This is a genomic window from Bdellovibrio sp. ArHS (assembly GCF_000786105.1).
GTDB lineage: Bacteria > Bdellovibrionota > Bdellovibrionia > Bdellovibrionales > Bdellovibrionaceae > Bdellovibrio.
Genome location: NZ_JTEV01000031.1, coordinates 1 through 43,788, shown reverse-complemented (window position 1 = coordinate 43,788; position 43,788 = coordinate 1). Strand labels below are relative to the sequence as shown.

The following is a 43,788-nucleotide window of genomic DNA, read 5'->3' as shown; positions in this document are numbered from 1 at the left end:
TATTTCCTCCGCACCAAATCCCCCGCGCTACAACCAGACTACGGGATCAGTTTATAAAGTCCGCACTACTCCCATTCGATCGTCCCCGGCGGCTTGCTGGTGATATCGTACACCACACGATTCACACCCTTCACTTTGTTCGTAATCATATTAGAGACTTCCCTTAAGAATTGAAATTCAAAAGGATACCAGTCCGCAGTCATCCCATCACTGGAAGTCACTGCCCGCAAAGAAAGAACGTGATCATAGGTGCGCGAGTCCCCTTGCACACCGACCGTTTTTACCGGCAACAGAACACAGAAGGCCTGCCAGATCTTTTCATATAGGCCGCGCCGACGAAGTTCTGAAATAAAAACATCATCCGCCTCTTTAAGAATCTGCAGTTTTTCTTTGGTCACCTCACCCAGCACACGGATGGCCAAACCCGGTCCCGGGAATGGATGGCGCCACAACATTTCATGGGGCAAACCCAATTGCGCACCCAATGCACGCACTTCATCTTTAAACAATTCCCTGACCGGTTCGACCAACCCCAGATTCATTTTTTCCGGCAATCCGCCGACGTTATGATGGGACTTGATCGTCACACTGCCACCGACGGAAGAAACACTTTCAATCACATCGGGGTACAACGTTCCTTGCGCCAGCCATTTGATCGGGAAATTGGTGTCATAACTTTTATCGAAGACTTCGATGAACACTCGACCAATGGTTTTGCGTTTTTCCTCTGGATCAGATTTTCCCTGCAGAGCCGACAGGAATTCTTCCGAAGCATCAACACCCTTCACATTCAAACCGATCCGGTGATAATTTTCCAAAACCGTAGTAAATTCATTCTTACGCAAAAGACCGTTGTCGACAAAAACACAGTGAACACGTTCAGCCCCTAACGCCTTCGTTAGAAGTGTGGCCACCACAGTTGAATCCACCCCGCCACTCAGCCCCACCAGAACATGATCCGAAGGACCGACCTGTTGGCGCACGTTTTCAATTAGCATATCCTTGATATGGGGCGCATCCCAATCCGCTGGAGCGTGACACATCTCTTGCGCAAAATATCTCAAAAGATCTGTGCCGTGATCCGTGTGCGCCACTTCCGGATGAAACTGCACTGCCAACACGCCAGGCCCCTGCATCGCCGCAGGATGATTTCCATCCGACATGCCAATGACTTGAAAACCTTCCGGCGGCTTTTCCACGACATCACCATGACTCATCCATACTTTTTGACGATGCGGAATACTACCTATGACTGAAGTCCATGTTACATAATTCAAACCATACTCACGATGTTCCGAACGCGAAACCTTTCCGCCCAATTGATGCGTGAGCAACTGCATTCCATAACACACGCCCATTAAAGGACTTATGTTACGAAGCTCATGGACATCTCGTTGTGGCGCTCCACTTTCGTAAACCGAATTTGGCCCACCACTCAAAATAATCCCATAGGGATTTCTTTTGCGAATTTCTTCGACCGGAAATTTGTAAGAATGAATTTCCGAATAAAATCCCAACTCGCGCAAGCGACGCGCAATCAATTGGGTGAACTGAGAACCAAAATCTAAAATAACAAAACCGCGCATCACCGACTCCTAAGTTTCAATGCGATAGTTAGGAGCTTCTTTCGTGATGCTGACATCATGCACGTGAGACTCGCGAAGACCCATTGCTGAAATACGCACAAACTTCGCTTTGGCTTGAAGCTCGTCGATGTTGCGCGCGCCCAAGTAACCCATTCCGGATTTAAGACCGCCCACCAATTGGTGAATGACACCCGAAGCAGATCCTTTGTAAGCCACTTTGCCTTCGATTCCTTCCGGCACCAGTTTGTCGTTTTCTTCAATATCCATCTGCCCATAACGATCTTTAGAGCCGCGAGACATGGCTCCAATACTTCCCATGCCGCGATAAACTTTATAGGTACGTCCCTGGAACAAGATGGTTTCACCAGGGGACTCTTCGGCTCCCGCAAGAAGGTTTCCGATCATCACTGTATTAGCACCGAGGGCCAATGCTTTTGTGATGTCACCGGAAAATTTAATGCCACCATCGGCGATCACTGTTTTTCCTTTGGACTTTGCCAGTTTGGCGCACTCGATAACCGCTGAAATCTGCGGCATGCCCACACCGGCGACAACACGGGTTGTACAAATACTTCCCGGTCCCACGCCCACTTTCACAACTTCAGCTCCCGCATCCAGAAGAGCTTTCGTGCCATCCGCCGTCACCACGTTGCCCGCGACAACAATCACATCTTTGTGTTTTTGCGAAATGTACTTCACCATTTCAATCACGTTCTTCGAATGACCATGAGCCGTGTCGACACACAGAACATCCACACCCGCGGCAACCAAGGCATCTGCGCGGTCCCGGGAGTCAGCGCCCACTCCGACACCAGCCCCCACAAAAAGACGTCCGTGTTCATCCTTTGTGGCTTGAGGATAATTCTTGGCTTTTTCAATATCCTTGATAGTGATAAGGCCTTTCAATTTTCCTTTTGCGTCCACCACCGGAAGTTTTTCAATACGATGCTTTTGCAAAATCTTTTTAGCTTCATCCAACGTGGTCCCCATTTTTGCGGTGACCAGATCTTCTTTCGTCATCAGATTGCGAATAGGTTGGTTGAAGTTTTCCTCAAAACGCAGATCGCGATTGGTCAGAATCCCGACCAATTCACCATCAACCGTGATCGGCACGCCACTGATAGAAAATTTCTCCATCAGATTCACGGCTTCCTGCACCAGGTGATCGGGGCCCAGCGTAATCGGGTCCATAATCATACCAGACTCGTACTTCTTCACTTTTTCAACTTCAAGGGCCTGCTTATCGATATCAAGATTTTTATGAATAATCCCCAAGCCCCCGTGTTGGGCCATTACACGGGCGATGCGATTTTCAGTGACAGTATCCATCGCTGCGGAAATGATCGGCGTGTTTAAATATTTGTCTCGGGCAAAAAGCGCGCGAGGAATCACTTCCGTCGGTGTGATTTCGGAATATTGGGGAAGAAGAAGAATGTCATCAAAGGTTAAGGCGTAGGGAATTTCGCGTTCCATAAAAGACTTGCTCCTGACAGGGTTTCTTCATTCTCAAACGAAAAATTTGAGAGTTCAACAGGAACTCTGTCAGAAATAAGTTTTTAAAGCGCGTGTTAATACCAGGTTTTGTATAGGAGGTAGTTGTCGGCGGACTTTTCTAAAAGAGCCACTTCTTCATCTGTCAGGGACCGTTTGACTTTCGCAGGGCGTCCTACCACCAAACTGCGCGGGGGAATTTCCGTTCCTTCGGTTAAAAGAGAGCCTGCGCCGATAAGACAGTGTTCCCCTACCTTCACACCATCCATAAGAATTGAGCCCATGCCAACAAGCGTGCCACGTCCTACTTCACACCCGTGAAGCATCACCAAATGCCCAATAGTCACGCGATCATGAAGCGTGGTGCCCCATTTTCCATAGGTGCCGTGAATCACGGAACCATCCTGAACATTGACTTCTTTACCGATACGAATCGGCATAACATCCCCGCGAATAACCACGTTATACCAGATCGAGGAACCCTGGCCGATTTCCACGTCGCTGATGATTCGCGCGTTGTCAGCAATAAATACATCTTCAGCAACTACCGGTGAAATGCCACGAGCTCTTACAAAAATGTCGTTCATAGAACCATCCCCTAGATCGCTCCTTAGAATACGACTTTTTTAGTGCAATGCAAGAATCATTGAACACTTCGTGAATTGGCGTGATGCTTTACAGAATGGGGTTTTGCCGCCTTCGTGACGATCAACTCTTCGATCCTGTCTTTTTCCTTCATTCCATCAGAAAAACCGATATCAACCAACTGCTTGCAGTAATGGGGCGTAAATAAAAGATAGCTCAACATCTCACGCGATTCTTCCATTGAACCGGGGCCACGCAGAAGATAGCGAATCATCCGTGGCAACTCGGAACCTTTCTCTTTTGCAATCTCGGAAAAGTCCACAGAGGGCGAGATCCACAGATAGTCGATTTTGCGAACAGTCGATTTTTTTCTTTGTCCCGAGGTTAAAGAGGAAAATCCCTGGTTGATTTGCTCCAGGCGATTTACGTCCGACTCAAAACCATCCATCATCACCGCGTTCATAAGAACGTTGGCGACGCGGGAAACTGTCGGCACCGTCGTGCTTAAATTGTGGTGATAGGAATACCACGTGTCTTGCCGCCGTCGAACTCCAATGGCGATCAAACTATCCGCACCCATATAAATCGCAGGTCCGCAGGGAGATTGATTGCGAATGCACCCATCGCCGAAATAGCGCTCGCCAATTTTAATGGGCGGAAAAAGCAACGGAATCGCTGACGACGCCATCACATGTTCCGTTGTTAAAACAGCTTTTTCACTGCGATGCATTCCGCGTTCCCACGGCAGAATATCCGCAGCGCCCTGATAAAAGGTGACCGTGGAAACACTGTCGTAGTCTAAAGCGGAAACACTAATAGCGCGCAAATTGCCGGTCTTAATTTTCTTTTCGATCTGGTCGAAGTGACATTGATCAGAAATAAAATTGTTCAAGGGATGAGTGCTCAGCAACGAACGCAGGGACGTTTCACTTTTACCTCCCCCTAAGGAAAGTTCACTCATCCACTGCAAACCACCACGCGAAAGGGCCATAAGGTCCGCGTAGAAGACTTGGTCACTAGTGATATGACTCCACAGGGAAACCAAGTTCCGCGCTCCTTCAACGAAGTCACCGCTATGGCCCGCTAGCATGCAAACATTGATAGCGCCCGCACTAACACCACTATAAATCTGAAAAGGATTTCTTATATTGAGTTTATTGGCGACATGAGCGATAGCGGCAAGAACACCAGCCTGATAAGCTCCTCGTGCGCCTCCACCTGATAGAACAAGTCCCAAACAAGGCATGCCGGCTCCTTCCCTGGATTTTTATAATAGATCCATTTGGCGGAAGAGAAAAAACCGGCCTTAACAAACAGACGAAATACACGATTTCAAACTAGGCATTTTGCTTTCGGTCAGAAACCACCCATAAAAGATCGTTTTCCAGAATAACAAAGCTCGCCCTTGGACCTAAGACTCTTTCCGAGCCTCTTTCAATGCCGACAACCATGCCATGGGTTCGTTCGCGCAAACCACTTTCGCGAATGGATTTATCTTTAAACGGCGAATCCTCGGTCACGGCAAAGGACACCAGCTTGAAATCTTGTTGATCGGTTTGAGCTGGCTGGGTCTTTAAAGAGCGTTCCGTCTCTAACGTCAGATGAAACTTTTGCAGCTCTTCCTCACTTCCGAAACAGATCAACCGATCAAAGGGGTAGACGATAAATTCCCCATCTGGCGCAAACGTACGATGAGTGCCACGAAAAACCGCCGCCACGGTGACGCCGTATTTTTCTTTGAAAGAAAGCTCTCGCAAACTCTTCCCGACGATGCCGGACTCTGGAAAGATCTCATAACTTCCCAAAGTGGCTTCCCAAGGCAGAAAGTTTTTAGCAACATTGGCGCTGACTAGTTCTTTGCGCTCTTTTTCCGTCAGATTTTTCAGGAAGTTTTTTTCAATCAATTGATAAAGCTTTTTAACCCAAAGTTGCGCCAAGACCGCCGCAATTAAGAAAACAGCGACAATCACACCTGTGGCCATTTTCGCTGTCACAAATTGCGAAAGGATGGCCGACACTAAGACAAACCCCAAAAGCAAACGTCCTGCAAAAAGTCCCGCTTGCAAACCACGAAGTTTCTGCAACTCTTCCACATCTCTTTCAGATCGCAAGGCCGGACTGCCCATGACGATCCCCCACAGAAAAGGGCCGCAAAGTAACAGACACAGGAACAGCGACACACTGCTTGCCCAAGAACTTTCCTGCAGATAATTCTGCACTTCACCCACAAGGAAAGTATTAAACGCCAAAAGAATCGCCACAACCATCACGGTGTTCATTAAAATCTTTAGACCATAGGTTCTAAAAATCAAAGCGCCCACTCGGACTCGTCCCTCTTGATTAAAGGACTGCTGATAACGATCGTGAATAAGTTTAATTCCTTCCGGCAGCCTTGCTTCCACCCAGTTATGCAACGGCCCCGAAAATTTAATAAGATAAGGAGTCGTGAAAGTGGTGACCGCTGACGTCGCAATGGCCAAAGGGTAAAGGAAGTCGCTCGTCACTTTCATCGTCACACCCAAAGAGGCGATGATAAAAGAGAACTCTCCGATTTGCGCCATACTCATTCCGGCCTGAAAAGACACTTTGCGAGTTTGACCAGATAAAATAGTTCCCAAAAAAGTACTGAGGAATTTTCCAACCACCGTCAACAACGTCACAATAATGATAAGATCCCATCTTTCCAAAAGAATTTTCGGATCAATCATCATCCCGACCGAAACAAAGAACACAGCCGCAAAAAGATTTTTCACTGACTGCAAAACCTTTTCCATATTATGACCTTCAGGCGTTTCGGCCAAAAGTGAACCCATCACAAAAGCCCCCAGGGCTGGAGAAAAGCCTACATAAGCGGCAATCATCACCATCAAAAAGCAAAGCCCAATAGCCACTAATAAAGTCGTTTCATCCTCCAGAAGCCGGCGGATGCGGCGAAGGAATATTGGAATAACGAAGATCCCCACGATAAACCACAGGGCGATATAAAAGAACAGACGGAGTCCATCCAGAGCCAGGCGCGCAGTTGAAAACTCGCCCGAACCGGCGATAGCCGTCAACAGGACCAAAAGCAAAATGGCCATGATGTCTTCAACCACGAGAACACCAAAAACCAATTCAACAAACTTTTTGCCTTTCAATCCCATTTCTTGAAAAACGCGGACGATGATCGTCGTTGACGACATCGAAAGAATCGCACCGAAGAAAAGACTGTCGATACTGTTCCAACCAAACATCTGTCCAAAAAGATAACCAAACCCGACCATGAAGACGACTTCAAAGATGGCGGCAAAGCCTGCGGAGCCGCCGACCTTGAAAAGCTTTTTAAAGCTGAACTCTAATCCCAAACTGAACAAAAGAAAAATCACACCAATTTCAGACCAGACCTTGATGCTTTCGTTATCTGTGACCGTGGGAAAAAAAGGCACGTGCGGACTGACTAGAAAACCCGCGATCAAATACCCTAACACCAAAGGCTGGCCTAATTTTTTAAATAAGAGAGTGGCAAAAGCCGCAATGATGAGAATAAAACCAAGATCAGTGATCAAATGAGGCAAATGTGTCATGCCTCATTTTTACAAAGAACAACCCGATCTCCAACCCTTTATCCCCGAGAACTGCAATTTTTTTGCGATATTGTGCAGTGCTACCGAAACTAATTCAGATAACCTGTCCCACGATCGAACAATCCAAAGTTCTGAGACTTCTGTGCTCCACCTTCAATTTCGGCATTCAAAATACGCGAGCGTCCAATAAAAGATTTTGTCGCGAAAAGAGGCACATTTAGATAAAGACACAAAGACATCGCTTCATCGGCACGCAGCTTTACGGAGTTCGTCTGCGGATGTCCACTGATATAAAGGCGCACATATTGATGCGAACCTTTGATCTCGACAAAGACAGCTTGTTTGATTTCAATCCCCAACGAGCTCAGCAAAACCGCAGTGAATTTATGGGGTGAGGACTCCGGCACCAGTTTATTGTTTTGTGACAGAGCCACGCCCGCATCAATAGGGCTGACCGCGACCGGCAAGGTGTACATGTGCGCTTCATCTTTTAAAAGAAAAAAAGGACGAGCCGCATCGGTCGTGACCGACAGACCATAGGGAAACATCTGCACCAGATCATTCTGATGAAAGGTTTCCTCTTCTTGCGTGTCTTGCGCAAACACAATCTGAGCTTTAAGATTTTGTAAATCCAAAAGATCTTTCATGTCTAAACTAATTCTCCTCTGAAGACCGCCGGGAAGGCTTTGGTGATTTTCACATTCACGGTCTGACCAATAAGATCTTTGCTTCCCATGAAGTGAACAAGTTTGTTGCCAGTGCTGCGTCCCTGAATCTTTCCGTCTTCGCGGTCGACGTTTTCCACCAGGACCTTCATCACTTGGCCTTCATATCTTTTTACCAATTCAAAAGCCATTTTATCATGGGCATCAAACAGACGATTCAAGCGCTCTGTTTTTACCTCTTCGTTGACTTGATCTTCAAACTTCGCGGCCTTCGTGAAAGGACGTGGAGAATACTTAAAGGCAAAGATGGTCTCAAAACCCACTTCTTCGACCAGCGACACCGTATCTTGAAACTCTTCTTCCGTTTCACCGGGGAAGCCCACGATGATGTCGGTAGAGAAAACCACGTTCGGAATGGTTTTCTTCAACATCGCGATTTTTTCCAAATAGTGTTCGCGCGTGTAATTGCGGTTCATACGATCCAAAATGCGAGAATTTCCGCTTTGGAACGGAAGGTGGATGTACTCCATGATCTTATCTTGATGCGCGGCCATGGTGTCCGCCAACTTCTGATTGAAGTCTTTTGGATGAGACGTGGTGAAACGAATTCTTTCAATGTCCGTCTCTGTCGCAACCTTCGCCATCAAATCGGCAAAATCAAGACCTTCTTCGGCCTTGTACGAATTGACGTTTTGTCCAAGCAACGTCACTTCCTTCACTCCCCGTTTCACGAGATGACGAATGTCCGTCAGGATGTGCTGCAAAGGACGGGATTTTTCGCGACCGCGAGTGTAAGGCACCACACAGAACGTACAGAAATTATCGCAGCCCTTGGTGATGTTCACGAAAGTCGCAACACCTGGATTACGAACCATGGTTTCAATGTGATAAGGCGCCCGGTGTTCAAACTTCGCATTGATCAGCTTTTTTTCACCTTCGTAGGTTCTCGCCACCAAGTTCGGAAGATTGTCGATTTGATCCGTCCCGAAGACGAAATCGATCATCGGTTGATTCTTGATCAAATTCTCTTTTTCCTGCTGTCCTACGCAACCACCCACACCAATACGCAGTTCGGGGTTTTTCTCTTTCATCTTTCTGAAAGTACCCACTTCAGAATAAACTTTGTGCACAGGCTTTTCACGCACACTGCAAGAGTTGATAATAATCAGGGAAGCATCCTCTGGTTTTTCTACCGGAGTGAAATTTTGCATCTCTAGCAGGGAATACATTCGTTCGGTGTCATTGACATTCATCTGACAGCCGTACGTCGAAATATAAACACCACGGCCCTGACCGATGTCGTTGTTTTGCTGAAGACTTTCAGGGTTTTGCGAAGTGTTTTCCACGGTTCTTACCTCTTGTGTCATTAAAGAAAGTGAGTTATAGAGGAGCGTCTTAATTTTGTCAAAATGCCCGACGCAAAAAACGTCTCTCGGGTGCAGAGGTCTCCTATGAATCCAAGACTTAAAAGCTCAAAAAAATGGACTGCCTTCCCTAAAGAGTACTCAGAACAGATTCAGGCCGTTTTTACCGAAAACTTCGCCCAATATCTCGACAATGCGGAACTCGTTATCGACGGTCGTATTTATCCTGAAGAAATTCTGCTGCGCGTCGGATATCTTGAAAAAGGCCGCCTTGCGCAAGCAAACTTCGAAGTTTCCATGAGTTACTCTCAGGATCAGCAGGACGCCGTCCAACGCATTCACAACTGCGTGGACGCTGCCGCTGGAATGATGATGGACTATTTGGAAAACGACGGTGAAGTCGACTTCCCCTACACTTGGAAGGAATTTCCATTTCAAGGGAAAAAACTTTATCTGCAATTCACCACAGAAAACTCTTCTTTAGAAGCTGAAGCCAACAAACTTTTGGGCGTGGATAAAGAGTCTTTGTACAACGAAACGGACGAATCCGACGAAGATGCTCTTTCTCGGGCCGAACAAAGCGAAGAGCTTTCTCCTCCTCGTGATGATGAGGACTTCACGCCGGAAGACGAAGAAGACGACGATGAGGATGACAGCGAAGATCGTGGACCGCGTATGTTCGGTGGACCGAAAAAGAAGAAAGACGATCTTCACTAAGCAAAGCCTCCCTTGGGAGGCTTTTTTTTATTTCAATCTGCTTTAAATAAAAAAAAAAGCCCACATCGTTTTGCGACATGGGCACCCCTCCGAGAGAGATTGAATTTATATTTTTAAATTAAAGAGCGCGAACCTGTGCTTCGATCTCAGGAACCTCATCCAAGTTGTTCTTTGCTTGCATGATCAGCGCCACGGCTTCCTTTTGCTTCAAGCGGCCTTCAGCCATCTTTTCGCAAACCAAAGCTTCAAGCTGGTCCGTGATTCTGTAAATGCTTTCATGCTGTGGCCAAAGATTTCTCTCTGAATTCGCACCACCGGCACACAGTGGGATGTAGTGATCGATTTTAAACGCCTGACGTTTCATAGAACGAGTACGGTAGCCAAGCTGGTCGTACTTTTGGAAGATAGCTGCTTTTTCAGAAGAAGAGACATCACGTTCGCAGTATTTGATCTTTTCAGGATATCTGTAAGAATCCGCTCGTGAACAAAGAGCACCCGGAGTTAGACTGGCATCCGGCCCCTTTGGAAAGTTCCCATCCGCATGAGAAACCGTTGATAACAAAACCACTACTGCTAAAAGAGCCGCGCTCTTAAACATTTCCCCTCCAAATAGTCTGCCCTTACGGTGGCAGGTAGAAACATCAGACCCATCTCTGACATATATTTGAACAATTTCGGTTAGTCCTACCGATCAGATTTCTTTCTTGCAATGAAAAAAGTCCGTGGTAGCGGCTTTAACGCAACAGCAAACTCAAATCTTAACCATTCCCAAACAAATCAAAATGGAATCTTCCGATATGCCGGCAATAGCGTAATGCATCAGAAACATAAGAAATGAGTCATCAAGACATCCCTGCTTTAAGAACGTACCTAAATTTAATAAGCCCCCGGGGATGAGTGGTTTCATTCATCTAGATAAGACAACAAGACTGAAAGAGCGATAGCCAAAGAATAAATAAATAAATAAATAAATGAATGAAGAATGAAGAATGAAGTTCTCTCCTGGTGAACAGGATTTTTACCGCCACCGTGGCGGTAAAACACCCCTCAAGTCTGCAATGCCCATCACGAGCACCCCTGAAATAGCTAGCAAATAGATAAGGATTTTCTAGCGAAAGGATCGTGCTTAGAGAAGTACGAACGCAGCCAACCCCTTTTGAACTCACGGTGACTTCAATGAAAGGTATTGAAGAAATATAACTGCAACGCGCCCTTTGCCAAACGGACAAAAAAAAGCCCCGACAGCATCGCTAGCGGGGCTTTTCGTTAATTTATCAATATAACAACTAGTACTCGTCGTCCTCGACGCCTGGAGTGCCATTGTCACCCATACCGCGGACTTCTTCAATAAAGGCACTAGTATCCTCTTCAAACTCATTATCCTGAGCTGATTCATCAATCTCAAGTTCCTGAATCGCCGCCAAGAAGTCCTTTTCCGTACGCAAATCACGACGGATCATTTCCAAGAATTTATCTGGATAACGGGACGTCAACTCATCTACATAACGCTCCAATTTACCATCGGCCAAGATCTTCTTACGAACTTGGATCTTCTTCCAGAAAAGAAGATAGTGGTAACGGCAATAAGCATCGACCGCAGCAATCTGGTCACAATCACGAGCGCGGCAATAGCGATTGCCTTCTGCATCTGTCAGAATGATCTCTTCATCTGTCTTAGGCTTTTCTTCGCCCGACCATTCTTCTTCTTCTTCGACATCTTCTTCGGACTCTTCAACGGCTTTCAGTTCTTCTTCGTACTCGCCAATTTCATCGCCCATCAAATCGTCATCAGCAATAAAGTCGTCATCAAGATCGGATTCTTCCTTCTCTTTTTCCTTTTTACCTTTGCCTTTTTTAGCAGCGACAGGAGCTTTCGCGTCCTTTTTCGCCGTTTTATCAGCAACAGGCTGAGGAGCAGCCGCCTTTTTATCTTGCTTCTTCGTCTCGACGACTTTCGTCTCTTTGACGTCCTTTTCCTTTGCGGACTTAACTCCTGCTTTCGCAGGAGCTTTCACCTCGGGCTTTTTCTTTACTTCAGGCTTTTTAGCCACCGGTTTTACCGGAGCTTTGTCAGCCTTTTTCTTAACCACAGCCTTAGGTGCCGCTTTTTTAGGAGCAGGTTTTGCGGCCGCTTTTGCGGGCGCCTTTTTAGCAGATTTTGCAGCAGGTTTTGCTGCGGGCTTCTTTTTAACGATTTTTGCCATAATTCTACCTAGATAGTGCTTAGATCGCGTAACAATTAGTCTTTCATGTGTGATGCATTTCTAGAGGGGCGTCAACTCATTTCACGGAAATTGTTCCATCTTGACTGCGCACAAATACGCTTCCTCTTTGCGCATCGCCCCGCAGACGTCCACGCACCGATTTTTCTGCACTTAATTTGGTCACTTTCAATTCTGAAGGAACGAAGATTTCGCCTTCGGTCGTCAGCAAATTCAAGCTCATCCCAGACGAAGCCGGCACTTGCACTGCAACCTTGCCGGATTTTGCTTTCACATCCAGCTCCGAATCCAAAGTCATCGTCACGCTGACTGAGCCTTCCTGATTTTGCCCTTCCATGCGTCCTTGGAAGCCTTGAATACTCAGACTTCCCCGGCCATTTTCAAACTGAATGGTGCCATTTCCTTGATTGATTTTGCTATTGGATTGCTGAGTCGCCAAAGTCAAAAAGCCGCGCACTTTTTCGATCTGCAACTGACCCGAAAAAAGACTGGCGCTCACATCGCCCTGAATATTCTTAAGCGTCATGGTGCCGTTGTACGAATCCGCGTCCACTTTTCCCGTATGCTCTGCAATGTTGATATCGCCTTTTTGCACGTAGACATTCAAAGAACCCGCGCCGTTAAGCGAACTGACGCGACCTTGAGTCACGCTCGCTTTCAAATCTTTGCTCCACTTCTGCGCGACGACAGAACCGCTGCGCAACTGGATTTCCGCAGGCACGGCTGCTCCCCAAATTTCAATTTTTCTCGCAACTCCGCCGCCCTTAGGCAAGATGTTCAACCAGTTCTTTTTTCCAGCGTATTCATTCATCTTCACTTCGATGATATTATTCCTCTTCGTAACAACAAATAAGCCCTCGGTGCTGGCCTCATCCACGCCAGAAACTTTTAAGAAATTACCACCCTGTCCCACAACCTGCACCTGGGCATCCAATCCTTTGAGGACCAGACGATCTCCTTCGGCGACAGGAACTTCAAATGTGGCGGCCATAAGCGGCTGAAATAGAAAAGAAGTAAGAATGACACTGATCGCTGACATGCGTTGACTCCCTGGGAAATTGACTCTGCCTTTAAAATATAAAAAAGTATCGGGGCATTGACAACTAATAGAGGTGAAAAATGGAAAATGTCGTAATTGTGAGCAGTGTAAGAACTCCTGTGGCTTCTTTTCAGGGAGGTTTCTCTTCTCTTCCGGCACCAAAACTCGGTGCGATTGCAATCAAAGAAGCGATCTCTCGTGCGGGCGTTTCTCCCGACGAAATTGACGAGTGTATTATGGGTGAAGTTTTAACTGCGGGCGTAGGCCAAGCACCGGCTCGTCAAGCCGCGATCTACGCAGGTTTGAAAAATACGACGCCTTGTCTGACGATCAATAAAGTCTGCGGCTCCGGCTTGAAAGCCGTCATGCTTGCTGCGGACTCGATCGCTTTGGGCAACACGAAAGTCGCCGTTGCTGGCGGTCAAGAGAACATGACTTTGGCTCCGCATTTGTTGGAAAACTCCCGTTCGGGCTATCGCATGGGTCCAACCCAAATGACTGATTCTATGATCAAAGACGGCCTGTGGGATCCGTATAACAATTTCCACATGGGAAGTGCGGCGGAAATCTGTGTAAAAGAGCATAATTTCACTCGCGAACAACAAGATGCTTTCGCTATTGATTCCTACAAAAAAGCACAGGACGCTTGGAGCAAGAACCTATTCAAAAACGAAATCGTTCCCGTCACTATTGAAGGCAAAAAAGGCCCTGTGACAGTGGATAAAGATGAAGAGCCCTTCAACACGAACTTTGATAAGATCCCAGGCTTGAAGCCGGCTTTTGACAAGGCTGGAACAATCACAGCTGCGAATGCTTCAAAAATCAACGACGGCGCTGCCGCTCACGTCTTGATGTCCGAGAGCGAAGCCAAAAAACGTGGTTTGAAACCTTTGGCAAAAATCGTCGCTCACGGTACTTTCGCACACGAACCTAAGTACTTCACGACGGCACCCGTGGGTGCGATCAAAAAAGCTTTGGCAAAAGCCAACTTGAACGTAGGTGATATCGACATGTGGGAAATCAATGAAGCTTTCGCCGTGGTGACTCAAATTGCCATGAAAGAACTTGAAATCCCGGCTGAAAAGGTCAACGTGCATGGCGGAGCTGTGGCCATCGGTCATCCGATCGGCGCTTCAGGTGCGCGTATTCTTGCAACCTTGGTACACGGTCTGCACACGCACAATAAACGCTATGGTCTGGCAACTTTGTGCATCGGTGGTGGTGAGGCTGTTGCTTTGATCGTGGAAAAAGCGTAGTCGGTCATGAGCAAAAAAGTTTTTGCCGATGCAAAGAGCGCGCTCTTTGACGTGAAAGACAACATGACCTTGATTCTGGGGGGATTCGGCCTTTGCGGAATCCCGGAAAACTGCATCGCGACTCTTCGTGATATGGGAGTCAAAGGCCTGACCTGCGTTTCAAACAACGCCGGTGTGGATGACTTCGGTTTGGGCCAGCTTTTGCAAAATCGCCAGATTAAAAAAATGATTTCATCTTATGTGGGTGAAAATGCCCTGTTCGAAAAACTCTATATGAGTGGCGAACTCGAACTGGAATTTTGTCCACAAGGCACGCTGGCAGAAAGAATTCGTGCTGGCGGCGCCGGTATTGCTGGTTTCTATACGCCGACAGGCGTGGGAACACTGGTCGCTGAAGGAAAAGAAATTAAGAACTTCGACGGTCGTGCTTACGTTCTAGAAAGAGGCATCACAGGTGACTTTGCCTTTGTGAAAGCCTGGAAGGGCGATAAGTTCGGGAATCTGGTTTTCCGAAAAACGGCTCGCAACTTCAATCCGATGGCCGCCACCGCAGGTAAAATCACTGTGGCCGAAGTGGAAGAACTTGTCGAAATTGGCGAGCTTGATCCTGACCAAATCCACACTCCAGGTGTTTACGTACAGCGCATCTTCAAAGGTGCGAACTACGAAAAACGCATCGAGCAAAGAACTGTGAGAAAGGGCTAAGACATGCCATTAACTCGTGAACAAATCGCGCAACGTATCGCTCAGGAAGTGGAAGATGGGTATTGCGTCAACTTAGGAATCGGTATTCCGACTTTGGTTGCAAACTACATCCCCACGAACAAGTTTGTTATGTTACAAAGCGAAAATGGTCTTTTAGGAATGGGGCCTTTCCCCTTCGAGAAAGACATTGATCCCGACTTGATCAACGCTGGAAAACAAACAGTCACCGCTCTGCCTGGAGCAAGTTTTTTCTCGAGCGCTGACAGCTTCGCCATGATCCGTGGTGGACACGTGGACCTCACCGTCCTCGGCGCCATGGAAGTGGATGAAGAAGGCAGTATCGCGAACTGGATGGTTCCAGGAAAAATGGTGAAAGGCATGGGCGGCGCCATGGATCTTGTGGCTGGAGCTCGCAACGTCATCGTAGCTATGCAACACACGGACAAGGAAGGAAACTCCAAACTTCGCACCAAATGCACTCTGCCTTTGACAGGCGTAAAGTGTATTAAAAAAATCGTCAGTGATTTCGGTGTGATCGAGGTCACTCCTCAAGGGTTCGTGTTAAAAGAATATGCTCCCGATTTGTCTCCGGAAAAAGTTCTCGCTGCGACCGAAGGAAAGATGACGATCGCTCCCGACTGCAAACCGATGAGCTTCTAGAAAAATATCAAATCTCTTTATTTTCAAAGACCCCAAGAATCCTTGGGGTCTTTTTGTATCAAAGAAAAACACTCTCCATCAAAGGTCTAGTCAGTGTTTGCCCCTGGTGTTTTTTCCAGTGATAATAACAATTCACATTCAGCAAAGAGGTCTTTGGTGGCAGAGCAGAAAAAGGTGGCGAAAGATACTTACCTATTCCGTGAAGGTGATGCTCCTGATGCTATGTACATTGTGAAGTCAGGGGCTTTCGCGATTACGAAAACCAAAGGTAGCACGGAAATCGTCCTGGCGGAAATTGCTCCCGGAGCCATGGTCGGAGAAATGGCTCTTTTCGACAACAAGCCCCGCAGCGCAAACGTCAAAGCCACGAAAGAATCCGAAGTCATCGCCTTGCCTTACGAATCTTTGACGAAACAAATGGAACAGCTTCCCGTGTGGGTGCGCGCGATCATGAAAACTCTGAACGAGAACATGCGCGAAGCAAACAAAAAAATCAAAATTCTTGAGAATTCAAATCCCGACGAAGAGCGCTTCCCGCCTCATATCGTGAATAAGTATATTTCCATTTTAAATCTGGTCGGAAACAAATATGGCAAGGAAGAATCTCCAGGCACTTTGGCTTTTTCCTCTGTTCTTATTCGCAACTACACGATTCAGATTTTCCAAGAGGCCACAAATAAAATGCAAAGCGTGGTGAACGCGCTGACAGACCTTGGTTATTTGAAACAGGAAGACCGCGGCGACGGTTCGCAAAAAATCACAAACCTAAAACCCCAGGAACTTTTCTCGTTTGTGGATTGGTACAACGAATGGCTTTTTAAGCAGGAAAAAGATCGTTTGCCAGCAATGACCGACCCTGAGGTCAATGTCTTAAACGGCATTCTGCATTTCGCGCGAAAAGTGGAACCCAACAACAAGGGACTTTACAAAGTGGATCTGAACGAGGTTCAGAACGAATCCATGAAAGAATTGGGCAACCTTATTCGTCCCGACGATGTGAACTCTCTGATTGAGAAAAAATATCTCACCGAAAAAATCATGGATGAAAAAGGCGTCTACATCATGGTGGAACTGCCCTATGTCGAACCGCTGGCGCGCAACTGGTCCATAGTGAATAGTCTGAAGAAGAAGCTGCGCTAAGCTCAAATCGTCCTTGCGCACGGAGCCGCCAGGCATACATTTAATTTAATAAAAAAGCCCAAGAGTTTTCTTGGGCTTTTTTTTGTTTCTAAAAACTATTCTTTTTAATCGATACTAGTGACCGCACGACAGCGCAAAGGCAACTGCTCGTCAGGAAGCTTTGTGTAGCTTTCTCCGTTCACCGTGTGCACGTAAATAGAGTTTGTTTTCGCTCCCTGGGCAATGGGCTGCCCCAGAGTTAAAATCACCCGGTCTCCTGTTTTTGCCAAACCATGAGTCACCATGAGTTGATCGATCTGACTAAGAATGTCTTCCATGGTTTTATAGGGCTTAATGACATGAGTCTGAATCCCCCACATCAACTCCATGGAATTTAAAACATCCATATGCTGAGTCACGGAAATCACGCGCGCCTTCGGACGGAAACCCGAAATAATATTCGCTGTTTTACCGGAAGTGGTTAAACAGATAATCGCCGTTGCATTCAGCTTTAAAGCACTTAAAGAGGCACTTGCGGCAATCGCTGCAGGAGTGCTTAAAAATTCACTCTCTAACGACAGCTTGTAGTACTCTTCCTCGTTGCGCTCCACTTCCGTGATAATTTCATGCATGGTGCGAATGCACTTAAATGGATGTTTACCACTGGCCGACTCGGCAGAAAGCATCAAGGCATCAGAGCCATCCAAAACCGCGTTGGCCACATCCGTGATTTCAGCGCGCGTAGGACGAGGATTTTCCACCATACTATCTAGCATCTGAGTGGCGGTGATAACCGGTTTTCCTAACTGGTTACAAACTTGAATGATACGCTTTTGAAAACCAGGAAGACGGCTCTGTCCGACTTCGACCGCTAAATCGCCGCGTGCCACCATCACAACATCGCTTAAACGGCAAATCTCTTCCAGATTTTCTAAAGCTTCCACCATTTCAATTTTGGCGACGATTTTGGCGTTGGAATTTTTTGATTCAATGATTTCACGCAGTTTACGAATATCCCGGGCGTGACGAACAAAACTCAAGGCGATGTAATCCACCTTGTTGGCGATACCAAAATCAAGATCCTCAAGATCCTTCGGGGTCATGCACTCGACCGGAAGATTCACTCCCGGAAGATTCATTCCTTTACGGTCTTTTAAAATACCACCATAGACAACTTCCGCATCCACTTCGTGGCCGCGAATTTTAAGAACCTTCAGCTCCATCAAGCCGTCATCAAGAAGAATGCGGGTGCCTGGCGAGCAGGCCAAAGGAAGCTCTTTAAAATCAGAGGGAATCAAACCCGTGGTTCCCAATACGGCATCCGTCGTGATCACCAATTGCTCACCCGGTTTGATCTCAATAGAACCTTTTTCGAATTTTCCCACACGAATTTTCGGACCCTGAAGATCCTGCAAAATGGCCACGGGGGCTCTTAATTCCTGGGAAAGTTTTCGCAGTGAATGAATCACCTTAAGGTGATCTTCATGACTGCCGTGGGAAAAATTAAGGCGAGCCACATTCATGCCCGCCTTAATCGCTTTTTCTAAGTTCTTTTCATCACGAGTTGCGGGGCCGATAGTGGCCACAATTTTTGCGCGACGATCTGCTAACATTTTACTACGCCTTCCTGCTATATGAACTCATCTTCACAGATAAGTTTTGCATATCCTCCTGGTGGCGTCTATTCATTCTATCTAATTGATCCTGATGAGACTCATTGAGTTGAGCCAGCTTTGCCTCATACTTCATGGCCAAAGACTCTTTTTCCATCTTCACGGCCTTTTCACGGTCCCCGGAACGAGTGGAATACAAATTTTCCAGGCGTTTGATTTCCCGGTCATTGCTTTCTTTCAACTGGGCGATCTTGTCCTCATAAGTCTTCACCGTCTGTTCCAACTTCGAGTTAAAACCCGCTTCCATATTTCTAAAACGCTCCGTCATGACTTTATTCGTGACCGTTTGATCACTCACTGTCTTATCGCGGTAAGCATCCATACGATCCATATAATTCGCTTTTACGGTGTCCAAGGAATCCGCATAGTAGCGCTCCATATCCCCGGAACGCTTATTGGTTAAATCCAAGACCTTCTTAACCCGACTTTCCGCGTTGTTAGAGATTTGAGTCACCTGATCTTTGTGCTGCTGGATTAAATTTTCTCGATCCTCGCGGTGGCGCGCATTGGTCATACCCATCCGCGACTTATTATCCCGGTCCGCATTTCTTAAGAGCTTACGATTTTCAGTCAGAACACTATCGATTCTTTCATCGTTCAGACCCTTCATCTGATCAACCGCATCTTGTCTTTGCTGATCCACAAGATCGAAACGCTTTTCATAAGCCTCGGTCAGATTACGGCGCTCTAACCCCCGCAGTCGTTCATTCTTTGAAATTTCATTATTCAGCTTGCTATTCAAACGTTGAATCTGACTGTCGCGAGAACGCACCTGAGAGTTAACCCGCTCATTCACCGAATCACGGAAGTCTTGATTTTGTCCATCCATGATGTCGGTTTTCTTGGCCAAAGTGTTTTCATACTTGCCACGAATTGTTTCGCGCTCACCATCCAAAATCATCTGTTTCATTTCAAGGTTGTCAGCATATTCTTCGCTTTTATTGACAACCGTATCTGTGTACTTTTGCGACCAGCGGGAATTATCCGCCTCACGCTGCCGCTCACTTTGACGAAGACGGGACTCATAAGACTTGCGTACTTCATCAGCACTACGCGTGTGCGAACGCAGAGTATCTTGAAAGCCGGCCTGCATGGCGCTTTTCTCTTTTTCATGCGCCTCATTGAGTTTGCGGGCGTTATTATGAACCGTCTGTTGAGCTTTCAGGCGGTTTTCTTCCGACATTTGCGCAAAACGTTCATCCCGCTGCAGAACTTCACTATTCATCTGCCCCACCAGGTTTTCCTTTTGGGACTGCGAGATTTCTTTCTGCTTACGAAGTTCTCCTTCATAAGCCGCCTTTTGTTCTTCACGAGTATTATAGGCGTCTTCCATTTTATTACGAAGAGACTCACGATAAGTTTGACGAACCTCATCGATTTTACGATTGTTCTCAAAATCCCGATCCGTCAAAGTCTCTCTATTACGTTCTTTGAGTTCCGCGATGCGCTCTTCATAATTGTCAGTGATATTACGAATTTCTTCGCTATGGCGTTGTTCTAAACGCTTGAGTTCCGCATTACGGCGTTTGGCATTTTCCGACTCTCGATTTTCATACTCTTCACGAGTTTGGCGAATCTTGTCGTCCTGACGTGCGCGATCCGAAGATGAAATAGAAGACATCCTTATCCTCCCAGACCTCAGATTAACATTAGTCTTTGGAAGAAACTTCAATTCAGCAGTGTCGGATTTTAAAAACAGGACCGGAGTCTAGCGTTCAAACACTCGTTCGTGATAAAGACGCTTCATTTCCTGGCGTTCCGCCTGAATGCGGGCTTTGCGAGCTTGTTCGGCGCGCTCTTTTTCTTTTTCAGAAGCGATTTCCCGCTCCACCGCATTTTGATAAATCAAGGCGCTTTTTTCCGTCAAATCACCCCAATTTTCGCGCAGGTGAGAAACCAAAGTGATGAAGTCCTTTTTAGAACCTTCATACAGGGAATTCCACAGCGGCAAGTGAGCTTTCATGTCCACGGGCTGAATCATGCCATAGTCAGACTGACCTTTGGAATTCAGACCGGCAATCCAGAATTCAAAGCCCTCAGGCAAGCGCAACGTTTTTCCGTCTCGCAACGTCACTGACAACGTCGCATCCATGTTACGGATCACCACACGATGGCCTTGTTCGATAACGAAATACTGCCCTTGCGTCGCCTTTAAACTTCCATACAATGTCTCGACTTCCACATTGCGAGAGTTTTCCAACCACAGAGCCCCACTGACAAAACGCCATTGTGTTGGGGAAAGTCTTACCAGCGTTGAACCCTCTTTAGCGTGCATCTTTAAAGTTTTGCTTGAATAGTGAAGAGACTTTCCGATCACCTGGACGGCGCAGGCTTCCTGGGCTTTCAGACACTCCGTCGGTTGCTGCAAAAAATCTCCGGAAGCGCGCACCCGCACTTCCATCTGAAAAGCCAGGATAAAGATCAGAACACGAAAGAACTTCTTCATTTATACTCTACACTTTGCGCCAGCTTACGAGCTTGTTTTTTCAAGTCGTCATTTTTGAAGTTTTTGAAAACTGTTTTATAGATTTCCGAAGCTTCTTCAGTCTGATTGTTAAATTCGCTGATCTGCCCCATTCTTAATAGAATAAAGCCCGTCAGTTCATGCTGTGGAAACAAAGTCACCATCGAGTCAATTTGCGCAAGACTGTTGCGATAGTCTTTTTTTAGAAAATAGCTTTCCGCAATGAAAAAGTGGGATTCGACCACATGCTGTGAAAGCGGATACTTCTCAAGAAGTTCATTAAACTCCCCGATCGCCTTGTCATAATCGCGACTATTAAAGTTCTTCTTTCCTTTTTCAAAAAGAACTCCAGAAAGATCCAAAGAATCTTCGCTGGCTGGTGAACGCACAATAGAGGATAAATTCTTAAGTTCATACTTCGCTTGAAGTTTTTTATCGTCCGGAAGAATCTGCGCCACAGTCTGCTGAAAGTCCTTCAACTGGTAAGTTAAAAGAGAGTTGTTAAACTTCTCTTTTTCCACCTGTTTTTGTAAATGCGCGAGCTTTAATTCATACTGTTCATGGCCATTAAAATAACCAACAAACGAGGCATAAGCCCCGACAATCCCTACCGTGAGGGACAAACAGAAAGCTATGAAAAAAGCATTTTGATTCTTCATGCCTCACTTATCGGCGAAAACCGATAAAAATTGAGACTGAAAGGGCTGTTTTATTTTGAGACGGCCTGCTGGCCATAAGTATAGACCACTTCCGCATCGAGATCTTTCCAGCGATCGCCCACCTGAATCTTTGGCGCAACACGACCTTTCATCAGCATGAGCTTCTTCGACTCGTGGGAATACCAAAGATAAATGGGATCCACAAGGGCGGCAATCACGAAACTCGTGGGCTTCATTCGCAACTCCATCCATTTATCCGAGTCCTTGTTCTGATCCCCCATTTTTTTAAGGGTAAAGCCGACAGTTTCCAGTCGATCCCACACCGCAAAGCGCACATCAAGCTCCTGACCAGAGGCAAGCTCCTGCCAGTGGGCTTTGACGACAGGATTGAAGTTGGCGGTTGAAAGCAGCAGGCCGCGTCGCTTTTCTTCAGAGGTTTTTTTCTTGCCGTTCGCACCGACATACTCAAAATAGATTTTATCACCCTCAACGAAGAACCGCCCTTTTTCAGAGGTTTGAGGGCGCTCAATTTCATAACTTTTCAACTCAGCATTTTCAACCAACCCTCGCTCTTTAACGACCGTGTTCCCCTGAAGATCCTTGTACACGGCTTCGCTGCGAAGCAATTCATCTCCGACCAAAGAGACTTCAAGAATATATAGTTTTTTTGTCTGAGCCGATTTTAAATCGTAAAGAGTGGCTGTCGAAACTGTCTGGGCCGTCGCGAAATAAGATATTAGAATTAGGGAAAACAGGCTCATCAATGTGTCTCCTGGATATTTGTCTAAGAATATTAGACATCGTCTAATATTGAAAAGCTGATCCTTAACAGTTTGTTTTTTTCTGCATCACATCCAATAGTTCATAACTGCGTTACAAATACTCCCAAGTACTTCCTCGCTCTGAGAGGGCACTAGACCGGTTGTTTTCATTTATCGTATTTCACTTGACCAATTTTGATGTGACTCTTAGTTTGAACCTTCGATTGAAGGAAGCCTGCGCAATGAACAAAGCACAATTGGTTGAACTTGTCGCTGAAAAAACCAAGTCGACAAAAAGTCAATCCGAACAGATTCTCGATGCCACTTTAAAAGTGATCCAAGAAGCTCTTAAAAAAGGTGATGAGGTTAAACTGGTTGGCTTTGGAACGTTCTCACGTAGCGCGCGCAAACCTCGCCAAGGTCGCAACCCTAAAACCGGTGAAACCGTGAAAATCCCCAGCGCCTATGTTCCCCGCTTCAAACCGGGCAAGGATTTTAAAGACGCTTTAAACTAACTCTGAAAACTCAGGTCGATCTTGCAGTCGACACCACCCGCTCAGGCCTGACTTCCAGATATATTGCTCTCCTACAATTTTTTTATTTATCAACATATCCCGCAGTTCACGAACTGAAAAGGGACCTTCCTGAATAAGACTTTTTCCCGTCTCGGAAGGGCTTAACAAAACCCACTCTCGTTCATCCTGCGCCACCTCTTCTCCCGGCACAAAAACTTGCACTGCCGGAAACAGAGAGCGCTCAAATTCCGCAAACTCACAGGTGGCTTTCCAAACACTGTCACGAGCGCAGCAGACTAAATCGTATGGACCCACCTCACCGCGATGAATAAGTGCACGCATTTCCTGTAACGACACCGGTCCCTGCGGCTTTAGGTTTTTGTTGTAATACCAAGAGTTGTTCTTCATAACTTTTCCTTCTTACTGTGAAAAAGCGCGGGTAAACTTTCAATCACTTCCAGCATATCATAGTAAGCCACCGAAAAATGTTTGCTATCTAAAGGCTTCACAAGAAAACTTCGCAGGGTTTGCGTGGAAACCATTTTCTTTCGGTAGCCGTTGTAAAGTCGCTCCCCCAGCATTCCACCCAACAATTGAGCGGCAATCATATAACTCCACTTTTTTCGCGGCATCGCCTGCAGGCGATGACCAGGAACTCCGGTAATCACCATCAATTCATGCATCTTTTGCGCTAGTGCCAACTGCAAGGCCTCTTTACCCATTTCAGAAGGACCTCGCGCCGCTAACGACGCTTTGATATCAGCAATCGTGTCAGTCTTTCTTTTGTGGTTGATTATCTTGGAGCCGAAGTAGGCCGTCCCCTCCAGCCAGATGAGACTTAAAAAATCCGCCGGAACATCCTTCAGAGTCGTCTCCATCTTGCTGACCTGCGCATGAATGTATCGCATGGCCAAAGATGCCGCATGATTCACAGTTCCGCGCGCCAAATAGGCGGCCTTGATTTCCGGAAGATAGAAAGAGTTGCCCTCGGCAATAAGAGTCTCGATCCAGCGTTGCGTTTTGACGTCATAATTTTCCCGCACCTGCATCCAAAAAGAGCTATCACGGGCTGTATAAACGGACAGCGCGTCGATTCCGACATTCAAGCCCAACTCATCAGAAATGATTTTAACATAGCGGCCCACGTGATCCGTGTAATCCAGATGCTCATCTTCATCGTCTTCGTCATCTATATCCTGCAAGCCAACATCGTAAGTCTGCTCCAGATACATCAGATAGTTCTGCCACTTCACCCAAGGCGGAACGCTCATCAGACAAAAAGCATTCTGCGACAATCGCACCAGATCGGTGGTTGCTTCTAATTCCTTATTCAACAACTGAAAATAAATAGATTCGGAATTTTGAAACAAACGGAGAATTTTCTTAGCAAAAGACTTCCCTAAAACTTTGGTGATTTCTTCGGGAATATGTGACGACGCCAAATGCAGATCACCATAGATAACGAAAATTAAATGTTCGGGGAACTCTTGCACCAGATCTGCAATCTTTCGACCTGCAAAAATATCTCGCGACTTTAAGGTGATAGCGGTGCGCTTTTTATAGCTTTTATTGAGTCCGCGCACAGAAATCTTATGTTTCTGTGCCCAACGCATCAGCGGACGGTAATGCTCCCAGGGAAATCCCCATTTTGTCTGCCATTGTACGGCCTTCAAAAACTCTTTTTCCGACAACTTCCCAGACAGATATTTATCAATTTTTTCCTGGTCCGCCGCTTCGAAGAACTCCACCGCAAGCACCACGGGGCGATTTTTAGGCAGACTGCGCAGCACCCGAACCTGGGCTTTTTGCGACTGATGAAGCGCGTGAAAATCACCGATCATCACCACTTGGGATTGCGCCATCTGATCCCAAAGAGCTTCTTTATTGGACGCCGTCCATTTTTTGAGAAACTCTTTATTATAAACCTTATGATAGCGCATCAGCTCAGGCGTGTCCTCGCCCAACCTATGGCGAACCTGGCGTTGCATTTGGAGATAAAGCTCTTTGCGGATGCGAATCCACTTCTGTAAGTCGTTCAATGCTGTCTTCCTTGATAGCGTGCTTCCGATTTTTACATAATTTTGATTGATTTCAAACACGAATCTACGATTCAATGGGAGCATGAAAAACACAGCATCCAGCAAAAACAAGTTTTTGAACCTTGCCCTGGTCGCCACTCTGATAGCGATCGGAGTCCACCTCTATCTGACACTTCACTACTACGGCTTGAAGTACGGCACCGCGGAAGGCGGTTCCATCTGCAACATCAACGAAGTTCTTAACTGCGATGCTGTCACGGCCAGCAAATACTCAGCTCTTTTCGGCGTTCCTGTCGCGCTTTGGGGAGTGGTCACCAACATCGTCCTTCTTTACTTCTTAGCTGTAACCCGCCTTAATATGGTTCAGGATCGCGCAAAAACATCGCGTTATGCGTTCCTTTTCTCGGGACTTACCATCCTGGGTACTATCGCAATGGCCCTGATTTCCCTTTCCTTCATGAGCAATCTCTGCATTTTCTGCATGGCCGCCTATGTTCTTTCCATCATCGGTTTTATTGGCGCTTGGTTGGGGGCTGAAGATCTTTCCGTGAACCAACTTATCGAGGACACCAAGGATATTTTCACCGCTGAAAAATGGGTTGGCGGATTTGTTTTGGCCATCCCCGCTTTCGCTTTTCTGGGAAACATTATGTATCTCGAAAGCCACGGTCTTTCAGACATCGAAAAGTTAGCCAAAGAAAAAGTGGCTTATTGGCTGGCAGCTCCGCAACAAAGCTTCGACCTGACCGCAGGATTGTCGATGCAAAAAGGCTCCTCAGATCCCGTCATGACCATTGTTGAATTTGCGGATTTCCGCTGTCCTCACTGTAAACATGCAGCTCCAACACTTCATGCTTTTGCCAATAGTCATCCCGACGTCAAACTGATCTTCAAGCCTTTCCCGCTTGATGGCACTTGCAACGAAGCCATTCGCGGCGGCGGCGACGGGATTTCCTGCGGCCTTGCCTCGGCAGTCATGTGCGCGGAAAAAATGGGGCAAAAAGGTTGGGCGGCCCACGACTATTTTTTTGAAAATCAGGAAGAAATCATCCGCGCTGGCAACTTAGATAAAAACCTTGAAGATGTTTCTAAGTCTACGGGATTAGCTCTTGAAGAGTTGAAAGCTTGTGTTAAAGACCCTACGACTGCCGAACTGATTCGCAAGATGGCCAAAGAGGGTGAAACAGCCCAAATTCAGGGAACTCCGACTGTTTTCGCTAATGGTAAACTTTTGAGTGGCGGACAATTGATTCCTATCTTGGAAGCCGCTTATAGAAGTTTAAAATAGTCCTTAGAAACCGATGGCTTCAGCGAGCCAATTTGCCATCTTGCTGAATCCGTCATCAAAGACCAAGAAGCTTGTCTTTGCCAGACCGTGGACGATATCCAACCAGAAGGCCAAAATAATCACGGCCAAAACAGCAAACCACATTGCCTTCACCACATAGATGGTCGAACGCACGTCTTGAACACGCAAATCACCCTGAATTTTTTCAACGATTTTAAGCACATACTGCAGCTCTCTAAAGTGTTCTTTGAATTTTTCGCGCAACTCTTGCTGCTTAGCGCGCGTCAAAGAATTAATCCCAGGAAAACTTCGCTTCGCTTTGATCGCATAGATCAAATCCACGGAGTGATGAATGTAACGTGTGATTTTTGATTTAAAATTGGGATATTCGGACGGCTTTTCAAGAAAGTCTTTAAGTTCTTCAATAGCTCGGTCATAGCGTTCGTCAAGGACCCACGTAAGAATATTGTAGCGCAAAGAATCGGGACGCCCGAATTCAGCTTTATCCACACCGACATCAAAGAATGCGGTCTCTTCCTGCTTGCGAATTTCGGCAACGACAACGTTGCCATCTTTGGGTACGGGTAATGCCATACTGTCCTTTTCGGAAAAAACGCCAAATCATTGAAGGATTCCTTATCTTACCAAGGTCTAGTCTTATCGACCTAAGTTTGACGAGTCCTGTTTCATCTTGAGAATATAAAGGAAAGGCTACCTAGACTTCATGGAGGAGGGCTATGGAAACCGAATTTCAGACAGCTGTTTTAGGACATTTAGACTTTGAAACCCCTCAGAAGACTGTGGGTCAAATCCCGTTGCCCGACGAGCTTCCCAAGCGCAACGATTACAGTCATCTTCCCAAAGAGATTCTTAAATCATCCACTGTGGAAAACCTCATTTCACAGAACGAAGACCTCATGGCCCGACTTAAAGTGGCCCTACGCCGTCTGTCTTTATTGGAAACCGAAAATCAGCGCCTGACCGAAGAAACCGGCAAGGCCCGCTTAGCTCAATCATCGATCACTGATCAAATTCTCGTCTGGAAAGAAAAAGACAATCTGTGGAGACAGAAGATCGATCAGCTTGAAAGAGAAAAAGAAATTCACACGGAAAAAATGCGCGCCCTTCAAGAGAAACTGCAAAACATGGGGGCCGAACTGGCTCGTCATGTGAAGTACCATGACCGCATTAAAAACCAGGTGAAGCCTTACATTTCACAGCTTAAAGAATATTCCCGCACTCAGGATCTTAAGCTTGCGGAAACAGAAAGCTCTTTGGCGCAAAAAGAAGCGCAACTTCGCGATCTACGCCATCAGATCATCGAAGTAACAAAAAATTCCCGCTATCAAGTGGAAGCCTCAGAGAAAAAAGCGCAAGAGATGGTGCAATTTTATGAATCCCAAATTCAGGGCCTGAACCGTGAAGTTCAACAGCTTCATCAAATTCAAGAAGAACTTGAAGTGAAGACCCTTAAATTGCACACAGCTTTAGAACGCCAGGACCTTCTGGAAAACGAAGTCGTGACACTTCGCCGCACTAAAGAAGATATCAAAGAACGCCTGGAATCAGAGATTGAACGTCAGCAGGAGCGCATCAGCGAACTGGCGAAGCAAAATCAAAAGCTGGGTGTTGAACATGCGGATCTGCAAATCCGTGTTGTCGAAGACCAAGAACGCATTCAGAAGCTGGAAAAAGACAACTTCCAGTATATGGAGCAATTGGAAAGCCTTCGCTACATGTGGAATGCCAAGAATGAAGAAGCAGAAAAACTCAAGGCTGCGACCGCGGCTTTAGAGCGGATCAACCTTGAGCTGAGTCAGAAGCTCAACGAGCTGCGTAAACAGGATGGGCTCTAGAAGCTTTGCAGAGCCCCTTCGATACTTTCATGAACCTCAAGACTCGAACACTCTGAAAAACTGAATAAACGCTGAAAATCCGGGTTCAAACCCGCGATTTTCGCATTCAGTTTTCTGTTGGAGTTCAAATCATTCAACACATTGAATAAGTTCTGAATGCCCGAAGAACCTACGAAACTCAGGTTTTTCATGCAGAACACCACTTTTTTATCCGAAAAATTTTGTAAACACGCTTTTTTGAAGGACAGCGTTTTCTCAATCTCCACACGACCACTTAAAGACACGACGGCAATATCCCCGTCGAGCACGAGTTTTACTTGCATGAAAAACCTCTCATCAAATCTAGGTTTCAACTTGTCGGCGATACTTTGTGACATTTTGAGTCCAAAAAGAGGCCGGAAAACAGGATTTTCTAACTCGACAAACGCCTAACTGGTCCCTACACTACTTTGGTGCTTCAGAGCTGGATCTCCTTGTTTTTATTCTTATTTGTCGCCGTTTTTACGGCTTCACCTCTATGGGCTGCCGAACCCACGGCGAAGATCCATGGCATCTTAATCAATGCCGATAGCATGTTTCGCGATACCGAAAAAGAAACTGCCGAACTTGAAGGCAACGTCCAAATCGTCTACCAAGGTCAGCACATCCGATCCGACAAGGCTCGCGTCTTGCTGCGCTCTCGACAAGTCGAACTTTTCGGCAATGTTGAAATCATGGACGCCAAAAACACGATCGTCGGCGATCAAGTTTATCTGGATTATGAAAACAACACCGGTGTTATTTATAATGGTTATGTGCAATCTGGATCTATCACTTTTTCCGGAACAGTTTTGCAAAAAACGGGAGACGCTGAATATGTGGTCTCTTCCGCTGACTACACCGCTTGTACAAATTGCCCTTCGACCTGGAGCTTTTCGGGCACCACAGTCCGCGCTGAACTGGGCGGCTACGCCTACATAAAAAATGCGATTCTGCGATTTGGCCCCGTCCCTGTTTTTTGGTTTCCTTATCTTGTCGTTCCACTAAAAAGCGATCGTCAGTCCGGCCTGTTAACGCCGACATTTGAAGCCTCCGACACCGGTGGTTTTGCCATGTCTCTTCCTTATTTTTGGGCTATTTCCCGCAGCAGCGACGCCACCATTGAACTGAAAGATTACGCGAATCGAGGTCTGAAAGGTCTTTTAGAATATCGCTATATGCTGAATGAAAATTCCGAAGGCTCGTTAAACTTCGGAAGTCTTTTCGACAAGGCCTTTGCTGACGATGAACGGCTCAATCTTTATCGCCCGGTGACAGAAAAAAATGATCCGATTGAACGCTACTTCGTTCGCTATGGCCACTATCTGGAAATGCCCGATGGCGGCGTTCACCGAGCACAAATTAATTTCGCCAGCGACCTGCAATACCCCAAGGACTTTCCGACTGAAACTTTAAATCACGGCGACTCGGCGATGGAAAATCGTGTGTCCTACACAAAGAACACGGAAGATCAGCACATGAGCGTAGACAGCTCTTATTACGTCAATATGCTGCACGGAGATCCTTTAGCCGGGAACAATGATGCCGTTCATCGTATTCCAGAGCTGCGTTGGTCCCACTCGCAACAGAACATCGGCGAAAGTAACTTTATCTATGCTTTCGATTTAGACGTTGTGAACTTCACTCGTGGAGGCAACGCCTACGATGACATGACCACTCAAACCAGCGGAGACACCACTGTTCGCTTTCCAAAGAACAGTTGCAATGATCCTAAATGGGAAGATAACCCTCTGTGTAAACGCGTGTACGATGGCTCCTTCGATCCCAGCGTGGATCTAATTCGCACCGGGCAAAGAATCGATTTTGAACCCTCGGTTTATTATCCAATCAAATTGGCAGACGGCTTAGATCTGGTGCCGGCCATGAGCTATCGTGAAACTCACTATAACTTCAATATCGAAGACAATTCTCACGTCGTGCGCCGCTACCTTCGTGCCGAAATGGGCGCGCGTTTAAGCTTAAGTCGTGTTTATGGCGATACCGTCAGTTCGAAAGCCACTCGCTACAAGCACGAAATTATTCCGGAAGTCACCTACAGCAATCTTCCATGGTTCACTCAAGACGACAGTCCTTTCTTTGGACAGGGCTCTGTTACCGATGCTCCCTATTCGGCGCGTGACAGTATCACGGACTTGGATATCGCCAGTGATTACAGCGTGCAATTTGACTATAACGACCGCGTGTACGACCGCAATCTCGTCACCATGGCACTCACGAACAAAGTGACTGAAAAACGCTGGGTGAGTGACCGCCCCGAATACAGACAGATTGGCTATTTAAAACTCGCGCAGTCCTATGATGCCTCTCAACAGAATCGCGGAGGCAGTATTTATGAACCGTGGTCCGACTTAACGGCAACCTTGGATGTGCGCCTAGATCGCTTTCAAACTTATTCTATCTTCAACTATTTCCCCTATCAGAACGTGACGAACGCTTCCTCACGTGTGCGCTTAATGAACGACGTAGGGCAGTTCTTTCAAGTTCAATTGACCCGACAGTATAAAATCACCCCTGGCCAAGCTGTCGACACCAGCGCCCGCCAAGAGGACTACACCTTTTCCACAGGTTTTGTGTCTAAATATTTAAATCTGATGGGTAAATTTGTGTACGACGCCAACTGGGCTGATCGCAGTTCCGGAGATCAAATCAAGTCTTGGGCTTACATCGCTCAGTTTAAACCTACCGGAGACTGCCTGTTTATCACTTTTATCCATGACCAAGTAACAGGCGGAGACACCAACTTTAAGTTGAACTTCGCCTTTACGTTCGACGGCGTTCCGAAAGCACCACTCCCACCTGAAACACTGGACAGCTACGGTTTCTAATCCACGCGAACGGACTTAATAATTTTTCTTAAACTAAAAATCGAGAATGGTTTTTGTGATTTTGATGCCTTCGATCTTACCTTCTTCAAAATGAGGTATAATGGCAAAGTCCGGCGCCTGTTGCATCTTGGGCTCTTGATTCATCTTCACAAGACCATACGCGACACCTGCATACAAGCCTAAGGAGGCTCCCTTAGCAACGTTGTTCCAGCTTTCGCTAGGTTTGTCCTCCATAGCCAGACTGACAACTCCTGCGGCGGCACCACCTAAGGTCCCCCACGCACAGCTTTTTAAAAAATCACGAAGACCCTCGGCATGAACTGACTGGAACTGGCAAACAATGGCGAAGATGATAAAAATTTTGCGCATACTTCATTGTCGCTTCGACACAGGGGTTTGAGTCAACCACTGACGTCTTCAATCACTGTGACTTTTCCTTCTTTCGTGACAAAGGCCCAGTGAACCTCAACAAGAGCGTCCATTTTGGCAGTAAGAAACTGCAGGGCTCGCGCCAAGCGCGCCTTTTGCTTCCACGAAATTCGGTGCGGCTGAAAATCAGCAATATTGGAAGTCTTCACTTCCACCATAAGGACATGACCTTCGGGAGCTTGAAAAAGCAAATCCACTTCTGCAAAGGGTGTAAGAACCCGTTGCGCCAGAAAGCTATAACCTTTTTCCTGATAGAATTTTTGAACTTGTTTTTCGGAATCCAGACCCCGTTGATGAGCCCAGTAAAGCGACTCACTCTTCGTCGACGATGAGGTCCGCAAGGTGTTCTTTGACCCCCGCGAACGACTTTCTGTGCACACGACAGGGGCCGTGCGCGACGATACTGTCTTTGTGGACCGGCGTTGAATAGCCTTTGTGAACTTCGAATCCATACAGAGGATATTTCTCTCCCAATTGTTTCATCAGACGATCTCTTGTTACTTTCGCAACAATCGACGCCGCTGAAATCGGAGCCACACGCAAATCCCCTTTAACCATCGTCGTTTGCTCAAAGCCTTCAAGACCAGGGATCTTCATGTTGCCATCTATAAGCACATGACCACCCTTCACACCCAAAGCTTCAACCGCACGTTTCATCGCCAGTAAAGAAGCGCGCAAGATATTCATCTCGTCGATTTCTTCCACTGTCGCAAAACCAATTCCGACATGATGTTCATTGTGAATCAACGTCGCCAACTCTTCACGACGTTCTTCGGATAACAATTTAGAGTCAGTGACATCTTCCGCAAGCGCATCTGATTTAAAAATCACCGCCGCCGCATAGACAGGCCCCGCAAGACATCCGCGTCCCACTTCATCAACACCAATCACAGGTTCAGGAAAAAACTCGCGCCAATTCACCTTAGGATATTCTTCCTTTTTGAAAGTTTTCTTAGGCTTCGCTTTTTTAAGTGTGATTTTCTTAGCTGCCGTTTTTTTCGATACTACCATGTCTCAGCGCCATCCCCACAAGTCCAGCGCATATTAGACATACAGCCAGTCGCAGTCAAAAGGTGCCAGGGGACTTTTTCTAACCACAATGCGTTTAATGCGGGTCAGTTGGAAAAAGTCCCCTGGCACCTTTTAAAAAAGAAAAGACCTAGAACTTGAGTCCTAGGTCTTTTTTGAATTTATATAGAATTGTTCTGTTGAGAGGAACTAAGCTTCTGCTTTTGCAGTTACTAGCTCAGATTCGATCTTCGCAGCTTTACCTTCTAGAGAGCGTAGGTAGTAAAGTTTAGAACGACGAACTTTACCGATGTTTACTAGCTCAACTTTATCAAGTGCAGGGCTTGCAAATGGGAAAGTTCTTTCAACGCCAACACCTGCAGAGATTTTGCGAACTGTGAAAGTTTTCGCAGCGCCAGATCCTTGAATCTTAGTTACGATACCTTTGTAAAGCTGAACACGTTCTTTCTCACCCTCTTTTACTTTAACGAATACGTTAACAGTATCACCAGAGCTGAATGCTTGAATATTTTTGTTAGCAGCTTTTACACTTACGCGACGAACGAGGTTTGTTTCTTTAGCCATTGCTTAATCCTTGTAGCAGTCAATTTTCACAAAAAGTAAAACAAGGGTCTACCATGGACCCATTACGCGGTCAAGACAGATACTTACTGCCGATCTTACGGAAAGATGGCGGTAGTCCTTGGGAGGAGCCCCTCGGATGCTTTCCAAGACTCCTGAGCAAGACCCAATCAGTTGCTCTGTCATACCAAAACCAGTACCAAATAACATAAATACGGGCTTCTTTTCCACATGCATTTCATGTCGCAACTCAGCAAATGAGTACTTTCTTTTCGCCCACTCCACACGGGCCGTGGTTGCAATCGTCAAGCAGTCGGGAACATTCCAGTCAGCCAGGGCTGCTTCTACGCTCACCGCCGTTTTAACGGGGTTTAAAGCGGTTTTTCTCATGGGGTTGAACTTTGAGCCTTGCCCTACTCTCCAGTGATCCAAAACACGCTCTACGAACATGAGTTGCTCTTGCATAGGGTGGATAATGTAATATTTTTCCACCCCGAAGACCGTGGCTGCACGGGCGATATCATGGATATCGAAGTTAGTAATATTGGTCGAGACCGTTTTCTGCAAACGATCACGAACGGGATAATGAACCAGACCTATTGCGAGTCTTGGAACGTAGGGAACTTCTGAAGCTTCAGACATTGAAATCTTCCTCGCGCAGATCTGCCAAAGCCAAAGCCTTCACGTCCTTCTCTGAAAGAGATTTATAAAACTCTAAGAGTTCTTTTAAAGGAGGAGCTGTCTTTTTTTTCTTCTGCGCCTGATATTTTTCGTTTTCAATTTTAAGAAATTCTTTAAATAAATCGGGACGTTTTTTCAGCGTCACCAACGCCGATACTTTCTTTTTCCACTCTTCAATCAGCTTGTGATTGCCACTTAACAAAACTTCTGGAACATCTTGCTCTAAATAAGTGCGAGGCCTGGTGAAATTGGGATGCTCTAACAACCCCTCTGAGAAACTGTCTTTATCAGCCGAATCATCGTGTCCCAGAACACCGGGAATGAAGCGCGCTAATGCATCAATCACAACCAGCGCCCCTAACTCTCCACCCGACAATACGTAGTCTCCGATCGAGACTTCCTGATCGACATAGGAGTTAATAATACGCTGATCAATTCCGCCGTAGCGACCACAGATAAAAACCAGATGTTCTTCTTGGGAAAATGACCGGGCCATTTCATCAGTCAGAGTCTTTCCTTGCGGGGAAAGATAGATCACTTTGGAAGTCTTATGTTGCACTTTCTGAAGTGTTTTTTCGAGTGTTTCTGGCAGCATGATCATGCCATCCCCGCCCCCGAAAGGGCGGTCATCCACGGTGCGATGACGATCCTGAGCAAATTCGCGCGGAGTGTGAGCCTTCACGGAAAGCAAATCACTCTTTAACGCCTGACCTAAAACACCATGCGAAACCGCGGCGTCAATCATCTCAGGAAAAAGAGTGATCACGTCAATCGTTAACATCTAAGCGTTCTCGATATCAAAAAGCCCTTCAGGCAAATCCATTACGACCGTCTGATGTTTGAAATCGATTTTTTTGATGAACGCGTCTACGAATGGCACTTCGACTTTTCTACCCGCAGCCTCGACCACCAATAAATCCTGAATTCCGTTAGAAGAAAAATCCACGATTTCACCGAGAAGCTTTTGCTCAGGATCCTTCAATTTGAAATTTTTAATTTCTGAAAGGAAGATGGTTTCGCCTGGCTTAGAGACAAACAATTCGTCATCGACAAAGAACTCAAGATGCTCAACACCTTCAGCGGCAGTGCGATCTTTGATTTCAGCCGCTTTAACAATAAGCCCCTTTTTGAAAGGCTTTGTTCTTTCGACGGTGAAAGACTGGATCTCTTCAGAATCTTTCGACTTCAAACCGAAACTCTTCATTCTTTTTGCCCAGGAAATATCACCAGAAAAAATAAGAACATAAAGATCACCTTTAAGTCCATGGGCCTCGCGAACCTTACCTACCAACTTCATTTCGAACCTCAGAAAAAAATGAAGGGGTTGCTTGTGACAACCCCTTCCTTAGAGAATTTTTTTTGTCCCTTCGAAGGACTAGCGGCTTAACTATTCTACGATATCTAAGTGATAACGCTTGTTAAGTTTTGTACCAGCTGCGCGGATGATCGTTCTCATCGCCGCTGCGGTTTTACCTTGCTTACCGATCACCTTGCCAAGGTCTTCTTTATCAACCTTTAACGCAAGAAGAGTCGTTTGCTGACCAGGGATTTCATCAACTTCAACTTTTTCAGGCTTGTCTACTAAAGACTTAGCCATGAACTCCACAAGGTCTTTCAAGCTATCCATATTTACCCCCACACAGATAGTATCTGCCCGATATTTTAACGAAATCGGGTCAAATGCCAACCACTATTTAGCTTGAGCTAATTTAATAACGTGCTTTACGCGATCTGTAGGCTGAGCACCTTTTTTGATCCATTCTTCAACTTTAGCAAGATCAAGCTCAACTTTTTTGTCGTTACCTTTAGGAGTTGGGATGTAAGTTCCAAGAATATCAAGGAATTTACCAGTAACATAGCGACGAGAATCAGCTACAGTGATGCGGTATTTAGGGTCGTGCTTTGCGCCCATACGAGCCAAACGAATTACAACTGCCATTTCTTAAACCTCTTGTTTCAAAAACAGTAAGACCAAGTGTGTACTGTGTTAACGATTAAATATCAAGTGCTAAAATGGGAACTTCATTCCGCCTCGACCCATGCCCATTTTCATCATCCCGCCCATCATCTTTTTAGCGTCCTCAAATTGCTTTACCAGCTTATTGACGTCTTGAACTTGAGTCCCGCTCCCCTTCGCGATTCTTTGACGACGCGAAGCATTCAGAAGCTTGTGGTTGTGTCTTTCTTGATAAGTCATGGAACGAATAATGGCTTCGATCTTTTTCATCTCGGCATCCGGAGGGGTCATATTCTTGAGTTGTTTGCTCAACTCCCCCATACCCGGTAAAAATTTCAAGATACTTTCAAAACCGCCCATTTTTTTGAGCTGTTGGATCTGAGCCAGGAAGTCTTCCAAGGTAAACTCATTCTTCATGATCTTCTTTGCCGACTCACGCGCCGACTTTTCGTCGATCACTTCTTGCGCCTTTTCGACCAAAGAAAGAACATCCCCCATATCCAAAATGCGTCCAGCCAAACGGTCCGGATGGAAGACTTCCAAAGCAGAAACCTTTTCACCCACGCCCAGGAACTTAATTGGAATGCCGGTCACTTCACGAATAGAAAGAGCCGCCCCACCGCGTGCATCCCCATCCACTTTCGTCAGAACAAGTCCGGTCAGACTTAATTTTTTATGGAAACCTTCAGCGACATTCACAGATTGCTGGCCGAGCATGGCATCGGCCACAAGAAGGATTTCTTGCGGCGTCCAGATCTCGCGCAGGCGTCCCAACTCGTTCATCAATTCGTCATCGACTTGCAGGCGTCCTGCTGTATCGACAATCACAACGTCCACCATGTTGTCCTTGGCCCATTGCTTGGATTGCTCCAAGATCTCTTCAGGCTTCATTCCCATTTGAGTTGGAAAAGTCGGAATGTTGTTTTGACGCCCCAAAGTCTGCAATTGATCGATGGCCGCAGGACGATAGATGTCCGCAGGTACCATGCCCGGTTTTTTTCCCAGTTTCTGGCGAATATAAAGAGCCAGTTTTGCCGAGGAAGTGGTTTTACCCGCCCCTTGCAAACCGACCATAAAAATCACACTGGGGTTTTCACGCACATTGATGTCAACGGCTCCGCCGCCAAGGACATTCACAAGCTCATCATGGACGATCTTAACAAACATTTGCCCTGGATTGACGTTTTGCAGAACCTCAGCCCCTAAGGCTTTGGCTTTAACTTTATCAATAAATATCTTAACGACTTTGAAGTTCACGTCCGCTTCTAAAAGACTGAGGCGGATTTCTTTAATGACGTCCTCAATATTGGATTCCGTGATCTTGCTTTGGCCACGGACCTTCTTAAGGCTCGTCATAATCTTGTCAGATAAATTCTCGAACATGTGAAACTCCCGAAAGAAAGAGGTTTAACCTATCAAGGTCGGATTGACAAAGAACCATACGACGCATTGCGCGCACAGACACCTTGTAGAATTGTAAGGCGCATAGCGTTAGATGATTCATTCGGACGGCTTTATGGTTATGAGAGACGCAAAAAGGGGCTCTACAATGAAAAAAATCATTCTTGCATCTTTATTAATCAGCACTGCAACTCATGCCCAACTTGTGACTTCCAATGCGGCAGCACTTGAAGGCCTTAAGGACGCGCGTAAGCAACTTGAAGTTAAGACAGAAAATTCAATTTTAGAAAAACTGGAAGCCGCTCGATTACAAGACGAAAGAAATCGCCGCCAACAATTTGAGTCTTTAAACTTCAGTGTCGTCAATGACGGGGCCTCTTCTTACAATCAAGCTCCTGCCACGACCTCAACTCCGTATCAAGCACCTGCGGAAGTTCAACAGAACAACATGCAGGCCGTCCAAACAGTCAATTACTGATTAACTTTGGGCCTCTTGTTCAGGGAGGCCTACCAGCGCTGGAACGAGCCCTTTTTCATGCTAAAATGGGCACCAAAGTAAAAAAACACAAATCCCAGAATAGACACCCCGGCGGCCGTCCAGACATTCACATCACTGACTCCGAGAATTCCATAGCGCAGGCCATTGATCAGATATAACAACGGATTCGCCTGCGAAACTGTCTGCCAAAATGGGTGCAGATGCTCAATCGATAGGAAAACACCGCCAAGATATGTCAGCGGTAAAAGAATGAACGCAGAAAAGGCCGAAAGCTGATCAAACGTGCGCGCCCAAAAAGCAACACTGATCCCGATCATTCCAAAAATTAGGCCTGCAACGACAATGAAAAACAAAGCGATAAAGGGATGCGCAATAGCGAGCCACTCGCCGCGCTGGTAGTACATAAATGTCGCCCCCACGAGGTACGTGATACAAGCCACAATCGTTCCACGCACCAAAGCGCCTAAGCTCATGGCCCAGATAATTTCCCGATCCGTCACCGGCGCCACTCGTAAGTCTTCAAGATCGCCAGAAAATTTAGAAGAAACAATCGAGGACGACGAGTTTTGAAAAGAGTTGTTTATCAAACCCATCATCATCAATCCGGGAATCAAGAAAGCAATATAGCTGACGCCTTGATGCTCTGCCATTTGCTCGCCCAGGGAAACCCCGAAAATCAGAAGGTACAGGAAAGAGGAAATGAACGGCGTCACCACCGTTTGCACCAGAACTTTCAGGAAACGTGCGATTTCACGCTGGAAGATAGTTAAAAAACCGGTCATGGCAGGGCCTGCATTTCTTTTCTACTGACGAGCTTTAAGAAGGCCTCTTCGAGGTCACCTTCTTCAATTTGAATATCACGGATCAGATTCACGGGAATAGAAACCTCGTTTAAAAAATCTCCCAGAGTTTTATTCTGAGGCACCACGAAAAAGAATTCTTTCCCGACAACTTCCATCAGATATTCCGAACGAACTTCGTGCGACGCCGTCAAACTAAGACGAATTTTTTTATGCGTGTACTGGCGAATCAAATCCTTGGTGTTGCCCAGTTCTACCAGGCTACCTAAGTTAATAATACCGACGCGGTCGCACAGCTCTTCTGCCTCTTCAAGATAGTGAGTCGTTAGCAAAATCGACATACCTTCGTTGCGAAGTTCTTGCACGAACTTCCATAGGTCTTCTCGCAATCGGATATCCACGCCGGCCGTCGGTTCATCCAGCAGCAGTAATTTGGGGTTGTGAACTAACGCCTTGGCTATCATCAGTCGGCGTTTCATTCCGCCGGAAAGCTGCTTCACTTTTTTATGGCGATGCTCATAAAGAGCCAGTTTGCTTAAAACAAAATCAATACGCTCATTATTTTTTCTGAGGCCGTAGTACCCGGAGTGAAACTGTAGAATCTCCTGGACATCAAAGAAACCGGAATTGATCACCTCTTGATGAACAACACCGATTTGTTTCTTTGTGAACATGGGATCTTCAGAGACTTCAATGCCAAAAACTTTGACCGAACCCGAGGAGGGTTTTTCCAACGTCGTGATTGTCGAAATGATCGTGGTTTTCCCTGCACCATTGGGTCCCAATAGACCGAAAATCTCGCCCCCTTCAACTGAGAACGAGACCCCTTTTACGGCTTCCGTTTTTGAACCTTCGTAGTGCTTACGAAGGTTCTGGATTTCTAAAGGAAGAGTCATACGTTAATAACCTAGCGTGCGCGAGTGATGCTTGTGTGAAATTCAACAGTCGGATTTTCACGTTTTAACCAATTCAGATCCCACTCCTGTGCGACAAGAACAACAGGGTTGTCTTGCAGATCACGGAACATGTGGGCTCCCCCTTTTAGCTCAGCAACGGCCTTACCATCCTCTGTTCGAGGCCAGCGAGCCACACCGTAAGGCAGACGATTCAGCTTCACTTCCAAGTTGTATTCGTCTTGCAAGCGACGCAGAAGAACTTCGAATTGAAGTTCCCCGACGGCACCAATGATCGGATCTTGAGGACCAACGATGGGATCAATGAATAACTGAATAGCGCCCTCTTCCGAAAGGTGATTCAAAGCCTCTTGCATCTTCTGGCGCTTCAAGGCATCACGCACGGAAAGGCGGCCAAATAATTCTGGCGCAAATTTTGGAATATCTTCGAAGTGCACTTTCCCTGACGCATAAACACAGTCACCGATTGCAAAGTTGCCCGTATCCCCGACGCCAACGATGTCGCCCGCGTAGGCGTCATCCACAGTTTCCTTATCCGCAGCAATGAATTGACTGGCATAAGAAAGACGCAGTTCTTTGTCGTGGCGAGAGTGTTTCACCTTCATTCCTCGTTCAAATTTACCCGAACAAATGCGAATAAAGGCGATACGATCACGATGACGTTTGTCCATATTCGCCTGGATTTTAAAGACAAACCCCGTGAAGTTCGCATCACAGGGGTCCACTTCCTTGTCGTCTTTGGTATAACGAGGCTGCGGTCCCGGCGCATACTTGGTAAAAAATTGCAGGAAGGTATCCACCCCAAAGTTCTGCTTTGCCGAGCCGAAAGTCACCGGAGAAATCGTTCCATTTAAAAACTCATTCACATCAAAGGGCGGGAGCGCACTTTCGATCAAATCCAATTCATCAATAACTTGATCCGCAGATTCTTTATCAAGATAGTCATAAAGGATTTGATCGTCTTTGCCTTTTTCGAATGGAATGATTTTATAATCTTCCACTTCTTCACGACGTTGATCGTAAATCCAAATTTCTTTGGTCAAACGGTTGTAGATACCGCGAAAGCGCTGACCGATACCCAAAGGCCACGTCACCGGATAGCATTGCATATTCAAAGTCTTCTCAACTTCGTCAATCAAGGTCAGAGGATCTTTACCCTCACGATCAAGTTTATTCACAAAAGTGAAAATAGGAATTTTACGCAGCCGACAGACTTCATAGAGCTTCTTCGTACGCTCTTCGACCCCTTTGGCGACGTCGATCAACATGCAGGCCGAATCCACCGCCATCAAAACGCGGTACGTGTCTTCCGAGAAGTCTTTATGCCCGGGGGTATCGAGAAGATTCACTCGCAAGGAATTATAATCAAAGGTCATCACTGATGAGGTGATAGAGATCCCTTTTTCTCGTTCCATCGCCATCCAATCGGACGTGACGGCCTTGGTTCCCTGCTTTCCTTTGACCTCACCTGTTTCGTGAATCACCCCACCGTGGTAAAGGAGCTTTTCAGTGAGAGTTGTTTTACCAGCATCGGGATGCGAAATGATCGCAAACGTACGGCGGCGCTGAATTTCTTTTTGAACTTGAGGTGTGGCTAACATATTCAGAGATCCTGTCTAAAGACTCATTTTTACGGGGAAAAGCTCGAGGTTACAAGCATTTAGCGCAGCGCCACCATGACCAATTCCGTGGAATTTAACGGGAAAAAAGCAAATAATGGGATTTCATTCAAATCTGGGTGGATTTTGGAGATTTTCCGCCTCCACCCCTTGCGTACGCTGCCCATATTCACTTATAACCTCGGAGAACTACAACTCCGGTGGGTTTGGAGCCTACCAGGACAATTGAGGTGCAAATCTATGAATGCCGTTTCGAAGCATTATGTTACGACTTTTTATAAGTTTCTCAAACTTTCTGACGTTCCCGCTATACAAAAAGACCTGGAAAATAAAGCTGAAGAATTGAATGTAAAGGGCCTGATTATTTTAGGCGCAGAGGGATTCAACTCGACGGTGTCTGCGGACTCGTTGGCATCCTTCGAGGCGTGGAAGCAATTCATTCGCGATTATTTTAATGCGCCTCAACTGTTTTTTAAAGATTCCGAATCACACAAAGCCCCCTTCCGCCGCTTCAAGGTGAAAATCCGCGAAGAGATCGTCACCACTGGTATTCCTGAAATGATGCCTCCCGAAGGCAAAAATCATCACTTGTCGCCGGCAGAGTGGAACAAAGTACTGAAAGAAGAAAAAGATTTTGTGATGATCGACACGCGCAATTGGTATGAATATAAAATCGGTACATTTAAAGGCGCATTAAATCCTGATATTGAAAAATTCACGGATTTTCCTGAATACATTGAGGAACAAGGCATTCCTAAAGACAAAAAAATGCTGATTTTCTGCACTGGCGGAATTCGCTGCGAAAAAGGAATTCTTGAACTGCAAAAGCAAGGCTATGACAACGTTTTCCAATTGGAAGGCGGTATCATCAATTACATGAAGGAATATCCAAACGATCAATTCGAAGGTGAGTGTTTTGTTTTCGACCACCGCGTGGCCCTGGATCAAAATTTACAACCTTCAGAAAAGTACGGATTATGTCCTCACTGTGGGCAGCCTTCCGAAGTCAAAATCGAATGCAAACGCTGTGACTCCGAAGAACTTATTTGCGTGGACTGTGCTGAACTGGAATTCAAAAAAGACACTTGTTCCAAAAACTGCGCCCATCAATACAAACTGCATCCGGGTAAAAAAGGTCCAAAACAAATTGTGCCTTTTGAAATCGAAAAACTGAAAGCTGAAGGCGCCGATGACATTCCTACGATTCGCGTTTCAAAAACAAAATTTGTGACGGTGAACTCGAAGGGTGAATCCGAAACGGTGACATCCAAAAATTAAATGATAAAGGGAGCTTCATGCTCCCTTTTTTTTACTTCCATAGACTTAACTAAAGCACCAACAACCTGTTCGCGCCTCATAGGGCTAAGGTGTGCTATCGGCAGTTTTTTTCCCACTTCATTTCAGTCATCAGGGACAATTCATTGAGTGTGGTTTCAGACACCTCTTGACCTTGAATCGCGGCAGAAAGCAGGTGTTGCCGCAAAACCAAACTGGCGCCGCTTTCGTACCCAGAAGACAGAGCTCCGAAAACAGGGACATGCCCACCTTGGTCGATAGAGATAAGACACGCGAAAGACCGTGTCGCCAGATCATAACTTCGTCGCGCCTGATGCGCCGCTGTCGCTCCATCTAAAGCTCCTTGAAGATAGGTCACGGGCACTGTCAGCGGAAAGTTTTCGCTACGAAAAACCTTAAAATTTTCGCTTTCTTGAAAACCCAGCGGTTGGCAATTTTCTTCACGCAGTTCGTTGCTGGATGCCAATCTCAAGCGGCCATCCTGAAAACGCGCTCGGAAACTCGCCCCAGGCGTATTCATACCCATCTCTTTGCACGCAAGCATATTCATCATAACTTGAGAAAAGCCAAATTCCTCATCTTGATTCTTTCTTGGACCAAACGACGGAATCAAAGCCTCTAAAGCCTCATCGCTGGATAAGACCCCATCCAAAAAATGAGTGAAGGCCTGCCACGGGCGATCCAAGTACATCATCATACGTCCCACGTCGGCAAACCAATACGCATTCTCAGGCTTTTGAGAGATCTGCAAAATGCGTTGCCGCGTTGAGAGAGGCAATGTCTCAAAAAAGTTCTGCAGCGCTGTCAGGCGATGAGGGTTATTAATCAAGGTCTCAGCGTCCGCCTGAGCCACCACACCTTCTAAAACGAGAGCGCGAAGATGTTCTGGGAACAGGAAACCATAGAGATGAGCCGGAACTGTGCCGTAAGAAACTCCGTAGACAGAAATCAGCGATTCGCCCAGAGCCTTGCGGATTTCGTCGATATCGCGAGCGGTGTTTCGCGAGTCATAAAAATCCCGACGCAGATACAATTCCTCTGTCGGTGGTCGGGAACAAGAATTCCCCCGTTGATCAAAGAAGACCACGTTCCAGTCCGGCAGATCTAGCTCGGAAGAATGCGAGGTATTACCGGGCCCCCCATCAACGTAAATTAATACAGGCTTCCCCGGCATCCACGGCTTACGTGTCCAAGTATAGAGTGAAAAAGAGCCCTGGGCCGCGTCCTGGTAACTGACCGGCACTGAAATCCAAACCGCTTGTTCGCGCCCTCGGCGATCATGGTATTTTGCACAGACTTCCTCCCCTGACAGATACGGAGTATCCGGCGCGGTCCAAGGAACCTTGGCTTGCACTTGGAAAGCGATCAGAAAAAGGAGCGCATACAGGGGCCACGTGAGTCTTGTCATAGAGGCCATATAACAAGATCCCGTTAAGAAAGAAATGAGTTGTTCGCCAAGTGCACACTCTTGTGAATTTTACCAAAATCAGAGATCATTGAGAGATGGGGGG

General features: G+C 46.4%; 43 protein-coding genes, 1 pseudogene and 1 riboswitch. Of the genes and pseudogenes, 11 read left to right on the top strand and 33 right to left on the bottom strand.

All coding sequences use genetic code 11. The annotated features are described in order from the left end of the window. Positions 1 to 65 precede the first annotated feature (65 nt). The 7 genes from guaA to miaB all read right to left on the bottom strand — a co-directional run bounded on the left by guaA (position 66) and on the right by miaB (position 9,236). On the bottom strand, positions 66 to 1,586 hold the full coding sequence (gene guaA, locus OM95_RS15125) for a glutamine-hydrolyzing GMP synthase (protein ID WP_041875592.1): 1,521 nt from the start codon (positions 1,584 to 1,586) through the stop codon (positions 66 to 68). A gap of 9 nt (positions 1,587 to 1,595) precedes the next feature. Beyond that, positions 1,596 to 3,059: an IMP dehydrogenase gene (guaB, locus tag OM95_RS15120; protein ID WP_041875590.1), complete on the bottom strand. Its 1,464-nt coding sequence runs from the start codon at positions 3,057 to 3,059 to the stop codon at positions 1,596 to 1,598. Between the two features lie 95 nt (positions 3,060 to 3,154). Then, complete coding sequence (locus OM95_RS15115) at positions 3,155 to 3,664, bottom strand: gamma carbonic anhydrase family protein (RefSeq protein WP_041875588.1); 510 nt, start codon at positions 3,662 to 3,664, stop codon at positions 3,155 to 3,157. Positions 3,665 to 3,720: 56 nt separating this feature from the next. Further along, complete coding sequence (locus OM95_RS15110) at positions 3,721 to 4,908, bottom strand: patatin-like phospholipase family protein (protein ID WP_291516579.1); 1,188 nt, start codon at positions 4,906 to 4,908, stop codon at positions 3,721 to 3,723. Between the two features lie 91 nt (positions 4,909 to 4,999). Next, entirely contained in the window at positions 5,000 to 7,225 is a 2,226-nt protein-coding gene (locus tag OM95_RS15105) for a cation:proton antiporter (RefSeq protein WP_041875586.1), read from the bottom strand. 89 nt (positions 7,226 to 7,314) lie between these two features. Further along, positions 7,315 to 7,872: a DUF151 domain-containing protein gene (locus OM95_RS15100; RefSeq protein WP_041875584.1), complete on the bottom strand. Its 558-nt coding sequence runs from the start codon at positions 7,870 to 7,872 to the stop codon at positions 7,315 to 7,317. Positions 7,873 to 7,874: 2 nt separating this feature from the next. After that, entirely contained in the window at positions 7,875 to 9,236 is a 1,362-nt protein-coding gene (gene miaB, locus OM95_RS15095; RefSeq protein WP_041875582.1) for a tRNA (N6-isopentenyl adenosine(37)-C2)-methylthiotransferase MiaB, read from the bottom strand. 105 nt (positions 9,237 to 9,341) lie between these two features. Here miaB and OM95_RS15090 point away from each other — a divergent pair, with 105 nt between their 5' ends. Then, the gene (locus tag OM95_RS15090) at positions 9,342 to 9,971 is read left to right on the top strand and encodes a hypothetical protein (RefSeq protein WP_041875579.1); all 630 of its coding nucleotides are present in this window, start codon (positions 9,342 to 9,344) and stop codon (positions 9,969 to 9,971) included. A gap of 118 nt (positions 9,972 to 10,089) precedes the next feature. Here the strand turns inward: OM95_RS15090 and OM95_RS15085 are convergent, their stop codons facing one another. From OM95_RS15085 to OM95_RS15075, 3 genes are all read right to left on the bottom strand, one after another. Next, positions 10,090 to 10,569 carry a hypothetical protein gene (locus tag OM95_RS15085; RefSeq protein WP_041875577.1) on the bottom strand — a complete coding sequence of 160 codons (480 nt, stop codon included), beginning with the start codon at positions 10,567 to 10,569 and terminating at the stop codon, positions 10,090 to 10,092. Then, positions 10,562 to 10,657: riboswitch (purine riboswitch) on the bottom strand. It overlaps the preceding gene by 8 nt. A gap of 600 nt (positions 10,658 to 11,257) precedes the next feature. Beyond that, a complete protein-coding gene (locus OM95_RS15080) occupies positions 11,258 to 12,175 on the bottom strand; it encodes a hypothetical protein (RefSeq protein ID WP_041875574.1) in 918 nt (305 codons plus the stop codon). A gap of 76 nt (positions 12,176 to 12,251) precedes the next feature. Next, positions 12,252 to 13,232 (bottom strand): DUF4097 family beta strand repeat-containing protein, encoded by a 981-nt coding sequence (locus OM95_RS15075; protein WP_291516577.1) that lies wholly within the window; start codon positions 13,230 to 13,232, stop codon positions 12,252 to 12,254. An 80-nt stretch (positions 13,233 to 13,312) separates the two neighbouring features. Here OM95_RS15075 and OM95_RS15070 point away from each other — a divergent pair, with 80 nt between their 5' ends. The 4 genes from OM95_RS15070 (at position 13,313) to OM95_RS15055 (ending at position 16,993) form a co-directional block, all read left to right on the top strand. Continuing rightward, positions 13,313 to 14,488 (top strand): thiolase family protein, encoded by a 1,176-nt coding sequence (locus OM95_RS15070; protein WP_041875572.1) that lies wholly within the window; start codon positions 13,313 to 13,315, stop codon positions 14,486 to 14,488. 6 nt (positions 14,489 to 14,494) lie between these two features. Beyond that, positions 14,495 to 15,193, top strand: a complete 699-nt coding sequence (locus OM95_RS15065) for a CoA transferase subunit A (RefSeq protein ID WP_041875569.1) — start codon at positions 14,495 to 14,497, stop codon at positions 15,191 to 15,193. A 3-nt stretch (positions 15,194 to 15,196) separates the two neighbouring features. Next, on the top strand, positions 15,197 to 15,853 hold the full coding sequence (locus OM95_RS15060) for a CoA transferase subunit B (RefSeq protein ID WP_041875567.1): 657 nt from the start codon (positions 15,197 to 15,199) through the stop codon (positions 15,851 to 15,853). Positions 15,854 to 16,009: 156 nt separating this feature from the next. Then, entirely contained in the window at positions 16,010 to 16,993 is a 984-nt protein-coding gene (locus tag OM95_RS15055; RefSeq protein ID WP_041875604.1) for a cyclic nucleotide-binding domain-containing protein, read from the top strand. Positions 16,994 to 17,097: 104 nt separating this feature from the next. Here the strand turns inward: OM95_RS15055 and pyk are convergent, their stop codons facing one another. The 5 genes from pyk to OM95_RS15030 form a co-directional block, all read right to left on the bottom strand. Then, positions 17,098 to 18,585: a pyruvate kinase gene (gene pyk, locus OM95_RS15050; RefSeq protein ID WP_041875565.1), complete on the bottom strand. Its 1,488-nt coding sequence runs from the start codon at positions 18,583 to 18,585 to the stop codon at positions 17,098 to 17,100. A gap of 4 nt (positions 18,586 to 18,589) precedes the next feature. After that, on the bottom strand, positions 18,590 to 20,266 hold the full coding sequence (locus tag OM95_RS15045) for a hypothetical protein (protein ID WP_041875562.1): 1,677 nt from the start codon (positions 20,264 to 20,266) through the stop codon (positions 18,590 to 18,592). Positions 20,267 to 20,353: 87 nt separating this feature from the next. Further along, positions 20,354 to 21,091 carry a hypothetical protein gene (locus OM95_RS15040; RefSeq protein ID WP_041875560.1) on the bottom strand — a complete coding sequence of 246 codons (738 nt, stop codon included), beginning with the start codon at positions 21,089 to 21,091 and terminating at the stop codon, positions 20,354 to 20,356. Continuing rightward, positions 21,088 to 21,768 carry an outer membrane protein assembly factor BamD gene (gene bamD / locus OM95_RS15035; protein ID WP_041875558.1) on the bottom strand — a complete coding sequence of 227 codons (681 nt, stop codon included), beginning with the start codon at positions 21,766 to 21,768 and terminating at the stop codon, positions 21,088 to 21,090. Before bamD ends, OM95_RS15040 begins: the two co-directional genes overlap by 4 nt. Positions 21,769 to 21,818: 50 nt before the next feature. Further along, positions 21,819 to 22,529 (bottom strand): hypothetical protein, encoded by a 711-nt coding sequence (locus OM95_RS15030; protein ID WP_041875556.1) that lies wholly within the window; start codon positions 22,527 to 22,529, stop codon positions 21,819 to 21,821. Between the two features lie 224 nt (positions 22,530 to 22,753). Here OM95_RS15030 and OM95_RS15025 point away from each other — a divergent pair, with 224 nt between their 5' ends. Then, positions 22,754 to 23,044, top strand: a complete 291-nt coding sequence (locus OM95_RS15025) for an HU family DNA-binding protein (protein WP_291516580.1) — start codon at positions 22,754 to 22,756, stop codon at positions 23,042 to 23,044. Here the strand turns inward: OM95_RS15025 and OM95_RS15020 are convergent. After that, positions 23,036 to 23,452 carry a DUF4339 domain-containing protein gene (locus tag OM95_RS15020; protein WP_041875553.1) on the bottom strand — a complete coding sequence of 139 codons (417 nt, stop codon included), beginning with the start codon at positions 23,450 to 23,452 and terminating at the stop codon, positions 23,036 to 23,038. The genes OM95_RS15025 and OM95_RS15020 overlap by 9 nt on opposite strands. Continuing rightward, a complete protein-coding gene (locus OM95_RS15015) occupies positions 23,449 to 25,083 on the bottom strand; it encodes a ChaN family lipoprotein (RefSeq protein WP_291516574.1) in 1,635 nt (544 codons plus the stop codon). Before OM95_RS15015 ends, OM95_RS15020 begins: the two co-directional genes overlap by 4 nt. Before the next feature lie 82 nt (positions 25,084 to 25,165). Between OM95_RS15015 and OM95_RS15010 the strand changes: the two genes are divergently transcribed. Continuing rightward, positions 25,166 to 26,371, top strand: coding sequence for a thioredoxin domain-containing protein (locus OM95_RS15010; protein WP_041875551.1), 1,206 nt, complete (start codon positions 25,166 to 25,168; stop codon positions 26,369 to 26,371). Between the two features lie 3 nt (positions 26,372 to 26,374). On the opposite strand, the gene OM95_RS15005 is transcribed toward OM95_RS15010, so the two are convergent. Beyond that, positions 26,375 to 26,965: a hypothetical protein gene (locus OM95_RS15005; protein ID WP_041875548.1), complete on the bottom strand. Its 591-nt coding sequence runs from the start codon at positions 26,963 to 26,965 to the stop codon at positions 26,375 to 26,377. Positions 26,966 to 27,108: 143 nt separating this feature from the next. Between OM95_RS15005 and OM95_RS15000 the strand changes: the two genes are divergently transcribed. Beyond that, a complete protein-coding gene (locus OM95_RS15000; protein ID WP_041875546.1) occupies positions 27,109 to 28,227 on the top strand; it encodes a hypothetical protein in 1,119 nt (372 codons plus the stop codon). Here OM95_RS15000 and OM95_RS14995 read toward each other — a convergent pair. Continuing rightward, entirely contained in the window at positions 28,224 to 28,550 is a 327-nt protein-coding gene (locus tag OM95_RS14995; protein WP_041875543.1) for an STAS domain-containing protein, read from the bottom strand. The two genes, OM95_RS15000 and OM95_RS14995, sit on opposite strands and share 4 nt — an antisense overlap. A gap of 129 nt (positions 28,551 to 28,679) precedes the next feature. Between OM95_RS14995 and OM95_RS14990 the strand changes: the two genes are divergently transcribed. Next, complete coding sequence (locus OM95_RS14990; RefSeq protein WP_291516572.1) at positions 28,680 to 31,091, top strand: LPS-assembly protein LptD; 2,412 nt, start codon at positions 28,680 to 28,682, stop codon at positions 31,089 to 31,091. A gap of 33 nt (positions 31,092 to 31,124) precedes the next feature. Here OM95_RS14990 and OM95_RS14985 read toward each other — a convergent pair whose 3' ends face one another. From OM95_RS14985 to ffh, 10 genes and pseudogenes are all read right to left on the bottom strand, one after another. Continuing rightward, positions 31,125 to 31,460: a hypothetical protein gene (locus OM95_RS14985; protein ID WP_041875537.1), complete on the bottom strand. Its 336-nt coding sequence runs from the start codon at positions 31,458 to 31,460 to the stop codon at positions 31,125 to 31,127. A gap of 32 nt (positions 31,461 to 31,492) precedes the next feature. Beyond that, positions 31,493 to 31,861 (bottom strand): YraN family protein, encoded by a 369-nt coding sequence (locus tag OM95_RS14980; protein ID WP_291516570.1) that lies wholly within the window; start codon positions 31,859 to 31,861, stop codon positions 31,493 to 31,495. Then, positions 31,833 to 32,531, bottom strand: a complete 699-nt coding sequence (locus OM95_RS14975; RefSeq protein WP_291516568.1) for a ribonuclease HII — start codon at positions 32,529 to 32,531, stop codon at positions 31,833 to 31,835. Before OM95_RS14975 ends, OM95_RS14980 begins: the two co-directional genes overlap by 29 nt. 179 nt (positions 32,532 to 32,710) lie before the next feature. Next, positions 32,711 to 33,113: pseudogene (rplS, locus tag OM95_RS14970) on the bottom strand (50S ribosomal protein L19). A 48-nt stretch (positions 33,114 to 33,161) separates the two neighbouring features. Next, positions 33,162 to 33,752: an RNA methyltransferase gene (locus OM95_RS14965; RefSeq protein WP_291516566.1), complete on the bottom strand. Its 591-nt coding sequence runs from the start codon at positions 33,750 to 33,752 to the stop codon at positions 33,162 to 33,164. Beyond that, positions 33,745 to 34,572, bottom strand: a complete 828-nt coding sequence (trmD, locus tag OM95_RS14960) for a tRNA (guanosine(37)-N1)-methyltransferase TrmD (RefSeq protein WP_041875532.1) — start codon at positions 34,570 to 34,572, stop codon at positions 33,745 to 33,747. The genes OM95_RS14965 and trmD overlap by 8 nt, the downstream gene beginning before the upstream one ends. Next, positions 34,573 to 35,088, bottom strand: a complete 516-nt coding sequence (gene rimM / locus OM95_RS14955) for a ribosome maturation factor RimM (protein WP_041875529.1) — start codon at positions 35,086 to 35,088, stop codon at positions 34,573 to 34,575. It abuts the gene before it with no gap. A gap of 90 nt (positions 35,089 to 35,178) precedes the next feature. Further along, on the bottom strand, positions 35,179 to 35,418 hold the full coding sequence (locus tag OM95_RS14950) for a KH domain-containing protein (protein WP_041875527.1): 240 nt from the start codon (positions 35,416 to 35,418) through the stop codon (positions 35,179 to 35,181). Between the two features lie 63 nt (positions 35,419 to 35,481). Further along, on the bottom strand, positions 35,482 to 35,730 hold the full coding sequence (gene rpsP / locus OM95_RS14945; protein ID WP_041875524.1) for a 30S ribosomal protein S16: 249 nt from the start codon (positions 35,728 to 35,730) through the stop codon (positions 35,482 to 35,484). Positions 35,731 to 35,799: 69 nt separating this feature from the next. After that, the gene (gene ffh / locus OM95_RS14940) at positions 35,800 to 37,131 is read right to left on the bottom strand and encodes a signal recognition particle protein (RefSeq protein WP_041875521.1); all 1,332 of its coding nucleotides are present in this window, start codon (positions 37,129 to 37,131) and stop codon (positions 35,800 to 35,802) included. Between the two features lie 166 nt (positions 37,132 to 37,297). Here ffh and OM95_RS14935 point away from each other — a divergent pair, with 166 nt between their 5' ends. Then, complete coding sequence (locus OM95_RS14935; RefSeq protein WP_041875520.1) at positions 37,298 to 37,627, top strand: hypothetical protein; 330 nt, start codon at positions 37,298 to 37,300, stop codon at positions 37,625 to 37,627. A 29-nt stretch (positions 37,628 to 37,656) separates the two neighbouring features. On the opposite strand, the gene OM95_RS14930 is transcribed toward OM95_RS14935, so the two are convergent. The 3 genes from OM95_RS14930 to OM95_RS14920 are packed head-to-tail and all read right to left on the bottom strand — an operon-like array spanning position 37,657 to position 40,963. Beyond that, on the bottom strand, positions 37,657 to 38,430 hold the full coding sequence (locus OM95_RS14930) for an ABC transporter permease (protein WP_041875519.1): 774 nt from the start codon (positions 38,428 to 38,430) through the stop codon (positions 37,657 to 37,659). Further along, positions 38,427 to 39,344: an ABC transporter ATP-binding protein gene (locus OM95_RS14925; RefSeq protein WP_041875517.1), complete on the bottom strand. Its 918-nt coding sequence runs from the start codon at positions 39,342 to 39,344 to the stop codon at positions 38,427 to 38,429. Before OM95_RS14925 ends, OM95_RS14930 begins: the two co-directional genes overlap by 4 nt. 11 nt (positions 39,345 to 39,355) lie before the next feature. Beyond that, positions 39,356 to 40,963 (bottom strand): peptide chain release factor 3, encoded by a 1,608-nt coding sequence (locus OM95_RS14920; protein WP_041875514.1) that lies wholly within the window; start codon positions 40,961 to 40,963, stop codon positions 39,356 to 39,358. A gap of 258 nt (positions 40,964 to 41,221) precedes the next feature. On the opposite strand from OM95_RS14920, the gene OM95_RS14915 reads away from it, so the two are divergent. Then, positions 41,222 to 42,259, top strand: a complete 1,038-nt coding sequence (locus OM95_RS14915) for a rhodanese-like domain-containing protein (RefSeq protein WP_041875512.1) — start codon at positions 41,222 to 41,224, stop codon at positions 42,257 to 42,259. Positions 42,260 to 42,353: 94 nt separating this feature from the next. On the opposite strand, the gene OM95_RS14910 is transcribed toward OM95_RS14915, so the two are convergent. Continuing rightward, the gene (locus tag OM95_RS14910; RefSeq protein WP_291516564.1) at positions 42,354 to 43,685 is read right to left on the bottom strand and encodes an alpha/beta fold hydrolase; all 1,332 of its coding nucleotides are present in this window, start codon (positions 43,683 to 43,685) and stop codon (positions 42,354 to 42,356) included. Positions 43,686 to 43,788: the final 103 nt, after the last annotated feature.

Excerpts from the sequence above, each read along its gene's own strand:
- OM95_RS14925 (WP_041875517.1), bottom strand. The coding sequence starts at position 39,344 with ATGACTCTTCCTTTAGAAATCCAGAACCTTCGTAAGCACTACGAAGGT.
- guaA (WP_041875592.1), bottom strand. The coding sequence starts at position 1,586 with ATGCGCGGTTTTGTTATTTTAGATTTTGGTTCTCAGTTCACCCAATTG.
- guaB (WP_041875590.1), bottom strand. The coding sequence starts at position 3,059 with ATGGAACGCGAAATTCCCTACGCCTTAACCTTTGATGACATTCTTCTT.
- OM95_RS14995 (WP_041875543.1), bottom strand. The coding sequence starts at position 28,550 with ATGCAAGTAAAACTCGTGCTCGACGGGGATATTGCCGTCGTGTCTTTA.
- pyk (WP_041875565.1), bottom strand. The coding sequence starts at position 18,585 with ATGTTAGCAGATCGTCGCGCAAAAATTGTGGCCACTATCGGCCCCGCA.
- rpsP (WP_041875524.1), bottom strand. The coding sequence starts at position 35,730 with ATGGCAGTTGTAATTCGTTTGGCTCGTATGGGCGCAAAGCACGACCCT.
- OM95_RS14930 (WP_041875519.1), bottom strand. The coding sequence starts at position 38,430 with ATGACCGGTTTTTTAACTATCTTCCAGCGTGAAATCGCACGTTTCCTG.
- OM95_RS15090 (WP_041875579.1), top strand. The coding sequence starts at position 9,342 with ATGAATCCAAGACTTAAAAGCTCAAAAAAATGGACTGCCTTCCCTAAA.
- bamD (WP_041875558.1), bottom strand. The coding sequence starts at position 21,768 with ATGAAGAATCAAAATGCTTTTTTCATAGCTTTCTGTTTGTCCCTCACG.
- OM95_RS15105 (WP_041875586.1), bottom strand. The coding sequence starts at position 7,225 with ATGACACATTTGCCTCATTTGATCACTGATCTTGGTTTTATTCTCATC.
- OM95_RS14910 (WP_291516564.1), bottom strand. The coding sequence starts at position 43,685 with ATGACAAGACTCACGTGGCCCCTGTATGCGCTCCTTTTTCTGATCGCT.
- OM95_RS15085 (WP_041875577.1), bottom strand. The coding sequence starts at position 10,569 with ATGTTTAAGAGCGCGGCTCTTTTAGCAGTAGTGGTTTTGTTATCAACG.
- OM95_RS15010 (WP_041875551.1), top strand. The coding sequence starts at position 25,166 with ATGAAAAACACAGCATCCAGCAAAAACAAGTTTTTGAACCTTGCCCTG.
- ffh (WP_041875521.1), bottom strand. The coding sequence starts at position 37,131 with ATGTTCGAGAATTTATCTGACAAGATTATGACGAGCCTTAAGAAGGTC.
- OM95_RS15075 (WP_291516577.1), bottom strand. The coding sequence starts at position 13,232 with ATGTCAGCGATCAGTGTCATTCTTACTTCTTTTCTATTTCAGCCGCTT.
- rimM (WP_041875529.1), bottom strand. The coding sequence starts at position 35,088 with ATGAAGTTGGTAGGTAAGGTTCGCGAGGCCCATGGACTTAAAGGTGAT.
- OM95_RS15060 (WP_041875567.1), top strand. The coding sequence starts at position 15,197 with ATGCCATTAACTCGTGAACAAATCGCGCAACGTATCGCTCAGGAAGTG.
- OM95_RS14985 (WP_041875537.1), bottom strand. The coding sequence starts at position 31,460 with ATGCGCAAAATTTTTATCATCTTCGCCATTGTTTGCCAGTTCCAGTCA.
- OM95_RS15030 (WP_041875556.1), bottom strand. The coding sequence starts at position 22,529 with ATGAGCCTGTTTTCCCTAATTCTAATATCTTATTTCGCGACGGCCCAG.
- OM95_RS14965 (WP_291516566.1), bottom strand. The coding sequence starts at position 33,752 with ATGTCTGAAGCTTCAGAAGTTCCCTACGTTCCAAGACTCGCAATAGGT.
- OM95_RS14915 (WP_041875512.1), top strand. The coding sequence starts at position 41,222 with ATGAATGCCGTTTCGAAGCATTATGTTACGACTTTTTATAAGTTTCTC.
- OM95_RS15045 (WP_041875562.1), bottom strand. The coding sequence starts at position 20,266 with ATGTCTTCTATTTCATCTTCGGATCGCGCACGTCAGGACGACAAGATT.
- trmD (WP_041875532.1), bottom strand. The coding sequence starts at position 34,572 with ATGTTAACGATTGACGTGATCACTCTTTTTCCTGAGATGATTGACGCC.
- OM95_RS14975 (WP_291516568.1), bottom strand. The coding sequence starts at position 32,531 with ATGGTAGTATCGAAAAAAACGGCAGCTAAGAAAATCACACTTAAAAAA.
- OM95_RS15070 (WP_041875572.1), top strand. The coding sequence starts at position 13,313 with ATGGAAAATGTCGTAATTGTGAGCAGTGTAAGAACTCCTGTGGCTTCT.
- OM95_RS15100 (WP_041875584.1), bottom strand. The coding sequence starts at position 7,872 with ATGAAAGATCTTTTGGATTTACAAAATCTTAAAGCTCAGATTGTGTTT.
- OM95_RS15080 (WP_041875574.1), bottom strand. The coding sequence starts at position 12,175 with ATGGCAAAAATCGTTAAAAAGAAGCCCGCAGCAAAACCTGCTGCAAAA.
- OM95_RS14935 (WP_041875520.1), top strand. The coding sequence starts at position 37,298 with ATGAAAAAAATCATTCTTGCATCTTTATTAATCAGCACTGCAACTCAT.
- OM95_RS15040 (WP_041875560.1), bottom strand. The coding sequence starts at position 21,091 with ATGAAGAAGTTCTTTCGTGTTCTGATCTTTATCCTGGCTTTTCAGATG.
- OM95_RS14950 (WP_041875527.1), bottom strand. The coding sequence starts at position 35,418 with ATGGATAGCTTGAAAGACCTTGTGGAGTTCATGGCTAAGTCTTTAGTA.
- OM95_RS15115 (WP_041875588.1), bottom strand. The coding sequence starts at position 3,664 with ATGAACGACATTTTTGTAAGAGCTCGTGGCATTTCACCGGTAGTTGCT.
- OM95_RS15005 (WP_041875548.1), bottom strand. The coding sequence starts at position 26,965 with ATGGCATTACCCGTACCCAAAGATGGCAACGTTGTCGTTGCCGAAATT.
- OM95_RS15110 (WP_291516579.1), bottom strand. The coding sequence starts at position 4,908 with ATGCCTTGTTTGGGACTTGTTCTATCAGGTGGAGGCGCACGAGGAGCT.
- OM95_RS15020 (WP_041875553.1), bottom strand. The coding sequence starts at position 23,452 with ATGAAGAACAACTCTTGGTATTACAACAAAAACCTAAAGCCGCAGGGA.
- OM95_RS15065 (WP_041875569.1), top strand. The coding sequence starts at position 14,495 with ATGAGCAAAAAAGTTTTTGCCGATGCAAAGAGCGCGCTCTTTGACGTG.
- OM95_RS15000 (WP_041875546.1), top strand. The coding sequence starts at position 27,109 with ATGGAAACCGAATTTCAGACAGCTGTTTTAGGACATTTAGACTTTGAA.
- OM95_RS14920 (WP_041875514.1), bottom strand. The coding sequence starts at position 40,963 with ATGTTAGCCACACCTCAAGTTCAAAAAGAAATTCAGCGCCGCCGTACG.